This is a genomic window from Nocardiopsis dassonvillei (assembly GCF_964273065.1).
GTDB classification, from domain to species: Bacteria; Actinomycetota; Actinomycetes; order Streptosporangiales; family Streptosporangiaceae; genus Nocardiopsis; species Nocardiopsis dassonvillei_B.
The window spans coordinates 5,927,390-5,985,060 of the sequence record NZ_OZ186815.1 but is presented as its reverse complement, the minus strand read 5'-3'; the positions used below and the strand labels follow the sequence as shown (position 1 = coordinate 5,985,060).

Sequence of the window (57,671 nt, the reverse complement as noted above, 5' to 3'; positions counted from 1 at the left end):
GCGCCGACGGACGGTCCCCCTCCGCCCGGCGCCGAACCACCCGCGACGAAAGCGCTCGATGACCGACGACTCACCTTCCACATCCGTCTCCCACCGGCCTCCGGCCCGCCCTCGTCTGGGTATGGCCCAGGGCTCGGCCCCCTGGCTGGTACCGGCGCTCGGCGCCGCCGGCGTCGCCGCCCTGGCGGCCCGCGGCTCCCGCGCCCGTACGGCCCTGGCCGTGCCGGTGGTGGCCCTGGCCGCCGGGATGGCGTGGTTCTTCCGCGACCCCGAACGGGGTCCGGCGACCGGGCGGGTGCTGTCCGCGGCCGACGGCGTCGTCCAGAGCATCGATGTCCGACCCGATGGACGGACCCGCGTCGCGGTGTTCATGAACCCCCTGAACGTGCACGTCAACCGTGCTCCCCTCGCCGGCGTGGTGACCCGTGTCGAACACCGCCCGGGGGGCTTCCGCCCCGCATTCGACAAGGACAGCGAGCGTAATGAACGCGTCATCTGGACCCTTGAAACCGAGATCGGTGAGATCACGGTCGTTCAAATCGCCGGCGCGATGGTCAGGCGTATCGTCCCGTATCTCGCTGCGGGGCAGAAGGTCGAACAAGGCGAGAGGATCGGCCTCATCCGGTTCGGGTCGCGCGTCGACATCCATCTTCCGGCCGGGATCACCCCGGCGGTGGAGGTCGGCCAGAGGGTCCGCGCCGGGGAAACCCGACTTGATGCCGACTGACGGCCCGCTCGCCGGCCCCCTCGCCTCCCCCGCCACCGACTCCGCGCGCATCCGCCTGGCCCTGGCCGACTACCTGACCCTGGGCAACGCCCTGTGCGGGTTCCTCGCCGTGTGCGCGCTGGTGGCGGCGCTGTCGGCGCACCTGGCCGCCGGGGCCGAGGGGCCGCTGCCGCGCAGCGCCATGGCCACGGTCGTGGGGCTGATGCTGGTGGCGGCCGCGCTGGACCTGCTCGACGGGCGGGTGGCCCGCAAGCTGGGCGGCAGCGGCATGGGCGCCGAGCTGGACAACCTCGCCGACGTCATCAGCTTCGGGTTCACCCCGGGGTTCCTGTTCGTGGTCTGGGGCACCCAGGGCGGCGGCGGAGCGCCGGCGGTGGTGGCGGGCGGCGCGGTGCTGCTGGCGGTGATCGTGCGACTGGCGCGGTTCTCCCTCCAGACGCCGGGCACCGGGTACTTCACCGGCCTGCCCTGCCCGTTCGGGGCGATGGCCGTGGTGACGGTGGTGCTGCTGGACCCGCCGCCGGCCGTCGGCGCGGTCGCGGTGCTGTTCATCTCCTGGCTGATGGTGAGCCGCATCGAGTACCCCAAGCCGCGCGGCCGCAAGGCGTACGCGGTGCTGGGCATGCTCGGCGCGGGTGTGGCCCTGGTGGTGTCCTGGGGCATGGGCCTGCCCGCCGGGCAGTGGCTGGTCTACCTGGTGAGCGTCCTGGTCCTGGTGTTCATCGTGACCGTCCCCTTCCACGTCCTGGCCACCCGGCGCGCACCGGTGGACCCGCTCCCCGCCCCGGCCGAACCGGTCGAGGAGTAGGGCGCGTACGAAGGGCGCCCCGGCGGTTCTCCGCCGGGGCGCCCTTCGTACGCGCGGGTGCGCTCAGGCCAGGGACTCCACCAGTTCGGCGACGCTCTTGCGGCGCCCCGTGTAGAAGGGGATCTCCTCACGGGTGTGCAGGCGGGCCTTGGCGCCGCGCAGGTGGCGCATGAGGTCGACGATGCGGTGCAGCTCGTCGGCCTCGAAGGCCAGCAGCCACTCGTAGTCGCTCAGGCCGAACGAGGACACGGTGTTGGCGCGCACGTCCGGGTAGGGCGCGGCCATCCGGCCGTGCTCGGCCAGCATCGCCCGGCGCTCGTCGTCGGGAAGCAGGTACCACTCGTAGGAGCGGACGAAGGGGTACACGCAGAGGTTGTCGCGGGGCTCCTCGCCCGCCAGGAAGGCGGGGACGTGGCCGCGGTTGAACTCGGCCGGGCGGTGCAGGCCCACCACGGACCACACCGGGGTGGCGGTGCGGCCGACCGCGGTGCGGCGGAACGCGCTGTAGACGTCCTGGAGGCGCTCGTGGGTGTCGGCCACCCACCAGAACATGATGTCGGCGTCGGCGCGGAAGCCCTGCAGGTCGTAGCCGCCGCGGGTGGTGACCCCCTGCTCGGCCGCCTTGTCGAGCAGGACCTGCAGTTCTTCGGCCGCGGCCGCGCGGTCGACGCCGTCCAGGCTCCCGACCTTGAACACCGACCACATGGTGTAGCGGATGAGGGAGTTGAGGTCGGTGCCTTCCTCGGCGCCGACTCCGCTGTGCTGGCCCGTCACGGGTTGACTCCTTGCTGGTTCGTGCCGTCGGCTCCGTCGCCGCGGCTGGTGCGACTGTCGGTCTGGAGGGCGGCCGCCAGGCCACGGGCCTGGCGGTCCGCGTCGGCGATGCACGCCGGGATGCCCACGCCGCCGTAGGCCGCCCCGCACACCGCCAGCCCGCGGTGGCGGGCCAGGGCGTCGCGGACGCGGGAGACGCGGGCGGTGTGCCCGACCGCGTACTGGGGCAGGCCGCCGTCCCAGCGGGTCACCCGGCTCTGGACCGGGCGCCCGGCCAGGCCGGTGACGCGGGACAGGTCGGCCAGGGCGGCCGCGGTGAGCTCCCCGTCGGAGCGGTCCGGCAGCCCGGATTCGCCGAACCGGCCGATGGAGCAGCGCACCACGACCAGGTCCTCGCCCTGCGCGGCGAGCTCGCGGGCGAGCCAGGGCCACTTGTTGGTGGAGAAGGTGGCCGCCTTGATGGTGAGCCCGCCCTCCCCCGCCGGGACGAGGAAGCCGGTGCCGGTGAGCGGGGCGGGGAACGCCGAGGCCGGCAGGGCCAGGGTGACCAGGGCCATGGTCGCGTACTCGATGCCGCGCAGGTCGGCGGCGGCCCCGGGGTCGTGGTCGGCGAGAAGCCGGGCCGCCTCCGGCGCGGGACAGGCGAGCAGGACGCCGGCGGCCTCGATCCGGTCGCCGGTGTCGAGGTGGACGCGCCAGCCCTCGGGGAGGCGCTCCAGGGAGCGGACGCGGGTGCCGGTGCGCAGGTCCTTGCCGTGGCGGTCGGCCAGTTCCTCGGCGAGTCCGGCGATGCCGCCGTGCAGGGAGGCGAACACCGGTCCCGCGGACGGGCCGCGGCCGCCGGTGGCGGCGCGGACGCCGCGGATCAGCGAGCCGCCCCCGCGGGCCATGGGCGCGATCTGCGGCAGCGCCGCCTCCAGCGAGAGCAGGTCGGCGCGGCCCGCGTAGACCCCGCCCAGCAGCGGCTCCACCAGGCGTTCGACGACCTCGCGTCCCAGGCGGACCCCCACGTAGGCGGCGACCGGGAGGTCTCCGCGCACCGGGGTGCGCGGGCGCACCAGGTCCAGGGCGGCGCGCGCGGTCCCCCAGGGGGAGAGCACCCCGCTGCGGGCCAGCGCCCCCAGGTCGCCGGGCACGCCCATGAGCTGCCCCTTGGGCAGCGGGCGGATGCGGCCGCGGCTGTAGACGGCGGCCGCGCCCGGGCCGGGGTGCACGACGCGGTCGCCCAGGCCCAGCTCCTCGATGAGGGCGAGCGCCTCCGGGCGGCGCGCCAGCACGGATTCGGCCCCCGCGTCGACGGGCACCCCCGCCACCGGCGAGGCGCGCAGCTTGCCGCCGGGCGCGTCGGCCGCCTCGACCACGGTGACGGAGGCGCCGAGCCCGGTGAGGCGGTGCGCGGCGGTGAGTCCGGAGATCCCGCCCCCGACCACGACGACGTGCGGTGCTTCAGGCATACTCCCAGCTTCCCAGATGCCGTGGGTCACAGCGTCCCGCCGTCCCCCTGGCGTCCGGCGCACCGTGGCCCTCCCCCTCCAGGATCGTCGACGCGGGACGGGGGCGGTGCCGGGAACGTCCCGTGTCGCCAGGGCCTTTCCGCCCGATTCGGACCGTTGTCCGCTCGTTACCAGCGGTCCGAAACGGCGGTGACGGGCACCACGTCCAAGGTTCATGGCTACTTCGCTTACATCTCCGGTGCCGCGTGCCGCCGGAGTCGTGCTCTCCACGGGCTTCGCCGCCCTCCTGGTGACCTCCTGCGCGTCACCCATGTCCGGTTCCTACGATGCGGGCGGCAGCGCCGCCCACGGTGAGGCCGCCCCGGAGGCCGCGGCCGTGGAGGGGTTCTCCGACGAGGCGGGCCGTGCGGCCGACGGGGCCCTCGCCGCGGAGGAGCAGAGCGCGGACCCGGGCCTGGGCACCGGCGTCGAGGCCTCCGAGCGGAGCCTGATCCACATCGCGGACCTCACCGTGCGGGTGGAGGACGTGCCGGAGGCGACCCGGCAGGCCAAGGAGCTGACCGTGGCCGCGGGCGGCCACGTCGCCTCCGAGTCGCTGTCCACACCCACGGGCGGGATCCCCGAGGCCTACCTGACCCTGCGCGTCCCCAGCGAGGACTACGAGGACGCGCTGGAGGACCTGGCCGAGCTGGGCGACCGCTCCGACCTCGACCGGTCGGTGGAGGACGTCACCGCCGAGGTCGCCGACGTCGAGAGCCGCATCGAGTCCGCCGAGACCGCCCTGGAGACCCTGCGCGGGTACCTGGAGGAGGCCGAGAACGTCGACGACCTGCTGCGGGTGGAGCGGGAGATCCAGGACCGCCAGGCCGAGCTGGAGGCCTTCCAGGCGCGGCTGAAGGCGCTGGAGGACCAGACGACGCTCTCGACGGTGAACCTCACGCTGGTGCCGCCGCAGAGCTACGTCGAGGAGCCCCCGACGGACGGTATCGGCTTCGGCGGAGGCCTTGAGCGCGGCTGGCGGGCGCTGACCACGACGTTCGACTGGGTGGCCGTCGCGGTGGGCTGGGCACTGCCGTTCCTCGCGGTCCTGGCGGTTCCGGCCGGGCTCCTGGTGTGGTGGCTGCGCTCCCGGCGCCGCCGCGCGGGTGCGGCGCGGACGCCGGACGGGACGGGCACCCCGGCCGGGGGCGCCGCGCAGCCCTCCGGCGGAGGGGCCCCGGTCGGTGCTCCCGCCGCGCAGGCCCCGGCGGACGGAGCGGACGACGCCCAGGACGGGGGCGGGTCCGGGAAGGCTCCCGGGGACCGGTAGCCCCGCCGGAGGCGGTCCGCGGCCCCGGGACGGCAGTCCCGGGGCCGCGCGGATCAGGCCGAGGTCTCCTCGTGCACGAACGCCGTCAGGCGCTGGAGCATGTCCGGGTCGGTGTCCGGCAGCACGCCGTGGCCCAGGTTGAAGATGTGGCCGTCGGCGGTCCGGCCGCGGGACAGGATGTCGCGGGTGCGCTCGGCGACGACCTCCCACGGGGCGAACAGGGTCGCCGGGTCCAGGTTGCCCTGCAGGGCCGTGCCCGGCTGGACCCGCTGCACGGCCCTGTCCAGCGGCACCCGCCAGTCGACGCCGACGACGTCGGCACCGGCCTCGCTGAGCAGGCCCAGCAGCTCGCCGGTGCCCACACCGAAGTGGATGCGCGGCACGTCGTACTCGCTGAGCTGGCCGAAGATCCACGAGGTGTAGGGCAGCACGGAGGCGCGGTAGTCCTCGGCGCTCAGCGCGCCCACCCAGGAGTCGAACAGCTGGACCGCGCTGGCGCCCGCGTCGATCTGGGTGCGCAGGAAGCCGAGTGTGATGGCCGACAGGCGGCGCATGAGCTCGTCCCACAGCTCCGGCTCGCCGTACATGAGCGCCTTGGTGTGCTCGTGGTTCTTGGACGGCCCGCCCTCGATGAGGTAGGAGGCCAGCGTGAACGGGGCGCCCGCGAAGCCGATGAGCGGCTTGTCGCCGAGTTCGCCGGTGAGCATGCCCACGGCCTCGGTCACGTACGAAAGGTCGCCGGGCTCGATGTCGCGCAGCCGCTTGACCCCGTCCGCGTCGCGGATCGGGTCGGCCACCACCGGGCCCACCCCGGGCTTGATGTCGAGGTCGATGCCGATCGCCTTGAGCGGGACGACGATGTCGCTGAAGAAGATGGCGGCGTCGACGTCGTACCGGCGCACCGGCTGCATCGTGATCTCGGTGATCATGTCGGGACGGGCGCAGGCCTCCAGCATCGGCACGTCGGCGCGGACCCGTCGGTACTCGGGCAGGGAGCGCCCGGCCTGGCGCATGAACCACACCGGGGTGTGGTCCACGGGCAGGCGCCGGCAGGCGCGAAGGAAAGGAGAATCTTGCAGCGTCACCCCTCGATCGTGCCATGCCCGGACCGGTGCTCTCACGCGGATCGCTCCGAACGGTGACGGTGCGCGGTGTCCCCAGGGCGCCGTCCGGTGGCGGAGCGGTCCCAAGATCATCACAAAACCCCGACACGCCGGGAGATCAACGTCCACCGGGCCGTGACTCGTGCCACGGTCGTGGACGTGCCCACCCTCCTGCGACGGGGGGAGCCGCCCCCTCGGGAGCGACGCCCCGCCAGCACGCGATCACACTCAATGAAGGCTGACGTTTCCACCATGCCCGATGTCGGTAGCGCCGCGGACGCCGGCGAGACGTTCCGGCGAGCGGTCGAGGCCCTCAACGGCCCGCCCCTCAGGTCCGAGATCACCGTCCGGGAGATCCCCGCCCCGGGCCGCCTGGCCCCCCACGCCGCCGCCGTGTCGGCGGAGGTCACCGTGCACGGCGAGGAGATCGCCTGGGGGCGCCTCATCGTCCTGTACGACCCCGAGGGGACCAGGGACTGGCCAGGCCCCTTCCGGGTCGTGTGCCAGGTCAACTCCGAACTGGAGTCGGACATCGCCACCGACCCCCTGCTGGGCCCCGTGGCCTGGAGCTGGCTGACCGACGCGCTGGCCTCGCACGGGGCCTCCCACCACACGCTCAGCGGAACCGTCACCCGGGCCACCACCGAGGGGTTCGGGACCAAGGCGGGCGAGGGCTCCACCACGGAGGTGGAGATGCGCGCCTCCTGGACGCCCGAGGAGGACGGCCTGTCCGCCCACGTCACGGCCTGGCAGGCCCTGCTGGCGTCGGCCGCCGGGCTGCCCCCGGCCGACGTCGCGGACATCGCCCGGCAGCGTTCGCGGCCCTGAGGCCCCCTGCCCTCGGGGGTCGCCGGGTCCCGCGGGGCCCGGTCCGGATCCGCGCGCGGTGTCCGCAGCGCATACCGTAGTGGTGTGGCGAACGCGTTGAACTCGAAGACAGAACCCCGTGAACCAGGTGACGAGGACGCCGAGCAGGCGCCCCTGCTGCGGGAACCACGCGAAGGCCTGCCGGAGGTCACCTCCGACGCCGGCGCCCTGGCCGGGGTGATCGCCGCCGTCGCCGCCGGCAGCGGTCCGGTCGCGGTGGACGCCGAGCGCGCGTCGGGCTACAGGTACGGGCAGCGCGCCTACCTGGTCCAGCTGCGCCGGGAGGGCTCGGGGTCGGCCCTGATCGACCCGATCGCCTGCCCGGACCTGAGCGGACTGGACGAGGTCGTCCGCGACGCCGAGGTGGTGCTGCACGCCGCGCACCAGGACCTGCCGTGCCTGGGCGAGGTGAACCTGCGCCCGCAGCGGCTGTTCGACACCGAACTGGCCGGGCGCCTGCTGGGGTACCAACGGGTGGGGCTGGGCTTCATGGTGGAGCGGATGCTCCACGTGCGCCTGGCCAAGGAGCACTCCGCCGTGGACTGGTCGCAGCGCCCGCTGCCGGAGGACTGGCTGCGGTACGCCGCGCTGGACGTGGAGATCCTCATCGAGCTCCGCGACGCCCTGGAGACGGAGCTGGAGGAGGCCGGGAAGCTGGAGTGGGCCCGGGAGGAGTTCGCGTCCGTGCTGGCCGCTCCGCCCAAGGAGCCGCGCCCCGACCCCTGGCGCCGGACCTCGGGCATCCACCGGGTGCGCAACCAGCGGTCCCTGGCCGCCGTGCGGGAACTCTGGTACGAGCGCGACCGCATCGCCCAGGAGCGCGACATCTCCCCCGGCCGGGTGCTGCCGGACGCCGCGATCGTGGAGGCCGCCACGGCCATGCCCAGGAACACCACGGAGCTGAACCGCATCCGCCAGTTCGGGATCAAGCTGGCGCGCCGGTACCCGGGCACCTGGATGAAGGCGATCGACCGGGCCCGGGAGATGGCCCAGGCGGACCTGCCCCGGCCCAACGCGCCCGGCGACGGGCCGCCGCCGGTCAACCGCTGGTCCGACCGCGCCCCGGAGGCGGCGCGGCGGCTGGAGGCGGCGCGGGCGACGGTGGCGGGCATCGCGGAGGAGGTGGTGATGCCGACCGAGAACCTGCTGCTGCCGGACACCGTGCGGCGGCTGGCGTGGGCTCCGCCGGAGTCGGTGGACCCCGACTCGGTGGGGGTGTTCCTGCGCGAGCGCGGAGCCCGGGAGTGGCAGATCGGACTGACCGCGGAACCCCTGGCGACCGCCCTGAAAACCGCGGCGGAGGGGTAAACCTCTACCCATCTGGAACGTCCCCAACCCGATGTGTCCGAAGTCACTGCACCTCAGGGGCGTGGACCGCCTGTTCCATCACCTCCTGTCCGTTTAAGTTATGGAACTGTGCCTTGGAATTTCGGGGCATCGTGACCTCTTGACGGTTGGGAGGGAACGTTGCGACGGTGTGGGTGCACACCACGCGGAGAGCACCGGCGGTCCGGCCCGGTGTGTGCTTCCAAAGGATGCGATCAGGGAAAAGAGGTGAGTCCGCTGTCGTTCTGGCGTTCGCTGTTCGGGGGTACCGGACGTAAGCGCGCCGACCGGGTGCGCACCGTCGATGAGGGCGTCCCCGTGTCGGACGGACTCCCGCCGGAGGCGGACGTCCGCGCCGTGGAGCCCTCCGACGCCCTTCCCTCGCGGATCACCGCTCCCGCCGGTGTGATCGCCGACCTCGCGCCCGCGGCGGCGGGTCGCTCCGCCGCGGGGATGCCCGCCGAGGCGCCCGCCCCCACCGCCGGGATGCGCGCCGCCTCGCTGGAGCGCACCCTGCGGTCCCTGGTGGAGCGCCTGGGCACCGAGCACCCCGACACCATCACCGCCCGCAACAACCTGGCGACCAAGTACGCGCAGATGGGCCGCCGCCAGGCCGCGGTGCAGCAGTTCGAGCTGGCGCTGGCCGAGGCCGTCGAGGTCTTCGGCACCGAGCACCCGCGCACCGAGATCATCCGGGAGAACCTGGCCTGGGCCTTCGAGGACGCGGGCCGCCCCGCCGACGCCGCCGCCCAGTGGGAGGTGCTGCTGCGGGACCGGGAGAGCGCCTTCGGGCCCAGCGACGAGGACACCGTGGAGGCCCGCACCCGGCTGGCCGTGTGCTACCGGCGCAGCGGGCGCCTGGACGCCGCCATGGCGCACTACGAGCGGGCGCTGGCGGACGTGAAGGACGCCGAGCGCAGCGAGGAGCTGCGGCTGGGGCTGAGCGCCGCGCAGAACATGGCGGGCCGCCACGACGACGCCGTCCGCCAGCTGCGCATGGTCCTGGCCGGCCGGCGCCGCCGGCTCGGCAAGGGCCACCTGGACACCCTGGCCGTGCACCACCGGCTGGGCCGCGCCTACACCCAGGCGGGACGCACCGACGAGGCGGTGGAGACGCTGCGCGACGCCTACCGGGCGGCGCTGAACTCCTCCGGCGACCCGGAGGTGCGCAGGCTGACCCTGCGGCTGCGCCGCGACCTGGCGGGCGCCTACAGCGCGGCGGGCCGCCACCGCGAGGCCGGCGCCCTGTTCTGAGTCCCGACCGCCCCGCCCCCGGGGTCACTCCAGGGGGGCGGGGGCCAGGAGCTGCCCGGCGGCCAGGTCGCGGTAGAGGTCGTCGGCCTCCAGGAGCTCGGCGTGGGTGCCCACCGCCCGGACCCGTCCGGCGTCCATGACGACGATGCGGTCGGCCCCGGTGACCGTGGAGAGCCGGTGGGCGACCACGATGACGTTGGTGGTGCGGGCGGCCTCCGTCATCACCTCCTTGAGGGCGCTCTCGTTGGCGGCGTCCAGCTGCGAGGTGGCCTCGTCCATGAGCAGCAGCCGGGGTCGGCGCAGCAGGGCGCGGGCGATGGCCACCCGCTGGCGCTCGCCGCCGGAGAGGGTCACCCCGCGGTGCCCGACGACGCCGTCCGGTCCGCCGGGCAGCCGGGAGACCAGGTCGGTGAGGCGGGCCAGGGCGATCACCTCGGCCAGTTCGCCGTCGGTGGCGTCCGGGGAGGCCAAGGTCAGGTTCTCCCGCAGGGTGCCCTCCAGTACCGGCGCGTCCTGCTCCACGTATCCGATCCGGGCGCGCAGCTCCCGCAGCGGCCGGTCGCGGACGTCGACGCCGTCCAGCAGGACGCGCCCCGAGGTGGCGTCGTAGAACCGCTCGATGAGGGAGAAGACGGTGGTCTTGCCCGCACCGGAGGGGCCGACCAGGGCGGTGAGCCCGGCGCCGGAGGCGGCGAAGGAGACACCGCGGTGCACCGGGGGGAGTTCGGGCCGGTAACGGAAGGACACGTCCTCGAACACCACCGAGGCGGGGCCCTCCTCCCCGTCCGCCCGCCCGGCGGCACCGGTGTCCTCCCGGTCGAGTTCGGCGACCTCGTCGATGCGCCGGACGGCGGCCAGGCCGGTCTGCAGGCTCGTGAGCGCCGCGACCAGCGTCGAGATCGGCTCCATCAGGTAGAAGAGCAGCAGCAGGAACGCGATGAGGGTGGAGATCTCCATGCTCCCCGCCGCCACCCGGCCGCCGCCCAGCGCCAGCACCACCAGGAAGGCGGTGTTGACGAGCAGCCCGGTGGAGGTGCCCGACAGCGCGCTCCAGCCCGCGACCGCCACGCCCCGGCGCCAGGACTCCACCGCGGCCTCGTCCAGGCGGGCGAGCTCGGTCTCCTCGGCGGAGGAGGCCTTGACCGTGCGGAAGGCCCCGAAGATCCGCTCCAGGAGGCCGCCCATGGTTCCCAGGGCGGCCTGGGCCTCCTGGGTGGCCCGGCCGATGCGGGGCAGGACCAGGGCCATGAGCAGGCCGACCACGAGGATCATGCCCAGGGTGACGAGGAACAGGGCGGGGTCCAGGGCCGCCATGACGACGATTCCGCCGGCCAGCAGCACCGATCCGGTGACCAGGTCGGTGAGGCCGCTGGTGGCGACGGTGCGCAGCAGGGTGGTGTCGGCGGTCAGCCGGGCCACGAGGTCGCCGGGGGTGAGCCGGTCGACCTCGGCCACCCGCAGCCGGACCAGGGAGCCCGCCAGCCCGCGGCGCACGTCCAGCACGATGCCCTGGCCGGTGCGCTCCAGCAGGAAGGAGCCCAGGGCGCCGATCACGGCCCCGCTCACGACCGCGGCGGCCAGCAGCAGCACGGGGCCCAGCAGCGGGTCGCCGGCGCCCAGGGCGTCGATGACGTACTTGGCCACCAGGGGCTGGACCAGTCCGGCCGCCCCGCCCAGCAGGGTCAGGGTGCCGCCCAGCAGCAGGATCCGCAGGTGCGGACGGGTGTAGGAGAACAGCCGTCGCAGGGGTGCGCGCGGTGCGGCGCGCAGCATCTCCTCGTGTTCGCTCTCGTCGGCCAAAGGTCCTCTCCCCGTCCGTGTCGGTTCCCCGTCGCCGCCCCGGATCCGTGCGAAAGTGTGCACGCCGGGGCATCACCGGCCGTTCCAGTCAACCGGTCCGCACGGGGCCCGCGCATCCGACGAAAGTCAGGAGGCGGGGCCGCCGATCGTCGATGTCGGCCGGGGGCGCGCACACGTCGGAATGCGGCACTCGCGCAATTTGTTACCGACGAGTAGCATGGGCTCGAAAGTCCACTCACACCTTGGAGAAGGAGGGGCCATCGTGCCGCGAACCGCCCGCGATGTCGTATTCGTCGACGGGGTCCGCACCCCGTTCGGCAAGTCAGGCAAGGGCCTCTACGCCGAGACGCGCGCCGACGACATGGTCGTCCGTGTCATTCGCGAACTGATGCGCCGCAACCCGGGGCTGCCCCCGGAGCGCATCGACGAGGTGGCCATCGCCGCCACCACCCAGATCGGCGACCAGGGCCTGACCATCGGGCGTACCGCCGCGATCCTGGCCGGGCTGCCGCGCAGCGTCCCCGGCTACGCCATCGACCGCATGTGCGCCGGTGCCCTCACCGCCGTGACCACCTCCGGCGCGGGCATCGCCTTCGGCGCCTACGACGTGGTCATCGCGGGCGGCGTCGAGCACATGGGCCGCCACCCCATGGGCGAGGGCGTCGACCCCAACCCGCGCTTCCTCTCCGAGAAGCTGGTCGACCCGTCCGCGCTGGTCATGGGCAACACCGCCGAGAACCTGCACGACCGGTACCCCTCCATCACCAAGGAGCGTGCCGACGCCTACGCGGTGCGCAGCCAGGAGAAGGTCGCCAAGGCCTACGCCGACGGCAAGATCCAGCCCGACCTGGTCGAGGTCGTCGTCCGCTCCCTGGAGCAGGGCTACGGCCTGGCCACCAAGGACGAGCCGCCGCGGCCGGGCACCACCATGGAGTCGCTGGCCGGCCTCAAGACCCCGTTCCGGGCGCACGGCAACGTGACCCCCGGCAACGCGGCGGGCCTGAACGACGGTGCCACCGGCGCCATCCTGGCCGCCGAGGAGGTCGCCGGGGAGCTGGGCCTGGACGCCAGGATGCGCCTGGTCGACTTCTCCTTCGCCGGCGTCGAGCCCGAGGTCATGGGCGTCGGCCCGGTCCCGGCCACCGAGAAGCTGTTCGCCCGCCAGGGCATCTCGATGGACGACATCGGCCTCATCGAGATCAACGAGGCCTTCGCCGTCCAGGTGCTCGCCTTCCTGGAGCACTTCGGCATCGCCGACGACGACGCCCGCGTCAACCCGTGGGGCGGCGCGATCGCGCTGGGCCACCCGCTGGCCTCCTCCGGCGTGCGACTGATGATGCAGCTCGCCCGCCAGTTCGCCGAGCGTCCCGACGTCCGCTACGGCATCACCACCATGTGCGTCGGTATGGGCATGGGCGGCACCGTGCTCTGGGAGAACACCAACTACGAGGGGGGCAAGTGAGCACCGCACTGGACTCTGCGCGCGAGCTGTTCAAGGACGAGGTCGTCACCAGGGCGATCTCCCGCGACATCGAGCTCCCCTACGGTGCCGGCACCGCCGTCCTGATCACCCTGGACAACGGCCACGACCACACCCGGCCCAACACCTTCGGCCCCGGCGGCCTGCTCAGCCTGGACGCCGCGATCGAGGCGGCCCGCGGCCGCAAGGACATCGTGGCGGTGGCGGTCACCGGCAAGCCGTTCATCTTCGCCGTGGGCGCCGACCTGAGCGGCGTCCCCGCGATCCAGAACCGCGAGCAGGCGCTGGCCATCGGCAAGCTCGGCCACGACGTGTTCCGCAAGCTCGGCGAGCTGGACGTGCCGACCTTCGCGCTCATCAACGGCGCGGCCATGGGCGGCGGCGTCGAGGTGGGCCTGCACTGCACCTACCGCACCATCTCCTCGGGCGTCCCGGCCGTGGCGCTGCCCGAGACCTTCCTGGGCCTGGTGCCCGGCTGGGGCGGCACCTACCTGCTGCCGAACCTGATCGGCGCGGAGAAGGCCCTCAAGGTCATCATCGACAATCCGCTGGCCCAGAACAAGATGCTCAAGGGCACGCAGGCGTTCGAGCTGGGCATCGCCGACGCGATCTTCGAGCCCGCCGACTTCGTCGAGGAGTCCCTGCGCTGGGCCGCCCGGGTCGTCAAGGGCGACGTCGAGGTCGAGCGCCCCGCGGTCGACAAGGGCGAGGCCTGGGACAACGCGGTCAACATGGCCCGGTTCGTGGTCGAGGGCAAGCTGCACGGCGCCGCCCCCGCCCCGGCCCGCGCCGTCGAGCTGGTCGCCGAGGCCAGGAACCGCACCCGGGACGAGGGCTTCGCCGCCGAGGACGAGGCCCTGGCCGACCTGATCATGAGCCCCGAGCTCAAGGCCGGGCTGTACGCCTTCGACCTGGTGCAGAAGCGCGCCAAGCGGCCCGCCGGCGCGCCGGACAAGTCGCTGGCCCGCAAGGTCACCAAGGTCGGCGTCGTGGGCGCCGGGCTGATGGCCGGGCAGCTGGCGCTGCTGTTCGCCCGCCGCCTGGACGTACCGGTCGTCATGACCGACCTGGACCAGGAGCGCCTGGACAAGGGCGTCGCCTACGTCCACGGCGAGGTCGACAAGCTCCTGAAGAAGGGGCGTGTCGACCAGGACAAGGCCAACCACCTCAAGGCCCTGGTCACCGGTTCGCTGACCAAGGACGCCTTCGCGGACGCCGACTTCGTCATCGAGGCCGTGTTCGAGAAGATGGAGGTCAAGCAGAAGGTGTTCGCCGAGGTGGAGGCCGTGGTCTCCCCCGAGGCGATCCTCGCCACCAACACCTCCTCGCTGTCCATCACCGAGATGGCCGCCGGGCTGGAGCACCCCGAGCGGGTCGTCGGCTTCCACTTCTTCAACCCCGTCGCCGTCCTGCCGCTGCTGGAGATCATCCGCGGCGGGAAGACCGACGACGCCTCCCTGGCCACGGCCTTCGCCGTCGCCAAGAAGCTGAAGAAGACCGCCGTCCTGTGCAAGGACGCCCCGGCGTTCGTGGTCAACCGCCTGCTCACCCTGTTCATGGGCGAGGTCCTGGGCGCGGTGTCCGAGGGCACCGAGCCCGAGGTGGCCGACCGCGCGGTGGCCCCGCTGGGCCTGCCGATGTCGCCGCTGATGCTGCTGCAGCTGGTCGGCCCGGCCGTGGCTCTGCACGTGTCGGAGACCCTGCACGAGGCCTTCCCGGACCGCTTCGCGGTCTCCCCGCAGCTGGCCGAGGTCGTCAAGGCGGGCCGGACCGCGATCTACGCGCCCGACTTCAGCATCGACCCCGAGGTGAAGAAGCTGCTCTCGGGCGGCGACGCCCCGTCCACCGAGCCCGAGATCCTGGACCGGGCGCTGCGCGCGCTGGCCCGGGAGATCCGGATCATGTTGGACGAGGGTGTCGTGGCCGAGGCCGCCGACATCGACCTGTGCCTGATCACGGGCGCGGGCTGGCCGTTCCACACCGGCGGTATCACCCCCTACCTGGACAAGGCCGGGGTGTCCGAGGCCGTCAACGGCAGGCGGTTCCACGAGGGCGACCCGAAGGCCGTGTGACCGGCTGAGGCGACCGCCTGACGGCACGGGCCCGGCTCCCCCCAGGGGGAGCCGGGCCCGTCGCTTCCCGCCGGCCGCCGCGGGGCGGGGTCAGCGGGCGGACCCGGCGCGCACCGGGCCGGCGGGCAGCATGCCGTGCTCGCGGTACCAGGCGCCCATGGCCGTGACCGTCTCGGCGATGGGGCGGAACTCCACGCCGAGTTCGCGGCGGGCCAGGTCGGAGCTGATGTTGCGGGAGTCGCCCTCGCGCAGCACCCGGATCCCCTCGCGGGTCGCGGTCGGCTCCCTCCCGGTCAACCGGGCCTGGAACTCCAGGAGGCCCGCGGCCGCCCCGGCCAGGCCGGCGTGGACCGGACGGGGGGCGCGGGCCCCGGTCTCCGCTGCGATGGCCTCGGTCAAGGCGGGCAGTGCGCGCTTCTCCCCGGCCACCACGTAGCGGTCGCCGGTGCCCACCCGGGCCGCGGCGACGCAGGCGTACGCCACGTCGCGGGCGTCCACCATGTAGTTGGACAGGCGGGGCACGGCCCGGACCGCGCCCCTGGCCACGTCGAGGAAGAGGCGGCCTCCGGAGGTCGGCCCGGCGTCGCCGGGGCCCCACATCCACCCGGGCAGGACCGTGGCGACCCGGGTGGAGCCGGTCCTGCCGGAGCCGACCATGGCGGCGACCGCCCGGTCGGCGCGCACCTTGCTCGTGGGGTAGGAGTCCGACACGGTCGGCCGCGCGTACTTCTCCGGGAACGGGGTGGACTCGTCGGCAGGGTCGTCGGGGCCGCGCAGGGCCAGGGTGTTGATGGACCCGGTGTGCAGGAACACCCGGACGCCGGCGTCGGCGGCCGCGCCCAGGACCTGCTCGGTACCTTGTACGTTGATCTTCTCCAGGGGCTCGGTGACCGTGGAGTCCTGGAAGTACTCGCGGAAGTAGGCGGCGGTGTGGAACACCTCGTCCACCCCGGCCAGGTGCGGCCGGTAGGTGTCGGGGGCGGTGACGTCTCCGTGGACCAGGTGCAGCAGCGGGTGCCCGGGCAGCAGCCGGCGGGCCCGGTCGAGGTCCCGGACCAGGGCGACGACCTCCTGGTCGAGGTCGAGCAGGAGTCGGACGATGTTGCCGCCCAGCAGTCCTGTGGCCCCCGTGACCAGGGCCCTCTCCCGCGCCGGGAGACGTGTCGTGTCGGCGTTCGTCATGGTGCTGGATCCCCACTATCGTATATTTTTTATATAATCTTTTTTTATGACTGATTCTCGGGGGCGATCGGGTATGGAGAACGCGTCGGGCTGGGACACCCCTCTCTGGCACACGACCGGTTTCCGGTTGATCAAGCTGGGCGAGCTGGTCCAGGCCGTCACCGCCGAGATCTTCGGGCCGCAGGAGATCTCCGCCCGGCAGTTCCATGTGCTGGCCGCCGCCGAGGCGATGCCCGCCCCCTCCCAGAAGGAGCTGAGCCGCGCCCTGGGGCTGGACCCGAACGTGATGGTCGGGCTGATCGACGATCTGGAGTCCCAGGGGCTGGCCGTGCGCGAACGCAATCCGAAGGACCGGCGGCGCTACATCGTGACGCCCACACCCGAGGCGGCGCGGCTGCTGCGCAAGGCCCGCGAAGCGGTCGCCGACGCCGAGAAGGAGTTCTTCTCCTCCCTCTCCGAGCGGGAGGTCGAGGCCCTGCACGAGTTGTCGGGCCGGCTGCTCGACGCGCACCCCCGGGTCACCAAGCGCGAATGAGCCGCGGGGCACCGCCGGGGGACGGGGAGGGCGGCCCCGGCCGGCGGGGAGCCCCGCCCTACTCCGCAAGGCCCCACCGGGCGTGCAGCCGCCTGAGCGGTGCGGGCGCCCACCAGTTGGCGTCGCCCGCCAGGCGCATGAACACCGGCACCAGCACCCCGCGGATGAGCGTGGCGTCCACGAGGATCACCACGGCCATCCCGATCGCCAGCATCATCAGGTACAGCACTTCGGAGACCGCGTAGGCGGCGAACGAGGCCGCCAGGATGACGGCCGCCGCCGTGACCAGCGGACCGCTGCGCTGCAGCCCGGCCGCGACCGCGCGGGTGTTGTCCCCGGTCCGGTCGTACTCCTCCTTGATCCGGGCCATCAGGAACACCTCGTAGTCCATGGAGAGCCCGAACGCGATGCAGAACATCAGGATCGGGAAGGTCGTCTCCAGGGTCCCGTCGGCGGTGAACCCGAGCAGCCCGGACAGGTTGCCCTCCTGGAAGATCCACACCATCACGCCGAACATCACCGCGAGGCTGAGCACGTTGAGCACGATCGCCTTGGCGGGCAGCAGCAGGCTCCCGGTCATGAGGAACAGCAGGACGAAGGTGATCACCAGGACGAGCCCGAACACCAGGGGCACCTGGCCCAGCAGCGCGGCGCGGAAGTCGGTGAGGTCGGCCGGGTAGCCGCCGATCTCGGCGGCCGCCGGGGCGGGCACCCCCCGGATGCGCTCGATCAGGCCCTCCGCGTCGGCCAGCGCATCGGCCTCGGGCACCGCGGAGAACCACGTGGCCCCTGCCGAGCCGAACCGCTCCCGCGCGCCCGGCTCCGGGCCGGCCACCCGCTCCCCGTCCATGAAGCGCCCGGTGAGCGCGTCCACCTGGTGGACGCCCTCCACCCGGGACAGCTCCGCGGCGTAGGAGGTCACGGCGCCGGCCCCGGCTCCGGTGCCCGGCAGGTCGACGACCACCTGGACGGCGTCCATCTCCTCCTGGGCGAACCCGCTCTCGATCTGGTCCTGCACGTCGCGGCTGGAGGTGCCCTGGGGCAGCACGCGGGCGTCGGGCAGGCCGAAGTTCAGCCCCAGCGCCGGGGCGGCCAGTACCAGGACGACGATCAGTGCGGGCAGCCCCCACAGCACGGGGCGGCGCATCATCCGCAGGGCGGTGTCGTGCCACCAGCCGCGGTCGGGGTCGGGCTCGCGCCGGGGCCGGACCCGGTGCCCCACCCTGGCCAGCGCGGCGGGCAGGATGACCAGGGAGGCGAACACCGAGGTCAGCACCGTTCCCATGCCCGCGTAGGCGAAGGACTGCAGGAACGGGAACGGGAAGAGCATCAGGCACGAGAGCGCGACGGCGACGGTCAGGCCGCTGAACGCGACGGTGCGGCCCGCTCTGGCCACCGCCGTCACGACGGCCTCGGAGACCTCCCGGCCGCGGGCCAGCTCCTCCCGGAACCGGTTGATGACGAACAGGCTGTAGTCGACCCCCAGTCCCACGCCCATGACCAGGGCGAGGTTGGCGGCGAAGGTGGACACGTCGGTGACGTAGGTGACCCCGCGCAGCAGCGCCAGGGTCGTGACCACCGAGAAGAGGCCCATGCCCAGGGTGAGCGCGGCCACCGAGAGCCTGCGGTAGATGACGAGCAGCAGCACGAACACCAGGGGGAAGATGATCGCCTCGGCCAGCAGGAAGTCGGCCTGGGCCTGCTGCGCGGCCTGGCGGAAGACCTCGTCGCCGCCGCCGACCTCCACCCGGATGGTGTCGTCCTCGCGGGTGAAGTCCGGGGAGATGTCGCCCAGGGCGGTGCGCGCCTCGGTGACGGTCCCCTCCATGCGCGCGGTGATGAGCGCCTGGGCGCCGTCCTCGGAGCGCATCGCCGGGGAGCCGCCGCGGCCCCAGTAGGAGGCCGTCTCCGCGACGCCCTCACGGGAGGCCAGCTCGGCCTCCAGGGCGGCGGCGGCCTCGACCACGGCCGGATCGTCCACGTCGCCGTCCCGGGCCGTCACCAGCAGCAGGAAGTGGTGCTTGCCGGTGCCGAAGCCCTCCTCCAGCCGCTGCTCCACCAGCGCCGACTCCGAGCCCGGGCTCTCGAAGCGGCTGAGCAGCAGCCGGTCCATCGTGCCCGCGGCCAGGAACGCGCCGAGCAGGGCCAGGACGACGGCCAGGGCGATGACCCGGCCCGGGCGCCGGGCCAGGGCCTGGCCCAGGCGGACCGGCAGGGGCGGGCGTCCGGGAGGGCCGCCGGGGTTCCGGGCGCCCGGGGGTGGCGCGGTGGTCGATGAGGTCGCCATGGTGCTCTCGCCTTCCGGGTTCAGGGCGCGGGGGCGCGCCGGTCCCACCGGTCGGCCGCCGTGCCGTGCAGGGGTCCCGCGCCGGCGGTGGCCGGGGGGCGTCCGCGGGCGCTGCGCCCTCCGGAGGGGGACGCCGTGCGGGTCGCCGCCGGGAGGGCGGTCGCCCGGACCCGCCGGGGAGCGGGCGCGGTGGGCCGGGTCAGGGCGTCGGGCATCGTGTCACCCCCGTTCGTCGTACGCGGGCGGCACCGCCGGTGGCGGCCGGAGGACTCCGACCGCCACCGCGGATACCGTCGTCGCCACAGTACTGTACAAACCAGCGACGATCACCAATATAGACGATAGGGTTCACATATCATTTACCCGAGGGGCCACTCGGCACGGGGCGGCGGGCTCCCGCTCGGGGAACGCGGCGGCGGCCGGGCCGTGGGCGGGGGGCGTCGCCGCTGTCCGGTCCCGGCGGGCACGCGCCCGCGTAACGCGCCCCTCCCCCGGCGGTCCCGGCCCCCTCCTCAGACCCCGGCGGGCACGCGTCCGCGTTCGGACGGGGCCGGGACCGGAGGTTCCTCGCCGCCGCCCTCGGAGATCCCGATGCGGTCGTGCAGCCACCGCAGCGGGCGGGGCAGCCACCAGTTCACCCCGCCCAGCAGGCGCATCGTGGCCGGGACCATGACCGCGCGGACCAGGGTGGCGTCCACGAACACCGCGATCGCCAGTCCGATGCCGATGATCTTCAGGAACAGCAGGCCCGAGGTGCCCATCGCCAGCAGCACCACCACGAGCAGGACCGCCGCGCTGGTGATGATCCGGCCCGTGTGCTGGAGCCCCGCCGCCACCGAGCGGGTGTTGTCCCCGGTGCGCAGGAACTCCTCGCGGACCCGGCTGAGCAGGAACAGCTCGTAGTCCATCGCCAGGCCGAAGGACACGATGGTGATGAGCACGAGGTACGTGGGGTCGATCGTGCCGACCGCGTCGAAGCCCAGCGGCCCGGCGAAGGCGCCCTCCTGGAAGCCCCAGACGACCACGCCCAGCGAGGCCCCCAGGGACAGCGCGCCCATGAGGACCGCCTTGAGGGGCAGCACCACCGAGCCGAAGGCCAGGAAGAGCAGGAACAGGGTGGCTCCCGCGATGAACCCGACGGTGACCGGGGCCGCGCCCACGATCGCGGCCACGTTGTCCTGCTGCATGGCCGCGACGCCGCCCACCAGCGTCTCGTCCGCCCCCTCCGGGGCGGGCTCGGCGCGCACGTCGGCGACCAGGTCCTTCACCTCGTCGGAGTCGGCCGCGCCCCGGTAGGCGACCAGGACGTGGGCGACGCCCTCACCGGTGCGCTCCACCCGGGCCAGGGCCGCCTCCGGCAGGTCGGCCAGGCGTTCGACGTACTCCTCCAACGCCTCGTCGGAGGGGTCGCCGACCACAGCCACGTGCAGGCGCCCCAGACCGCCCGCCGGGAAGTCCTCGGCGACCGACTCGGTGGCGATCCGGCTGCCCGCGTCCTCGGGCAAGTAGCGCTGGTCGGTGGTGCCCAGGTGGGCCGAGGCCAGGCCGGAGCTGAAGACCAGCAGGACGCTGAGGACCGCGACCAGGGCCACCGCCGGGCCGCGCATCACCGTGCGGGCCAGCCGTGTCCAGCCGCCCTCCCCGACGGCCCCGGTGACCGTGCGGCGGGGCAGCGGCAGCCTCAGCCGGTCGATGCGGCGGCCCACCACCGAGAGCAGCGCCGGGAGGAAGACCAGTGCGGCCAGCAGGTCGAACAGGACCACGGCGATACCGCCGAAGCCGATGGACTTCAGGATCGGCTGCGGGAAGAACAGCAGGCCGCCGAAGGCGATGCCGACGGTGATCCCGGAGAAGGCAACGGTACGGCCGGCCGTGTCGACGGTGCGGCCGACCGCGGCGGCCACCCCCCGGCCCCGGTCCAGCTCCTCGCGGAACCGGCTGACCATGAACAGGCCGTAGTCGATGGCCAGGCCCAGGCCCAGGATGGTGGCGACGTTGACCGCGAACACCGAGACGTCGGTGACGTGGGTGAGGGCTCGCAGCACCGTCAGCGAGCCCAGGATCGCCAGCCCGCCCACGGCCAGGGGGACCGCGCCCGCGATGAGGCCGCCGAAGATCAGCACCAGCAGGAACAGCAGCAGGGGCATGGTGATGAGCTCGGCGCGGACGATGTCGGACTCGGCGGTCTCCGAGAGCTCGTGCTCGACCGCGATGGGGCCGCCCAGGTGGGTCTCCAGGGGGCCCGACTCCAGGTGTTCGGCGACGGCCTCGTACTGGTCCAGGCGGTCGGTGTGGCCCTCCCCGGCCAGGGTGACGGGGATGTAGGTGGCGTGCATGTCCTCGGAGACGAGCATGCCGCGTTCGGTGTCGGAGAGGTCCTCGTCGAGATAGACGTCGAAGTCGGCGACGGCGCCGGGCATGCCGTCGGCGATGCGCTGGACGGCCGCGGCGAAGGTGGGGTTGTCGACCTTCAACTCGTCGCTGCGGTAGACGGCGACGATGTCGATGTCGTCGTGGCCCAGCTCGTCCTCGAGGAGGTCCATGGCCCGGGAGGACTCGGCGCCGGGGTCCTCGAAACCGCTTTCGCTGACATCGGAGAAGACGCCGGAGCCCCACACGGCGGCGAACACGGCGAAGAGGGCGGCGGCGGTCAGCACCGCCCACCGGAAGCGGTGGGCCCCGAGTCCGAGACGACCGAAAAGCCCCGTGTGCGTTGGCATGAGCAGCCCTTTCGGCAAACGGCCTTCGTGTCTGTTAACGGTGTTCACTAAAGCGTGCGGGCATTACTATGTCAATATCACCGACGATCGACCGCGAACCGGGGTGTACCGCAACAGATGACGAAACCGCAGCTGGAACAGGCCGAGCGGGCGCCGAGCCGGCGGGAGCGTGTGCGCGAGGCCACACTCGCCGAGATCAAGGCCATCGCCCGCCGCCACCTCGTCGAGCACGGGGCGGCGGGGGTGTCCCTGCGGGCCATCGCCCGCGAGATGGGGATGACCGCGCCGGGGCTGTACCGCTACGTCTCGGGCATCGACTCCCTGCTGGTGCTCCTCACCGCGGACATGTTCGACGAGCTGGCCGCCGCGGTGGCGGCGGCGGACGCCAGCGTGCCCGCCGAGGACACCGACCGGCGGATCAACACCTCGCTCCGGGCGTTCCGGCGGTGGGCGCTGGGGAACCGGGCCGAGTTCGCCGTCATGTTCGGCCCGCGGACCCGGCTGGACCCGGCGGTGGACCTCACGCCGGCGGTGGAGGCGGGCAGGCGGTTCGGGGCGACCTTCTTCACCCTGTTCGAGCGGTTGGTCCGCGAGCAGAGGTTCGAGCTGCCCGACGGGCGGTCGATCACGCCGGAGCTGGAGCGCGAGCTGCGGTCCTTCGCGGAGCTGTGCGGGTTCGGGGACTCGCGCACGCCGGTGGAGGCGGTGATGGTCCTCAGCTCGTGCTGGGTGCGGCTGTACGGGGTGGTGTGCATGGAGATCTTCCAGCACCTCGATTTCGTGATGCAGGACATGGAACCACTCTTCGAATCCGAGCTTCAGAACGTACTGACAGGCCTGGGCGTACGTTACGAATCACCCCAAAGCGGCGATACGGTTACTATGGGTAAGTCCGATTAGGCACCATACTTAGAGGTCTGTGGCACTTGCCGGATTCGCCCCAGGCGGATGCGGCCCTGGCCGGCGCGCCATGGCATGAGAGCGAGGACCGACCCCGTGGAGAACCGACCCGGCGATGAGCGCTTCCGGCCGCCCTCCGGCACCCCGTGGGTCCCCGGCACCACCGTTCACTCCGCCCCCGGAACCTCCGAGGACACACCGGCCGCAGAAGGCACAGGAGCACCGCAGGGAACCCCGTCCTCCGGTGCACCGGATCGGACACCCGTCGGCACCGCGCCGCGAGCCCCCCGCCCCCCGGAAGCCCCGCACCCCGCCCCCGCCGCACACACCACGGGTGACACACCGGTACCGCAGTCCGCACCCGCCACGGGCGGATTCCGCAGCCCGGCCGCGGACGGCAGCGGAGCACCGCACACCCGCGCACCAGCACCACAGGGCACATATCCCACAGGCAGCGCACACCTCCCGGCGGGCACACCGGGCCCACAGAACACGCCCGCCACAGGCGGGTTCCACAGCCCGGCCGCGGACGGCAGCGGAGCACCGCACACCCGCACACCGGGTGCACACCCCGCAGGCGGCGGTGCGCCACGGCAGCCCGCACCTGCCACGGACGGGTTCCACAGCCCGGCCGTGGACAACAGCGGAGCACCGCACACCGGCACACCGGCGCCACAGGGCACATATCCCACAGGCAGCGCACACCTCCCGGCGGGTACACCGGGCCCGCAGGGCACACCCGCCACGGGCGGGTTCCGCAGCGCGGTACCGCACGCCGGTGTGCCGGCGCCGCAGGGCGGACCGGTACCCCCGTACGCTCCGGCGGTACCGGGCACGCCGTACGCCGGGACTCCCGGGCGGTGGGCGCCCGGAGCCGGCGGAGCGCCGTACGGGGGGACGCCGTACGCGGGCGTGCGGTACGGGGATCCGGTGTGGCAGCAGCCCGGCGGATGGCCTCCCCCGCAGTACTGGGGTCCGCCTCCCCCGCCCAGGCGGCAGGGGCGCGGGGTGCTGGCGGCGTCCGCCGTCGCGGCGACCGTCGCGCTCGCGGCACTGGCGGCGAGCGTGGTGATCGTGGTCGCCACACCGCAGCCCGAGCCGGCCCCCACCGGCGAGAACCTCGCCGCCCACTACGACGACGGGCTGGCCGAACCCCCGGCCCGGGTCCTCGTCGACATCGTCGACCACCCCCTGTACGACACCGCCACCCCCCAGGACATCGCCTGTGAGGTTCCCGAGCTGGAGATGGGCTCCGACGACTCCTGGGAGGCGTTCGCCAACGCCACCGGCCACTGCCTGGACGAGCTGTGGGCCCCCGTCTTCGAGGACCTGGGCCTGAGCGCGAACACCCCCGAGATCACCGTCACCCGCGAATCCCCCGACTCCGGCGATGAGGAGGGGTACACCCTGGCCTACTACGAGAGCGACTACGAGCGCATCACCGTCGTCCTGCCCAACGTGCGAACGCTCGGCGGGCAGGTCCCCGCACAGGCCCGGGAGGACGTGTGGATCGCCCTCATGGGCCACGAGTACGGCCACCACGTGCAGTACGTGACCGGCATCCTCGACATCTCCCACGAGACGCGCCGCAGGTCGGCCTCCGAGGAGGAGGAGCTGGACATGCTGCGCCGCACCGAGCTCCAGGCCGAGTGCATGGCCGGCATCGGGCTGCGCGCCATCACCGGAGCCGACGAGCGCTCCCTGCGGTGGGTCAACGAGAACTTCAACGGCGGCGGCGACCTGCCCACCCACGGGACCGCGGCCAACCGGGCCCACTGGCTGGAGGAGGGCTGGGACGAGGCCACCGTGGGGGGCTGCAACACCTACGGCGCGGCCCCGGACGAGGTCACCTGATGGCGTCGCGGTGGGCCGCCCAGCCGTGGAGCTTCACCCGTTCCCCGCGGTCGAGTTCGGCGGCCCGCCGGGCCTCCGCCGCGTCGATGCGCAGCCAGGCCTCGTAGTCGCCGCCGCCCTGGACCACCTCGGTGAGGTCCACCAGCTCCGGTGAGCCCGCCAGCAGGGCGGGCGCGTCCTCCAGCAGGGAGCGCACCGTCCCCGCCGCGTCGGACTTGTTGGTGCCGATCACGCCGGTGGCGCCGCGCTTGGCCCACCCCGCCACGTAGTCCCCCGGCACCGCGCGCCCCCGGGCGTCGAGCACCCGGCCGTCGCGCTGGGGCACGGTGCGGGCCTCCTCGTCGAAGGGCACCCCCGGCAGCGGCAGGCCCGCGTAGCCGACGGAGCGCAGCACCATGCCCGCGGGCAGGTCGAAGGTCTCCCCCGTGCCGACCGCCCGCCCCTCGTCCAGGCGGGTGCGCTCCACCCGCACGCCGCTCACCCGGTCGCTCCCCAGGACCTCCCGGGGCCGGGACCAGAAGTGCAGGTGGACGGTGCGGGACCGCCCCTCGGGCGGCCGGGCGGCGCGCTCGCGCAGCAGGCGCAGGTTGGTCCGCGCGGCGCGGGCCACGTCACCGCGGATCCCCGTGTGGTCGATGTCCACCTGGGCGGGGTCCACCACGACGTCGACGTCGGGCAGCTCGAGCAGGTCGCGCAGTTCCGGCGCGGTGAACTTGGCCTGCAGCGGTCCGCGCCGGGCCAGCAGGTGCACGGTGCGCACCCTGCTTCCCGCGAGCGCCTCCAGGACGGGCTCGGGGATGTCGGTGCGCCGCAGCTCGTCGGCGGTCTTGACGAGGATGCGGGCCACGTCCAGGGCGACGTTCCCGGCGCCCACCACCACGATCTCCTCGCTGTCCAGGACGAAGCGGCGCATCTCGCTGTCGGGGTGCCCGCAGTACCAGTTGACGAAGTCGGTGGCGGCCACGCTCCCGGGCAGGTCCTCCCCCGGCACCCCCATGCGCCGGTCCGTTGAGGCCCCGGTGGCGTACACGACGGCGTGGTGGGTGCGCGCCAGGTCGTCCCGGGTCACGTCGGCGCCGAACTCCACCCCGCCGACGAACCGCACGTCGGGGTGTTCGAGGATGCGCTGCAGCGAGCGGGCCACGCCCTTGATCTTGGTGTGGTCGGGGGCCACGCCGTAGCGCACCAGCCCGTAGGGGGTGTACAGCCGGTCGATGACGTCGACACGGACCGGCACCCGCTGCTGCCGGGTGAGGGAGTCCGCCGTGTACAGCCCGGCCGGGCCGGATCCGATGACGGCGACCCTGAGCGGTGCGGTTTCCTCGGTGCGGGGATCGTCGGGAGAGGTCATGCCCCCATTCTGGCAGCAGGACCCCTCCCGCCCGGGCAGGTCAGGCCTTCTCGTCGGCCAGGGCCGGGTCGGCGGTGCCCTCGGTGCGGCGCGAGACCGTCTCGGTGAGCTTGCGCGAGAGCTCCTGCGGGGTCAGGCCCTGCGCCCGGAGGATGGTGTCGCGCTTGGCGTGGTCCAGGAACTCCTGGGCGATGCCGAAGGTGCGCACGGGCACGTCGACGTCGTGGTCGCGCAGCAGGCGGGCCACCGCGTCGCCCACGCCGCCGGTGCGGCCGTTGTCCTCCACGACGGCGACGACGCTGTGCCGGGCCGCCTCGGCGACCAGCGCCTCGTCCAGGGGCTTGACCCACAGCGGGTCGACGACGGTGACGCCGATGCCCTGGTCGGCCATCCTGTCGGCCACCTCGCAGGCCACCTGGGCCATGGTGCCCGCGCCCACGATGAGCAGGTCCTCGGAGCGGCCGCCGTCGGCGGCGCGGCGCAGCAGGTCCATGGAGCCGACCTTGCCCAGGGCGGGCAGCTCCTCGGCCACGGCGCCCTTGGGGTAGCGGACGACGGTGGGGGCGTCCTCGACCGCGACGGCCTCGCGCAGCAGGGTGCGCAGGCGCTCGGCGTCGCGGGGGGCCGCCAGGCGGAGTCCGGGGACCACCTGGAGGATGGACATGTCCCACATGCCGTTGTGGCTGGCCCCGTCGTTGCCGGTGACGCCGGCCCGGTCCAGGCAGAAGGTGACGCCCTGGCGGTGCAGGGCGGCGTCCATGAGCACCTGGTCGAAACAGCGGTTGAGGAAGGTCGCGTACACGGCCACGACCGGGTGCAGACCGTTCATGGCCATGCCGGTGGCGGCGGTGGCGGCGTGCTGCTCGGCGATGCCCACGTCGAAGATGCGGTCGGGGTAGGCGTCGGCGAACCTGTTGAGGCCGGTGGGGTGGAGCATGGCGGCGGTGATGGCCACCACGTCCTCGCGCTCGGCGCCGATCTCGACCATGGTGTCGGCGAACACCGACGTCCACTTGAGGACCTTGGCCCCGGGCTTGGCCTCGCCGGTGGCGATGTCGAAGGGGCCGGGTGCGTGGAACTGGTCCTCGTCGTGGTTCTCGGCCGGGGCGTACCCCTTGCCCTTCTGGGTGATGACGTGGACGATCACCGGGCCGCCGAAGTCGCGGGCGCGGCGCAGCGCCTTCTCCAGCGCGGGCTCGTCGTGGCCGTCGATGGGGCCCAGGTACTTCAGGCCCAGGTCCTCGAACATCATCTGCGGCTGGATGGCGTCCTTGATGCCCTTCTTGAGGCCGTGCAGGGCCTCGTAGAGGGGCTGGCCGACCACGGGCGTGCGGTTGAGGGTGTTCTTGGCCAGGTCCAGCGCCTGCTCGTAGCCGGGGGCCATGCGCAGCGAGGCGAGGTGGTCGGCGAGCCCGCCCATGGTCGGCGAGTAGGAGCGCCCGTTGTCGTTGACGACGATGACGAGGCGGCGGTCCTTCTTCTCCGCGATGTTGTTGAGGGCCTCCCAGGCCATGCCCCCGGTGAGGGCCCCGTCGCCGATGACGGCGACGACGGTGCGGTCGCGCACACCGCGGACCTCGTTGGCCTTGGCCATGCCGTCGGCGTAGGACAGCGCGGTGGAGGCGTGGGAGTTCTCGATGAAGTCGTGCTCGGACTCGGCGCGGGAGGGGTAGCCGGACAGGCCGCCCTCGGACTTCAGGTTGCTGAAGTCGTGCCGACCGGTGAGGACCTTGTGCGCGTAGGCCTGGTGGCCCGTGTCGAACAGGATGGGGTCCCGGGGGGACTCGAAGACCCGGTGCAGCGCGATCGTGAGCTCGACGACGCCGAGGCTGGGGCCGAGGTGCCCCCCGGTCTGCGAGCAGGACTCGACCAGGAAGTCCCGGATCTCCTGGGCCAGGACCGGGAGCTGATCGGCCGGAAGCTTCTTGAGCGCTTCCGGATTGTGCATCGACTCGAACAGTGTCACTGTCTCGTCAGTCCCCTCGTCCAGCGTGTCGGTTGAGTTTGCCCACCCGGCCCCTGACGTGGGCCGGGATCGGCTACCGGCAGGTATACATACTCGAGTTTATGGTGCTGCGTCCACGGGTCCCGCCCGGCACCGTTCACGGAGGTGCCCCGTGGGAGCACACGTGTCGCGCGTCCCCCCCGTCGGCCGGGCTCCGAACCCCGGGAGCGCCGCCCCCGGCACGGTTTCCGGGGTACATTACCCGTTTCCCGGAGCGTCTTCGCCGTCCCTGTGCCCGGCCCGAGGTTATCCGAGAGCGGCCTGGACCAGCAGGGCGATCGCGGAAAGCGCCACCACGGCGAGCATGCCCAGGCGCAGGGGTCCGGCCCTGACGCGGTTGCGCAGGGCGACGCCCGCCGCGAAGCCCAGGGCGACCAGGGGCATCCCCGCCGCCCCGACCACCAGGATGCGGGTGTCGAGCTGCCCGCCGACGCCCAGGGCGGTCAGGGACAGGAGGCCCCCGAACAGGAAGAACGCTGCGAGGGTGGCGCGGACCCGGGCGGGTTCCTCGTACTGGTAGAGCAGGGCCATGGGCGGTCCGCCGATGGAGGTGGCGGTGCCCGTGAACCCGGACAGCGCGCCCGCCGTGACCAGGGAGGCCGGGGTGATGCGCACCCGGAAGGAGCGCAGGGACAGGGCGACGGCGATGAGCACCATGACGCCGACCGCGGCGGCCAGCGCCCGGGGCGGCAGGACGGCGACCACCCAGACCGCCAGGGCCGTTCCCGGCAGGCGGGCCGGCAGCCCCCAGGCGATGCCGCGCCAGTCGACGTGGCGGCGCTCCTGGAACAGGGTCAGGACCGGCAGGACGACGACCGTGACCAGGAGGGCGCCCGGCATGAGGGTGGGGTCGAGCAGGGACAGGACGGGGGCTCCGACGAGTCCGAGGCCCAGGCCGACGGTGCTCTGCACCATGGCTCCGACCACGACGGCCAGCGCGGCGACGACGGCGAAGGTCCAGACGTCGCCCGCGGGGAGCACCCCGTGCCCGGTGGGCGAGAAGAATTCCGAGAGCACGGAGTGCGACGCTACATCCTCACCTTCCCGGTCGGGTTCCAGAGGTAGGGCGACCGGATGTGACCGCCCGGACCGGAGCGGGCGGCCGGGCCGGGTCAGCGGGTGGGGCCGCCCGTCTGCGCGGGCCGCAGCACCCCGTCGATGTACTCCAGGGCCCGTTCCGGGTGCAGGAACCACCCGATGAGTCCGGAGGGGTCGGCGAAGGAGTTCGCGAACCGGTCGGCGGTCTCCTGGTGGCGGGCCGCCAGCCGGTACAGCTCCCACACGTGCGGAGGTCCGGAGAGCATCACCCGGCTCCAGGCGGTGACCTGGCGGGCCCGCCGCCAGTACTCGGCGAACGCGGCGCGCATGAAGCGCTCGTCGAAGGGACGCGTCCCGTGGTCGACGATGGCGCGCCGGTAGACCTCGGCGGCCAGGGAGGCCATGTTGGCGCCCTGCGCCGTGACGGGGTCGTTGGCGACCACGGTGTCGGCCATGCCCAGGACCGGGGCTCCCCCGCCGGGCCGGGCCACGGGTTCGCGGACCGCGGGCGCGTACCCGCCGGTGAGCGCGGCCATGGGGTCGGCCGGGCGGGCGGCGGCGAACCGCTCGTACTCCCACGGGGCGTGGAGGCGCACCACCCGCAGCAGGTGCTCCAGGACGTCGCCGGAAGGGGCCGTGGCGGGCAGCGGACGGTCCAGGGGACCACCGGGTACCGCCTCGACCATGAGCGCGTCGCAGGGGCCGTTCAGGGACAGCACGGGCAGGCTGAACACCTCCCCCGCCCCGGGGACGGCGGTGCGGGAGAGCGAGGGGCCGTCGGGGTGCGGTGCGGCCCCCGCCGCGTAGACCAGCGCCAGGGAGCGCTGGGGCGCCTCGTGCGGGGAGCGGGCGGCGTCCCGGGGGAAGACCTCGGCCAGGCCGCCCCGTCCGGTGGCCACCACGACCAGCTCGTACTCGGCGGCGAGTCCGGCCAGCTCCCCCGGGCGCACCCGGTGGCGGACCAGGCGGCCGCCGCCCCGGACGAACAGGTCCAGCCAGGCGGAGAGCTTGAGCCGCTGGTCGACGGAGCGGGCGGGCTCGTCCAGGGCCCCGCGCCAGGCCAGGGCCGGGGCGGCGCCGCCGTCGCGGTGGGCGACGCGCAGGCCGACGCCGCGGATCCGGGGGGCGGCGTCCTCCCACAGGGACAGGCCGTGCCGCCGTTCGCGGCGCAGGGCGGGGCCGAACAGGCACTGGGTGGAGGTGACGCGGCCCGCGCGGACCTCCTCCGGCCCGTCCGGACCGACCAGGGTGACGTCGTAGTCCTCGGCCAGCAGGCCGAGGGCGAGTTGCAGGCCGGACTGCCCGGCTCCGACGACGAGGATTCTGCGCATGCTCTCTCCGGTGGTTCGTGCCCGCGTTCGGTCCCCGGCCCCTGCCCGGGCACGACGAGGAGGGGTCGTACACGTGCCGATCCGTGTTCGACCCCGCGCGGACTGCGGTGTTCGCGGTGAACCTAGCAGCGCCTCCGCAGGCCCTCCGGGCGCCCCCGCCGACCGGGACCTTCGTCCCCGCGGGCCCGGGACCTGCGGCCCACCGGGCCTTCCGGGGGCACGCTCCGCCCCACCGCCGCGGCCGTCCCCGCCGGGGCGGCGCCGCCACGGGGGTGCGGACACGGCGCGGCCCCGGTCCGACTACCGGGGTCGGACCGGGGCGCGGGGGCGGCGGGGAGTGAGCGCCGCCCCCTTTTCCCGGAAGGTACGGGGCACCGCGGGTGTCAGGCGCCTCCCCGGGCGTTGGTCTTGCGACCGTTGCGGGAGACGGCGTCGATGATGACCGCGATGAGCAGGACGGCCGCGGTGATCATGAAGCGCACCGAGGTGTCCATCTGGAGCAGCAGCAGGCCGGAGGTGATGGCGCCCAGGACCAGGCCGCCCAGCAGCGCCGAGTAGGCGTTGCCGCGGCCGCCGAAGAGGCTGGTGCCGCCGATCACCGCGGCGGCGATCGCCATCATCAGCTCGGCGCCGCCGCCGGTGGAGACGCTCGCCGCGAAGTTGCGGGAGACGAGCATGATGCCGCCCAGGGCCGCCAGGGTGGAGGCGATGCCGAACACCGAGATGCGGATGAGGTCGACGTTGATACCGGCGCGGCGGGCCGCCTCGGCGTTGCCGCCGACCGCGTACACCATGCGGCCGTAGCGGGTCTTGCGCAGGACAAGGTCCAGGACCACGACGAAGCCCACGAAGATGAGGAACGCCAGCGGCACGCCCTTGTACTGGTTCAGCACCCACACCCCGCCCAGGATCGGCAGGGCCAGCAGCAGCGCGCGGAACGCGATCTCGCTCACCGGCTTGTAGGGCAGGCGGGCCAGGCGGCGGCGGCGCTCGACCAGCACCACCGACACGACGTACAGGCCCACCGCGAGGGCCGCCAGGATCCAGCCCATGAACGACACGAAGTAGGTCTGGGTGAGCATCGCGATCGCCCCGTTGGGGCTGGTGTTGATGGTGCCGTCGGCGCCCATCAGGTACAGGTGCACACCCTGCCACCCCAGCAGGCCCGCCAGGGTGACCACGAACGCGGGTACCCCGAGCTTGGCGAAGACCGTGCCGTGGAGCAGGCCGATGACCAGGCCGACGCCGATCGCGGCGGCGATGGCGCCCCATTCGGGAACGCCCTGCTTGACCGCCAGGACCGCCAGGACCGCCGCGGACAGACCGGCCACCGAGCCGATGGACAGGTCGATCTCGCCCAGCAGCAGCACCATGATGACGCCGGTGGTCATCAGGCCGATGGCGGCGATCTGCACGGTGAGGTTGGACAGGTTCTGCGGCGACAGGAAGCGATCGTTCATCGACTGGAAGACGACGGCGATCAGCAGCAGTCCCACGATGACGGGGATGGGGCCCAGTTCCCCGCTGCGCAGTCTGCGGCGCAGGGCCTGGATCCAGCCCTTGGGCGAGGCGGCCGTGGTCAGGAGCCGGGGGTCGCGCACGGGTTCGGCCGTTGCGCCCCCGCTCTCTCCGGGCGCCTTGGAAACCGGGGTCTGCTGGGTCATCACTTGTCCTCCGTGGCCAGGGCCGAGGAACCGGTGCGCTGGGAGCGGCGGCTCACCGGGTTGTCGGCGGCACCGGTGATGGCGGCCACGATCTCTTCGTAGCTGGTCTCCGCGATGGGGAAGTCGCCGGCGTTGCGGCCCAGCCGCAGCACCACGGCGCGGTCGGCGACCGCGCGGACGTCGGCCATGTTGTGGCTGATCAGGACGACGCCGTGGCCCTGGTCGCGCAGCCGCTCGATGAGGTCGAGGACCTGGGCGGTCTGGGCGACGCCCAGGGCGGCGGTGGGCTCGTCGAGCATCACCACCCGGGGCTGGCCCAGCAGGGAGCGGGCGATGGCGATGATCTGGCGCTGGCCGCCGGAGAGGGAGGCCACCGGCACGCGCAGGCTGGGAATGCGCACCGACAGGGAGTCGAGGAGCTCCACCGCCCGGCTCTCCATCTCGACCTCGTCGAGGGTGCCGGGGAAGTGCAGCTTCTCGTTGCCCAGGAAGAGGTTGGCGACGATGTCCAGGTTGTCGCACAGGGCGAGGTCCTGGTAGATGGTGGCGATGCCCAGGCGCTGGGCGTCGGAGGGGGCCCCGATGGTGACCGGCTGGCCGGCCCAGCGGATCACGCCGCCGCTGTCGGCGGGGTGGGCTCCGGAGATGACCTTGACCAGCGTGGATTTACCGGCGCCGTTGTCCCCCAGGAGGGCGACGACCTCTCCCTCGGCGACGTGGAAGTCGACCTCGCTGAGCGCGCGGACCGCCCCGAAGGTCTTGGAGATCCCGGACAGTTCCAGGACTGGTGTACTCATGCGTTCGTTATCTCTTCTCTCGTCCCGGGCCGGGGCGGGCGGGCGGCGGGGGCCTGCCCGCCCCGTCGGGGCGTCGCACCGGTGCCTAGAGGGCTTCCTGGCAGAACTCGGTGTCCGCGTAGTCGTCGGTGCAGATCTCCTCGATCGAGTAGATCCCGTCCGAGACGACGGTGTCGCCGACGTTCTCCTCGGTGACCGCGACGGGCTCGAGCAGGACCGAGGGGACCTTCTCGCCGTTGGCGTCCTCGACGTCGGTGAGCGAGTACTCGCCGAGCTCGGGGTCGGTGCCGGTGGCCAGGGCCACGGCCATGGCGGCGGCGATCTGCGCCTCCGGCTTGATGGCCTTGTAGACGGTCATGTACTGCTCACCGGCGATGATGCGCTGGATGCCGGCGAGTTCGGCGTCCTGGCCGGTGACCGGCGGCAGGTCGTCGACGTCGACACCGGCGCTGCGCAGCGCGGAGATGATGCCCGAGGCCATGCCGTCGTTGGCGGAGTAGACGCCGATGATCTCGTCGACGCCCAGGGCGGTGATGGCGCCCTCCATCTGGCTGTTGGCCTGGTCCGGGGACCAGTCCGGGGTGTCGAACTCCTGGCCGATCTCGACCTGGCCGTCGAAGATCTCGTGGGCGCCGGCCTTGAAGTCGGCGGCGTTGGGGTCGGTGGGCGAGCCGTTGATCATGACGATCTGGCCCTCGCCGGCGGTGCCGCGCTCCTCCAGGGCGGCGATGAGGGCCTCGGCCTGGACCTGGCCGACGCGGCGGTTGTCGAAGGAGACGTACATGTCCACGCCGCCCTGGGCGAGGCGGTCGTAGGCGACCACCGGGACGCCCTGGGCCTGGGCCTCGCTGACGGTGCCGGCGGCGGCGGCGGAGTCGACCGCGTCCAGGACGAGGACGTCCACGCCGTCGGTGAGCATGGCCTGGGCCTGGGTCTGCTGCTCGTCGACGTCCTGGTCGGCGTTGGCGTAGGACAGCTCGCAGTTGGGGCAGAGCTCGTTGAGCGCCTCCTCGAAGAAGGGCTTGTCGAACGCCTCGTAGCGGGCGGTCTGGAGCTCGGGCAGGAGGAGGCCCACGTGGAAGCCCTCCTCGACGGTGTGGGTCTCCCTCTCGGCGTCCTCGCCCGAGGTGGTGAGCGAACCACAACCGGAGACGAGAAGGGTGAGGGCGGCGCCGGCGGCGGCGAAGCCCGCGGCGGCCATGCGCTGGTGTGCGGTGCGTGTACTCAACGCTGCACCTTTCTTACGTGCGGGGGACGGATGTGAACTCGCGAGTGATGTTGTGAAGTAGACCCCGGAGCAGCCTTGTCGTCAACTCCTGAACACATAACCGAAACATCACGGATCTTGCGTTCAGACTATAAAATCAAAGAAATCCCAGCTCAGAGCACATCCCCGAAGAGGCGCACTCCCCCAGCATGCACGTAAAGAACACGTGCGAACACAAAGGGGTAGTACAAAGCTTCACCACGGAAGGGTCAAGAAGGGGCCTTCGGTGGCGGTGCGTGTCTCAGTGGGTGCTCTGCGCGGCCAGGCGCAGGGCCCCGTACAGGGAGGCGTCGCGGCCCAGCGCGCTCGGCACCAGCTCCAGCCGGGACAGGGCGCTGCCCAGCGCCCCCAGCTCCATCGCCCGCCGCATCGGGTCGAGCAGCAGCTCACCCGCCTCGGACAGCTCGCCGCCGACGATCACCCGGTCGGGGTTGAACAGGTTGGCCATGATCGCCACGCCCTGGCCCAGCGCCGTGCCCGCCTCCGCGATGATGCGGCGGCACCCCGGGTCGCCCGAACGGGCGGCGCCCACCAGGTCCCCGACACCGGCCGGGCCGGGGCCGTGGGAGACGTAGGAGTTCTGCGGCAGCATGTCCATCAGGTATCCGGCACCCACGAACGTCTCCAGGCAGCCGCGGTTGCCGCAGCGGCACACCTGGCCGCGCGGGTCCAGCGCGATGTGCCCGACCTCGCCCGCGGTGCCGCCCGCCCCGCGGAACAGTCCGCCCGAGACGATGATGCCCGCACCCACCCCGTCGCCGATGACCAGGTGGATGAGGTGCTCGGCGCCCCGGCCCGCCCCCCTGTGGAGTTCGGCCAGGACCGCGAGGTTGGCGTCGTTCTCTGGGACGACCGGGACGCCCAGCCTCTCGCCCAGCACCTCGCCGGGCCGGAACCCCGCCCACCGCGGCAGGCAGGAGATACCGCCGACCTCACCGGTGTGCGGGTCGATCGGACCGGGCACCGACGCCACCACCGAGGCCACCGTGGACAGGTCGATGCGGGCCCGCAGCAGCGTGGTCTCCGCCAGCCAGGAGGCGCGGCGCACCCCGCGGTCGGGGTCGGCGGCCACGTCGTAGTCGATCTCCTCGCGGGCCAGCATGTTGCCCTCGCTGTCCCCGACGGCGACCGTGACCCGTTCGGGGGCGAAGTCGACCGCCACCACCGTGCCGGGCGGGCGCACCAGGGTGACGGCGCGGGCCCGGCGGCCGTTGGAGGAGGTGTCGTGGACCGAGACCGTGCCCGCGGCCCGCAGGCCGCGCACGATGTTGGAGACACTGGCCGCGGACAGGCCCGTGGCCCGGGCCAGCTCGGCCTGGGTGCGGGTGCCGTCGCGGCGCAGGACCTCGACGACCCGGCGCTCGTTGGCCTGCCGCAGAGCGGACTGGGACCCCGGCGTCACTGCGGTGTCGGTCACCGGGTGTCCCCTTCGATCGGTCGCGGCACGGCACGGTCGTGCCTCCCGTGTCGAATGCTACAAGGATTGAACGCAAGCGGAAACCGCTCACCTGAACACGTTAGGGTCCGAACGTGACCGTGCTGCGTTTGGCGACCGACCAGGACGAATGGGACATCCGGCTCGCCGCGGCCGTCCCCGGCGGCCGCGTGCGCGTCGTCGCCGTGGAGGGCCGCTCCGGTTCGGGCAAGAGCACGGTGGCGGAGCGGCTGCGGGCCGCGCTGGCCCGGCGGGGCACGGCCGCGGCGGTACTGCCGATGGAGGACCTGTACCCGGGCTGGCACGGGCTGGCGCGGGCCCCGGAACTGCTCGTGGAGTGGGTGCTGGAGCCGCTGCGCGCCGGGGGTACGGCGCGCTGGCGGCGCTACGACTGGGAGCGCGGGGTGTTCTCCGGGGAGGAGGCCGCGCTGCCCGGGCCGGTGGCGGCGGGCGGGGTCCTGGTGGTGGAGGGGTGCGGGTCCGGCGCGCGGATCGTGCGCCCGCACCTGGACCTGTCGGTGTGGGTGGACGCACCCGACGCGGTGCGCGCCCGCCGCCTGGACTCCCGCGCGGACGCCGGGCTGTACGCCCCCTACCGGCGGGTCTGGGCCGACCAGGAGGCGGAGTTCTACGCGGCCGAGCGCCCCCGGGAGCACGCCGACGTCCTGGTCGACAACGCCCGGGGGCCCGGTCTCACCACACCTCGGCCCTGACCGGGGCGACGAACGCGGTGATCCGCTCCAGGACGTCGGGGTCGGCGAGGATGCGGTTGTGCCCGAGGCCGACCGTGCCGACCATCCGGGCCCCCGCCCCCATCGCGGCGAGGACGCGCACGGATTCGGAGTGGGAGATCATCGGGTCGTCGACGTCGTGGAACAGCAGTACCGGCACCTCCAGGGCGTCGGCGTCGCGGACGGTGGCGTAGCGCTTCCAGACGTCCCGGTCGCCGTCGAAGAGCGCGTCCTCGATGGCGCGGCGCAGGGCCCGGTTCACCCGCGGCCCCCAGCCGTGGGCGGCGACGAAGCCGTCCAGGGTGGCCTCGAAGTCCGCCATCGCCGACAGCAGGACCAGCCGGTCGGTGCGGATCCCCTCGCGCACCAGGTGGGTGGCGAACAGTGCGCCCAGCGAGTGGCCGACCACGGCGGCGAAGTCGCCGTGCCGCTCCTGGAGCAGGCGGGCGACGGCCAGTGCGTCCAGGACGGTCCCGGCGGGGCCGCCGGTGGCCCCGTGGCCGGGAGCGTCCCAGGAGACGACGGTGTGCCCGGCGGCGGTGAGGGCGCGCACCAGCGGGGCCAGCCGGGAGGCGCGCGAGCCCCAGCCGTGGACCAGGAGCACGGGGCGGGATCCGGTGCCCCAGGTGTAGGCGGCGACCCGCCAGGACCGGTGGCCGAGGTACTCGACGCGGGCCCGCTCGTGCACGTCGCGGTCGCGGCCGACCTCGGAGGTGTCGCCCGGGTCGGTCCACAGGCGCAGGGCCCGCTCGCCGGCCACGCGCGGGGCGGTGACGGCCAGGACTTCCAGTTCGATCGGGTGGGGGCCGGTGGTGGTCATGGTGTTCCTTCTTTCTCGGATCTGCGGTTCGGGCCGGGCGGAGCGGGGCGGTGCCGTCATCTCCCGGGGACGGGGACGGGGGCGGGCCGGTCGGTGCCCTGGACGAAGGAGGTGATGGCGTCCAGGTGCTCCCGTTCGAACAGGGCTCCGCTGTGGCCCAGTCCGGTGGTGGCGATCATCCGCCCCCTCCCCGCGAGGTGTTCCAGGGTGCGCAGGGAGTGCGCGAAGGGCACGACCGGGTCGGTGTCGTCGTGCAGCAGGAGGAAGGGCTGCTCCAGGGTGTCGATCCGGTGGGTGGTGGAGAAGCGCTCCCACACCGTCGGATCGGCGTCGAAGTAGCGGCGCTCCACGGCCGAGCGCAGTGCCTCCAGGGCGCGGGGCCCCAGGCGCAGGGCGTCGGAGAACGCGGTGAGGAGGTAGTCGAAGTCCGAGACCCCGGCGAGGAGGACCACCCGGTCGGCCTCGACGCCCTCGCGCAGGGCGTGGACCGCGAAGGGCGCGCCCATCGAGTGGGCGACGACGGCGTGGAAGCGGCCGTGGCGGTCCTGGAGGAGGCGCTGGATCCGGAGCGCGTCGAGGATGGTTCCCAGCGGCCCGCCCGTCGCCCCGTGGCCGGGGGCGTCCCAGGACACCGGGCCGTAGCCGAGGTCGACCAGGCGCCGGATGAGCGGTGCGAAGCGCAGGGCGCGCGAGCGCCAGCCGTGGGTGAGCAGGACGGGGCGGGCGGTGTCGCCCCAGGCGTAGGTGGCCACGTCCCAGCGGCCGACGCGGACCGTCGCGGTGTCGGCGGTGTCGTGCAGTTCCCGGTCCTCGTCGGGGATCGCCCGGGGCGGGCCGGGGGCCGCCCACATCCTGCGGGCCAGGGACCCGGCCAGGCGCGGGGCGGGGAGTGCCAGCGCGTTGACGGCGGCACCGACGAGGGGAAGGGGTTCGACCGCGCCCATGAGGGCTCCTCTGCTTCACAAACTATGCGAACGATCGTATTATTTGTTTGAAAGACCACTGCCGTCAAGTAGCGGCTATTCTGACCTGGTAACCGACCAGTCGTTCTAACAAGGGCCGCCCGGCAGAGGGCGGTGCGGGAGGTGCGCGTGACGACTCGGACCGACGGCCGCGTACAGCGGGGCGACCAGACGCGGCGTGCCGTGCTGCGCCGCGCGGTGGAGATCGCCTCGGTGGAGGGGCTGGAGGGACTCTCCCTGGGCCGCCTGGCCAAGGAGCTCGAGGTGAGCAAGAGCGGGGTGTTCGCCCACTTCGGCTCCAAGGAGGAGCTGCAGCTGGCCGCGATCCGCGCCGGGCGCCGCATCTTCGCCGACCACGTGGTGAGCGGGGCCATGGGGGCCCGGCCCGGCCTCACCCGGCTGTGGCGGCTGTTCGAGGACTGGTCCGCCTACTCACAGGGACGGGTGTTCCCGGGCGGCTGCTTCTTCTACACCGTCAACGCCGAGTTCGAGTCCCGCCCCGGCCGGGTGCGCGACACCCTGGTCGCGATCCGCCGCGAGTGGCGCGACCTGCTCACCCGCAGCGCCACCGACGCCGTGCAGCTGGGCGAGCTGGCCGCCGACACCGACGTGGAGCTGCTGGTGTTCGAGCTGGCCTCGTTCCTGGAGACCGCCAACTCCGACTCCCTGCTGGAGGACGACCTGGAGCGGCCCTACAGGCTGGCCCGCGCCGCCGTCGCCGCCCGCCTGTCGGCCCTGGCCACCGCGGACGCGCCCCGTCCCTGGGAGGAGGACGCCGCCGGAGCCTGACCGGCCCCGCCGCCGGGGGCGGCCCGGGTCCCGTCCTCGGCCTCACCGGGGAACACCCCGCCGGAACCACCGCGGCCGGGCGAGCGCACCGGGCGGTGACCGCCCACCGTGCGCGGAGCGGGGCCGTCCGTCTCCGCGGTCCCGTGCACGAAGGACCTTCCTGTTCCGATGTCGGGGGATTCGGGGGCGGGGGTGCCGGTCAGCCGCCGGTGATGCGGCGGGCATGGACCAGGTCGGCGCGGATGCGCTCCACTCCCGAGGTCAGCTCGGGCAGCTGGGCGGCGGTGTTGTTGAGCTCCATCACCCGCTGCCCGCGGCGCACCGGGTCGCCGTAGCCGATCCGCAGCACCACCGAGAGCACGACCGATGCCGTCAGCGCCAGGACCGACAGCGTCACCAGCAGGTCGCCGAACCACTCGGCCTGGCCGGACATGCCGATGACGAGCCCGAGCGGGAAGCCGAAGAGGGCGTAGTTGCAGTACCGGCGGATCCGGAAGAAGCGCTGCTGCTGCACGACCTTGGCGTGCAGCGCCTCGTGCTCGGTGGCGACCCTGGTGTAGCGGTCCTCCCAGTACCGGCGCTGGCGGGAGAGCGCCTGGAGGGTGGGGACGGCGCCGTAGATCGCGGCGGCGTGGCCCACGCCCGCCGGTCCGGGGGACGCCTCCACCCGGCGCCACAGGATGTCGATCCACTCCCCCACGCCGGTGTCGCCGCCGTCCTGGGGCGGGACCATCCGCTCGGGGTGCAGCAGGAAGGCGAGGATCAGCGCCGGGTTCACGTTGGGGCTCGCCGACCGCCATCCGGTGAGGCTGCCGGTCAGCTCCCGGTGGAAGGTGTTCCCGGCGTGCTCGGCGACGTCGAGGGCGTCGGCCAGGCGCTGGTGGGCCGCGGGGTCCGGGCCGTGGTGCATGCCCATGGTGCGCAGGACCTCGGGGCGGGCCAGCAGCGCCATCTCGTTGGCCAGCGGAGCACCGGTGATGACGGGGCGCGGGTCGGAGAAGAGGCCGCCCAGTTCGGCCAGGGTGGCGCCGCGGCCGCGGAAGGCCGGCGGCAGGTCGGGGCGGGTCTGGGCGATGAAGGAGGCCACGGCCAGGTTGGCGTCGTCGGCGTGGCGGCGGAACAGGGAGCGGTCGACGACGGTGTCGCCCAGGTCGTCCATGAGCCAGGCGCCCAGGGCGGCGCGCTCGGTGGGGTCCCCGAAGACCCGGACCGCCGCCGCCCAGTTGCCCTGCATGGCCTCGGCCAGGGCGCCGGGGTCGGTGAAGCGGACGCCTGCGAAGTGGTACGGGGGCACCCCGCCGAGGCCGGTGTGGTACCCGGACGCGCCGGTGCTCCCGGGGCCCGGCTGCGGGGCGGGCGGCATCTGCGGCGGGGCGGAGGCCCCGGCCACCGCGGGCGCTGCGGGCTCGGCCGCGACCGACCGCGTGTAGGCGCGGGTGGGGTCGACGCCCTGCGGCGGGGCGATCCGGGTGGGATCGACCCCGGAGGCGGGGGCCACCCGCGTGGGCTCCACGGCAGGCGCCGGCGCCACCCGCGTGGGGTCCACGCCGGAGACCGGAGCCACCACCGTCGGGTTCACGGCGCCCCCCGGGGCCGGGACCCCGTTCCCGGGGCCGGCGATGAGCAGGTTGAGCAGGGAGGAGGCGTCCGGGCGCCGGTCCGGGTCCTTGTCCAGGCAGAGCTCGATGACACCCCGCAGGGGTTCGTCGAGGCCGTCCAGGTCGGGGCCGCCGCTGAGGATGCGGGCGATGCGCGAGGCCTGGGTGGGCGCCTGGAAGGCCTCCCGCCCGGTGGCGGCGTAGACCATGACCGCGCCCCAGGCGAAGACGTCGACGGCCGAGGTGAGGCGTGCGCCCTCGAGCTGCTCGGGCGCCATGTACCCGATGGTGCCCACGACCCCGCTGGCGGTCACCGAGGTGGCCTCCACCGCGCGGGCGATACCGAAGTCGATCACCCGCGGTCCGTCCGCCGCCAGCATGATGTTGTCCGGCTTCAGGTCCCGGTGCACCACCCCCGCGGCATGGATCGCCGCCAGCGCGGTCGCGGTGTTCACCGCCAGCCGCTGCAGCTCCACCCCGCGCCGCGGCCCCTGCTCGGCGACCGCGCGCTGGAGGGTGGGCCCGTCGATGTACTCGGTGGCGATCCACGGCTGCTCCGCCTCCGGATCGGCGTCCAGGATCGCCGCGATGCAGAACCCGCTCACCCGCCGGGCCTGCTCCACCTCCGCCGCGAACCGGCGGCGCATGTCCGCGTCACCCGCCCACGAGGCGTGCAGCACCTTGACAGCGGCCCGGGTCCCGTCCTCGGCCTCACCGAGGAACACCTCGCCGAAACCACCGCGGCCGAGCGAGCGCACCAGGCGGTAACCGCCCACGGTGCGCGGAGCGGAGTCCTCTGCGGGGTCGTCCAACATCATGCCTTTCACGGATCTCACGGGTCGGCGGCGGTACGCCGGGGCGGCGGCCGGGATGCGCGGGGCAGGGGCTTCGGCGCTCGTGGACGCGGGCCGCCGCGGTGCGGCGGCCGTCCGGGGCCGGCGGAGCCGACGGGGACGGGGACGCGCCCTGCCCGCATCGGCCGCTTTTCCGGGACCACCTTACGCCGGATCACCGCCCCGGCCGCAACGGCGGCCGCGTGGTCCCGCCCCCGCCGCGGTCAGCGGGCGGCCCGGTGGCCGCCGCGCAGGATCCGCTCGACCAGGTCGTCGCCGAGCGTCCCGTAACCGGTGGCCGCCCAGACGCTGTACTCGGCGGGCACCTCGTAGTAGGGGACCGAGCGGCCCTCGTGCTCGGCGGGCAGCACCGTGGGCCGGAGCCGGTCGCGCACGGCGCGGGCGCACTCCGCGCACAGCGGAACGCGGATGGTGCGCAGCCCGCCGAACTCGCGCCACTGGGTCTGCCGGGTGTCGTTGCCGTGCAGCGGGTTGGCGTAGCAGGGCCGGCGCGGGGTGCGCAGCCCGGCCAGGGCGTCCTCGGCCAGGTCCAGCAGGACGAGCACGCCGACCGCGTCGGGCAGGGTCGGGCCCTCCTGGGCCATGCGGTCGTGGACGCGGGCGGCGGCGTCCCGGGCGTCCAGGGCGCGGGAGAGGTTCTGCGGAGCGGCACCGTTGGCCTCGCTGAGCCGCTCCCCCAGTTCGATGAGGTCGCGCGCACCGCGCTCGACCAGCGAGTCCAGCTGGGCTCGGTCGGCGTTGTCGAACGCCGCGTGCTGGGCGATCGGCACGGCGGCGCGCCGGCCGAACAGCCCGGGGCGGGACCGGGCGGCGAGCCGGTACAGCGGGAAGGCCACGGCGAGCAGGAGTGCGAGCGCCACCGCTCCCACGATCCACGGGTTCCACCACCGGGCGGGCATGAGGTTGCCGCTCGGCGGTTCTCCCGCCCTGTCGTAGTAGGCCTGCTGCGCCGCCTCGTAGGCGGCTTCGGGGTCGTCGGAGAGGGCTGCCTCGACGGCCGCCTCCACCAGGGCCGGCAGGGTCTTCTGCCCGCCCATGGTCTTGTAGCTCGCGGCCAGGGACCCGTAGAAGGCGGGCTTGGACCAGTCGTCCGGGGCCGTGCCCAGGTCGTGGCCCTCCAGGTCGCCGCGGCGGTCGTAGATCAGGAAGTGCCGCTCGCCGCCGCCCATGCGGTCGTGCACGGCCGAGGCCAGCGCTTCGCCCTCCCCGTCCCATTCGTCACCCTCCGCCAGGGGGACGACGATGACGTACAGGTCCAGGTCGTGCCGGTCGATCATCGACACGACGCGCTCGCGGGCCTCCGCCGCGTAGGCGCTCTCGTAGGCGGGGTCGACGTGGACGGGCGAGTCGGCCAGGGCGTCGGCGATCACCTGCGCCGGGCTCGCGGCCTCCTCCGCGGCGGTCGCCTCCGCCGGGGCCGGGGACGCGGTGTCGGCCAGGGCCGGGGCTCCGGCCAGGGACGCGGCCAGGGCCAGGGCCGCGACCGGGATCGCGGCCCGTCGGCGCGGGGGCGTGCGGGGGTCAGTGGACACGGTTCTCCTCGAGCAGCAGGTCGACCAGGTGTCGGGGCCGGTCCGCCCCGAAGGAATGACGGATCCACGGGTCATCCGGTTTCGCCCGGTAGGAGTGGGATGTACCGCGGCCGCGCAGCCGCAGGATCCGCTTCACCCGTTCGTCGTCGGGAAGGCGGGCGCAGTCCGCGCACAGGGGGACCCGGCCTCCGATCCGGGACCTGGCCCGCTCGGTGGCGAACGGGTGGAGCGGGTCCACGGCGCAGGGCACGGTGTCGGCCCCGGGGTCCTGCGCCGCGGCCAGCACCCGGCGGCACAGCACCGCGGCACCGAGCAGGTCCAGCCCCCGGGGCGAGCGGTCCATGAGGATGAGGGCCGCCTCGGCCTGGGGCATGAACCCGGCGGGGATCCGGTCGGGCCCGTGCGCCACCAGCGCGCGCACCCGCCCGGCCTCCCGGCCCGCGATGCGCCGCAGCCTGCGCTCGCCCACGACGGCGGTCGGGGCACCGCTCCGAACGAGCCGGGGCAGGTGGACACCCGTGTAGACGAGGGCGATCAGGACGGCGGCCACGACCGGACCGACCAGCAGGAGCCCTCCGAAGAAGCCGCCCTCCCAGTAGCGCTCCGCACGGGGGCCGGGCAGGTGCACCTCGTCGTCGGCGAACAGGGGCCGGTACCCGTCCCCGGGCGTGAACTCCATCTCCGCCAGGTCGGCCGCCGCGCTCTCCAGCGCGGCGGCCGGGGTCGGCTCCTCGCTGTAGGCCATGGGGTACCACAGCTCGTAGGGGTCGACCTCCAGCCCGCGGGCGGCCGCGCCGATGTCGGGGGCGTCGATCCCGGGTCCGACGACCAGGTAGACGCCGTCCTCCTCGGCGACCGCGGCCAGCGCCGCGGCCAGGACCTCCGGGTCGCCGCCGGCCTCGTCCTCGTGCGACAGCGGCACGACCGCCGCGTACACCGGGACCGGCGCCCGCTCCAGCAGGGCGGGGACCCCCTCCAGCCCCTCGCGGGTCAGGGGCATGATCGGGTCGACGTAGAGAGGGCCCTCCGCGAGGGCGGCGGCGATGTGCTCGACCCGGCCGGTCGAGACGACGTACGGCGGCTCCTGGCGGACCAGGTCCTCGGGGTCGGCGACCTCGTGTCCGCCGACGGGCGCGTCCATCGTGTAGTTGTAGGTGGCGGTGACGAGTGCGCCGCCCGCCGAGAGGGCCGCCAGGACCGCGATGGTGGGGACCACGATCCGGCCGCGCCGCAGCCCCCGCCAGGCGGTCCAGCCCGCACCCACCAGGAGGGCGCCGGCCACCGAGCCCACGAGGAAGCCGAGGTTCTCGGGGCCGTTGTAGCGGGTGGGGTCGATGTCGGCGCGGAACTCGGCCCAGAACCCCTCTCCCTCGCCCCGCTCGGCGAACTCCTCGGGGGGTCCGCCTCCGGTCAGTCCGGCGACCAGGACCCGGGCCACCTCGTGGGCGGGGACGCCGTACAGGTCCGCCTCGTACACGGCGTCCCGGGCGCCGTCCACCGACAGGTCGGTCCCGTAGACGCGCAGTTCGGTGAACCCGCCCGAGGCCGGCAGGACGGCGTAGACGCCGTCGGCGCCGAGCCGGTCGTGCACGGCGGGCAGGATCTGGCCCGTCCCGGCGCCGCTGCCCGCGCCGAGGTAGGGGGTGACCACCACGTGGTAGGGCACCCCCAGGGGCTCGAAGGCCTCGTGGATCCCGCGTTCGATCTCCTCCGGCGGGACGGGGCCGCCCGTGGCGCCGTCCACCACGACCGCGGCGCCCGCGGGCTGTTCGGCGAGCAGCCCGGCGAAGTGCTCGGCGTAGGTCGCCTGCGGGGCGACCCCGGGGGCGGTTCCGCCGCCGGTGGTGTCGGCCGCGGCGGGGGCGGACAAAAGGAGCAGGACCGGCACCACCGTGAGGAGCAGGGCGCGGAGCGGGCCGCGGGCACGGTGAGGGATGGGCATGGGCAGAGCATAGCCCCCTGTTGCGGACAGCCCTTACCCGGTGCCACCTGCGTCCCGAAGGTCCGCGAGGGAAGGGAAAGGGGCCGCCACCGTCGGTCGGACGGTGGCGGCCCCGTGAACCGCGCGCCGCGCCGGTCGGGCACGGCAGCGGAGTCGCGGTGACTACTCGGCGATCAGCTGGCGCAGCACGTACTGCAGGATGCCGCCGTTGCGGTAGTAGTCGGCCTCACCGGGGGTGTCGATGCGCACCACGGCGTCGAACTCGACGCCGGTGTCGGTGCTCACCTTCACCGTGGCGGGGATGCGGCCCTCGTTCAGCTCGGTCACACCGGTGATGGAGAAGGTCTCCTCGCCGGTCAGGCCGAGGGAGTCCGCGCTCTGCCCCTCGGGGAACTGCAGGGGCAGGACGCCCATGCCGATGAGGTTGGAGCGGTGGATGCGCTCGTAGGACTCGGTGATGACCGCGCGCACGCCCAGCAGGCTGGTGCCCTTGGCCGCCCAGTCACGGGACGAGCCCGAGCCGTACTCCTTGCCGCCCAGGACGACCAGCGGGGTGCCCTGCGCGGCGTAGTTCTGCGCGGCGTCGTAGATGAACGACACCGGGGCGTCGGGCAGGGTGAAGTCGCGGGTGTAGCCGCCCTCGGTGCCCGGCGCGATCTGGTTGCGCAGGCGGATGTTGGCGAAGGTACCGCGGATCATCACCTCGTGGTTGCCGCGACGGGAACCGTAGGAGTTGAAGTCGCGGCGCTCCACGCCGTGGGCCTTGAGGTACTCGGCCGCCGGGGTGCCCGGCTTGATCGCACCGGCCGGGGAGATGTGGTCGGTGGTGACCGAGTCTCCCAGCTTGGCCAGGACGCGGGCGCCGGTGATGTCGGTGACCGGGGCCGGGGTCGGCGCCATGCCCTCGAAGTACGGGGGCTTGCGGACGTAGGTCGACTCGCCGTCCCACTCGAAGGTGTTGCCGGTCGGGGTCGGCAGCGAGCGCCAGCGCTCGTCGCCGGCGAAGACGTCCGCGTAGGCCGACTCGTACATGTCGGCGGCGATCGCGGAGTCCATGACCTCCTGGATCTCCTCGGCGGTCGGCCAGATGTCGGCCAGGTAGACGGGCTGACCGTCCTTGCCGGTGCCCAGGGACTCGGTGGTGATGTCGATGTCGAGGGACCCGGCCAGGGCGTAGGCGACCACCAGCGGCGGCGAGGCCAGGTAGTTCATCTTGACGTCCGGGTTGATCCGGCCCTCGAAGTTGCGGTTGCCGGACAGCACGGCGGTGACGGCCAGGTCGTTGTCCTGGACGGCCTTGGAGATCTCCTCCGGCAGCGGGCCGGAGTTGCCGATGCAGGTGGTGCAGCCGTAGCCGACCAGGTTGAAGCCCAGCTTGTCCAGGTACGGGGTCAGGCCGGAGCGCTCGTAGTAGTCGGTGACGACCTTGGAGCCCGGGGCCATGGAGGTCTTGACCCACGGCTTGCGGGACAGGCCCTTCTCCACCGCCTTCTTGGCCAGCAGGGCGGCGCCCAGCATGACCGAGGGGTTGGAGGTGTTGGTGCAGGAGGTGATCGCGGCGATCACGACGGCGCCGTGGTCGATCTCGGTCTCGGTGCCGTCGGCCATGGTGACCTTGACGGGCTTGTGCGGGCGCGCGCCGTTGGCGCCCTGCGCCGGGGCGTCGGAGGCCGGGAAGGACTCCTCGCCCGCCTCGTCGACCTCGTCCTCGACGTAGTTGCGGACGTCGTGGCGCCAGGTCTGCTTGGCCTCGGCCAGGACGATGCGGTCCTGCGGGCGCTTGGGGCCGGCGATCGACGGGACGACGTCGCCGAGGTCGAGCTCCAGGTACTCGGAGAACTCGGGCTCGTTGGCCGGGTCGTGCCAGAAGCCGTTGGCCTTGGCGTAGGCCTCGGTCAGGGCGACCTGCTGCTCGGAGCGGCCGGTCAGGCGCATGTAGCGGATGGTCTCGTCGTCGATCGGGAAGATCGCGGCGGTGGAGCCGAACTCGGGGCTCATGTTGCCGATGGTGGCGCGGTTGGCCAGCGGCACGGAGGTGACGCCCTCGCCGTAGAACTCGACGAACTTGCCGACCACGCCGTGCTTGCGCAGCAGCTCGGTGATGGTGAGCACCAGGTCGGTGGCGGTGGTGCCGGGCTTGAGCTGGCCGGTGAGCTTGAAGCCGACCACGCGCGGGATGAGCATGGAGATCGGCTGGCCGAGCATGGCGGCCTCCGCCTCGATGCCGCCGACGCCCCAGCCCAGGATGCCCAGGCCGTTCTGCATGGTGGTGTGGGAGTCGGTGCCGACGCAGGTGTCGGGGTAGGCCTGGCCGTTGCGGCTCATGGTGACGCGCGCGAGGTGCTCGATGTTGGCCTGGTGGACGATGCCGGTGCCGGGCGGGACGACCTTGAACTCGTCGAACGCGGTCTGGCCCCAGCGCAGGAACTTGTAGCGCTCCTGGTTGCGCTCGTACTCGATCTCGACGTTGCGCTCGAAGGCGTCGGGGGTGCCGAAGAGGTCGACGATGACGGAGTGGTCGATCACCAGCTCGGCGGGGGCGAGCGGGTTGATCTTGTCCGGGTCGCCGCCCATGTCGCGGACGGCCTCGCGCATGGTGGCGAGGTCGACGACGCAGGGGACGCCGGTGAAGTCCTGCATGATCACCCGGGCCGGGGTGAACTGGATCTCCTGGCTGGGCTGGGCCTTGGAGTCCCAGCCGGCCAGGGCGCGGATGTGGTCGGCGGTGACGTTCGCGCCGTCCTCGGTGCGCAGAAGGTTCTCCAGGAGGACCTTCAGGCTGTAGGGAAGCCGGTTGGAGCCCTCCACGGAGTCCAACCGGAAGATCTCGTACGACTCGTCGCCAACGCGCAACGTGTCACGGGCGCCGAAGCTGTTCGCGGACACGGTGTCTGCCTCCTGATCTCGCCACTTTGTCCCTGGCATCCTGCCCCATCGGGCGGGTGCGGGACCCACTGAGGCCGCCCTAACCGGTCGCCGGGTGGACGGAGGGCCGCGGGGGTGTCCTCCGACCGTATCCGACCTCTCGGAAGCGGCCATGACCTGCAACGACACCATTCGCCGCAGGCCAGGCGGTCCGCTGCGCGCGGACGCCCGTGATGCTCGGGTCCGGGAGACGCCGAGAGGTCGACGTCACACACCCGGGTCCGGCCCGGGTCGGGGGGAACCCTCTTTTTATCTTGATATCAAGTTATCCCACTTGTATCTCGATATCAAGTTATCGTGGCGCCGCCCGGCACCCGTCGGCGCCCCGCCGTGTTCTCCCCGGAAACCGCTCCTCCGGAGCCCGCCCGCCCCCTCGCACGCGACGTCCGCGGTCAGTCCAGCTGCGGAGCGACCGCGGAGGCCACCAGCTCCAGGTGCTCCAGGTCCGCCATGTCCAGCAGCTGGAGGTACATGCGCTCGGCGCCCAGCTCGGCGAACCGGCCGATCTTGTCCACCACCTCGTCGGGCGTGCCGGCCAGGCCGTTCGCCCGCAGCTCGTCCACCCGCCTGCCGATGCGCCCGGCCCGCCGGGCCACCTCGGCCTCGTCGCGCCCCACGCAGAGCACCTGCGCCGCGGAGTAGATGATCGGGTCGGTGCGCCCCACCGCCGCCGCGGCCGCCCGCGTCCGGTCGAAGGCGGCTCCGGTGTCGGCCACCGAGGCGAACGGCACGTTGTACTCGTCGGCGAACGCCGCCGCCAGCCGCGGGGTGCGGCGCGGACCGGTCCCGCCGATGAGCACCGGCGGCCGCGGGCTCTGCTCCGGCTTGGGCAGCGCGGGCCCCTCCGCCAGCCGGTAGTACTTGCCCTCGTACCGGAACGCGCCCCCGGCCGGCGTGGACCACAGGCCGGTGATGATGTCGAGCTGCTCCTCGTAGCGGTCGAACCGCTCCCGGGCCGTCGTCGGGAAGGGGATGCCGTAGGCGGCGTGCTCCTCCTCGAACCAGCCCGCGCCGAAGCCGAACTCCACCCGGCCGCCGCTCATCCGGTCCACCTGCGCGACCGCGATCGCCAGCGGCCCCGGGTAGCGGAACGTCGCCGCCGTCATCAGCGTCCCCAGGCGGATCCGGGAGGTCTCCCGGGCCAGCCCGGCCAGCGTGATCCAGGCGTCCGTGGGCCCGGGCAGGCCGTCACCGCCTCCCATGTGCAGATAGTGGTCCGAGCGGAAGAGGGCGTCGAACCCGAGTTCCTCGGTGGCCTCGGCCACGGCGAGCTGGTCCTCGTAAGTGGCCCCCTGCTGGGGCTCAAGGAAGATCCTCAGGCGCATAAACCCCATTTTCTCCCACCCGCGGGGACGATCTCCCCCCGGCGCGCGGGTAGCGTCGAAAAGCCCGCCCCCCGTGAACCGTCCTGCGAGATCCGAGCGATAACCCGACCGTGAAGCTGTTCCGACGCGCGCACCGCCGCGCACCCTCCTACGGCCCCGACAGCGGCGATCCCCTGCTGCTGACCGCCATCGCGGCGGGCGAGGCCGAGGCGTTGGAGATCCTCCACCGCAGGCACGCGCCCTGGCTGCGGGCGCGCCTGAACTACCGCTGCTCCGACCCCGACCAGGTCGACGCCGCCCTCCAGGAGACCTTCCTGGCCGTGTGGAAGAACGCCGGCTCCTTCACCCCCAGGCCCGGCGACACCGATGCCGGGGCCTGGCTGTGGACCATCGCCATCCGCCAGCTGATATCCCAGCTGCGCAGGCGGGCCAACCGGTGGATCTCCGATATCGAGGCCGAGCCCTACGAGACCATCGGGGACGCCTCCGCCGAGGACACCGTGCTGCTCAACATCGAGCACGGCCCCCTGGGCGCGGCCCTGCACACCCTGTCCCCGGAGCTGCGGGCCGCCATACAGGCGACCGTGCTGGACGGGCTCACCGTGCGGGAGGCCGCACAGATTCTCCAGATCCCCGAAGGCACCGTGAAGACACGGGTGATGCGCGCCAAGGCGCGCCTGCGGGAGGCATTGACGTCATGAGCGGTTGGCACCTGACCCCGGCCCAGGCCCACGACTACGCGGCCCGGAGAAGCGACGAGATCACCGCGATGTCGGTGGAGGCCCACCTGATGCACTGCGCGCCCTGCCGGTCCCTGCTGCCGGCCGACGAGCCGTGGCTGGCCGACAGCTGGTCCTCGCTGCGCGACGTCGTCGACCGGCCCCGGCGCGGCCCGGTCGAGACCCTGCTGGCCTCCGTCGGCCTGCGCGCGGAGACCGCCAAGCTCCTCGCCGCCACCCCGCGGCTCTACCAGGCCTGGCTCGGCTCCACGGTGGTGGTCCTGGCCGCCGCCCTGATCGCCGCGCACGTCATGCCGCGCGGCTCCCTGATGTTCGTCTTCCTCGCACCGGTGGTTCCGCTGGTCGGCGTGGCCCTGGCCTACGGGCGCGGGGTCGACCCGGCGCACGCCCTGGCCTCGGTGACGCCCATGGCCGGGCAGCGGCTGCTGTTCCTCCGCACCTGCTCGGTCCTGGTCCCGGCGCTGCTGCTGTGCACCGGGGCCGCGCTGATGCTGCCCTACACCGCCACCGCCTGGGACGCCGTCTTCTGGCTGCTGCCCTCCCTGACCCTGGTCGCGGGCTCGCTCCTGCTCGGCCGCTGGATCCACCTGAGTGCGGCCTCCGGGATCGTGGGAGTGCTGTGGCTGGCGATCCTGGCACTGGTGTCCCTGTCCGGGCAGACGGTCCCCGTCGGGGTGTTCGCCCCCCAGGCCCAGCTGTGGTGGGGCGTGGCCCTGACCGCGATGGTCGGCCTGCTGCTGCTCCGGGTGAGGGTGGCATGACCACCACCCTCACCGGCCGAGTGCAGCTGCGCGGGGTCACCCGCAGCTACGGCACCCGGACCGCCCTGGACGGGGTGGACCTGGAGCTGGGCCCCGGGGTGACCGGCCTGCTGGGCCGCAACGGCGCCGGGAAGACCACCCTGATGCGCTGCCTGGCCACCGACCTGGACGCCACCTCCGGGCAGGTGCGCCTGCTCGGCCTGGACCCGGCCCGGGCCGCCGAGCGCACCGACATCCGCAGGCGGCTGGGCTACCTGCCGCAGAACCCCGACTTCTACCCGCACTTCACCGCGTTCGCCCTGCTCGACTACATGGCCGTGCTCAAGGAGCTGGGCGGGCGCCGGGCCCGGCACGACGAGGTGCGCCGGGTGCTGCGCCAGGTCGGGCTGTACGACCGGCGGCACAGCCGGGTGCGCCGCCTGTCGGGCGGCATGCGCCAGCGCCTGGCGCTGGCCTCGTCCCTGATGGGCGACCCCGAGCTGCTGCTGCTCGACGAACCGACGGTGGGGCTGGACCCCGAGCAGCGCATCCGGTTCCGCAACCTGGTCTCCCGGCTGGCCGTGGACAGCACCGTGGTGCTGTCCACCCACCAGATCGAGGACGTGGCCGCGCTGTGCGGGCACATCGTGTGCCTGGACGGGGGCCGGGTCGTGTTCGACGGCGCGCCCGGAGACCTGGTGGCGCGCGCCCGCGGGTACGTGTGGGAGGGCGTGGGCGACCCTGGGTCCGGCCTGACCTCCTGGCGGCTGCCCGACGGACGCCACCGGGTCCTGACGCCGGGCTCGGCGCGGCCGCCCGGGACGGCCTTCACTCCGGTGGAGCCCACCCTGGAGGACGCCTACCTGCTGCTGGTCGGCCTGACCGGGGAGCCGCCCGCGGAGGTGCGGCGGTGAGGCGCACCGTCACCTTCGCCCGGCTGACCCTGTTCAACATGCTCCGGCTGCTGCGCGGGCCGTTCCTGCTGCCCGGCACGGCGCTGTACCTCGCCTACTTCGGATGGACGGGCTCCTACCCCGGCCAGTCGGTGGACACCTGGTACTCCGACGTGTCCGTGTCGGGCCTGTTCGTCGCCGCGCTCGGGTTCGCCGCCGTGACCCCCTCCGCCGTGCGCGAGGCCCGCCACCCCGTGGTCTCCACGACCCCGCTGGGCCGCACCGGCAGGGTCCTGTCCCTGGCACTGGCCGCGGTGCCCCTGCTGTGGGCGGCCCTGGGCGGGCTGGCGGTGTGGCTGTGGGTGGCGGCCGAGCCCCTGCCCCCCGCCGGGATCCTCAGCCCGTTCGCGCTGCCGGTGCCCTTCCTGGTGGCGGCGGCCGGGCCGCTCGGGTCGCTGCTCCTGGTCCTGTGGACCAGGTCGTACCTGCCGCTGATCATCCTCGCGCTCAGCCTGCCGCTGTACCTGGTCTACAACGGCATCATGCTGTCGGAGCGGCTCAACAACGCCGTGTCGCGCGCGTCGATGGCCCTGCAGCGGGTCGCCGGCCCCTTCCCCGACTTCTCGGTGTCCCTGACCCAGGTGACGCTGTACTCGCTGGCCTACACGTGCCTGGCGCTGGCGACGCTGGTGGTGCTGGTGGTGGGCGCCCGGCACCGGGTCCGGCGGGTCCTGGTCTCCTCCTCGGTCGCCGCCGTCCTGCTGGGGGCCATGGCCGCGGGGGTCGCCGTGCACGGCAACAGGGCGATGTGGGGCGACGGGGAGCTCCCCCGGGCGTACGGTGACGACGAGGTCCACGGGACGTCGGGCCCCTGGCCCTGCCGGGAGGTCGAGGGCGTGACCTACTGCCCGCTCCCCGGCTACGACTCCTGGGTCACCTCCTGGCACGAGACCCTGGACCCGATCCTGGACGAGCTGCCCGAGGCGGCACGGGCCGACGCACCGGTGGTGTGGCAGGACGGGCACTGGTACACCCGCGACTTCGAGGTCTCAGGGCCCGCCATCGTCGTCCACGAGTACATGGACCCGGAGCTTCGGCCCTGGCAGTCCTACTTCTACTCGGCGTTCGCCCGCAGGACGCTGGGGATGTCCACCGGTGAGCCCGACCCCTACGGGACGGACGACTGCCGGGGCACCGGCCAGGCCCGCAGCTCCGTGGTCGTGTGGGCCGTGGAACGCATCGTGGCCTCCCACATCCCCGAGGACCCCTTCATGCGGACCGACGCGGTGGCGACCGCCATGTCGGACATGGCCCCCTCCCCCGCCGACCTGGTGCTGGGCCGGGAGATCGTCTCGGCACCCCCGGAACGGGTGGGCGCGGTGCTGGAGGAGCACTGGGACCGGATCTCGTCCGGCGCGATGGACACCGCGGAACTGGCCGCGCTGCTGGACATCCGGGTCCCCGGCGAGCAGACGCGGATCGCCGACGCCGCCGAATGGGACGCGGCGTTCTCCGACATGCCCCCGGACATGTACGAGACCTGGAACCCGGGCCTGCCGCTGTGCCCGGTCGGCCCCTGACCCCGCACCGGCCCGGGAACACCGTTACCCGGGCCGGTGCGCGCTTTCCCGTCGCTTTGCCGGCCGGTACCTAGACTCGCGATCATCCATGCTTTCCCGGCCGCGCGCCGGGTCTCCCGCGAGGTGGGCATCCGTTGAGTCTTCGCCGTACCGCCGCCTGCGCGGCCGTCCTGGGACTGGCCGCCGCGCCCGCAACGATCGCACCCGCCCTCGCCGCGCCGGCGTTCCCGGCGACCGCGAGCGCAACCCTGGTGGGCCTGGCCGCGGCCCCCGGCGCGGGCGGCGGCACCGAGGGGCTGTGGGGCACCGTCTACGTCAGCTCCGAGGTCGGCGAGGAGCGGCTCCAGGCCGACACCTCCGGCGATCCGGGCGGGCTGCTCGAACCGGTGTCGGCGGTGGGGCCCACGCAGGCGACGGTCAACACCACCGCCCGGGAAGGCGGGCGGGCCGAGGCCGTCGCCGAACTGGGCGGGCTCACCCTGTCCCTGCCCGGCATCGCCCTGCCGGCCGTCGAGGTCGGGCCGCTGCGCAACATGCTCACCTGCGACTTCTCCGGGAACCTGGAATGGGAGCGCGGCCCGGACTCCGAGCGGGTCGTCACCGTGTTCGGAACGCCGCTCACCCCCTCCGACGGCGAGGCAGCCGAGGACGTCGAACTGCCCGACGGGCGCACCGCCGAGGTCACGGTGGTCGACCACGCCCCGGACCGGGACGACTCCGGGCGGGGGCGGATGTACACCGGTGTCACCGCGACCGTCGACGGCGACGAGCTGTTCGACCTGACGATGGCGGCCGTGTCGGTGGAGTGCCCCACCGACGGCGGCGGCACCGCGGACGCCCCGACCGCCGGGGAGTCCGGGGAACCGTCGGCCCCGGCGGACGCCCCGACCGGGCGGGAGGACGCGCCCCCGGCCCCGGCGACGCCCGCGCCGGGAGGGAACGACCCCGACGAGGGGACCGATCCGCCCGCGCGGACGCCGGAGCCCACTCCGACCCCCGCCCCGGCCGCCGACGACGGGGACTCCGGGCGGGGAGGCCTGCCCATCACCGGCGCCGCGCTCGCCGGCCTGGTCACCGCCGGGGTGCTGGCGGTCGGCGGCGGCGCGACCGCCCTGTACCTGGCCCGCCGTCGCTCCCGCGGCCCCCACGACACCCCGGGCCCCCAGGACCCGGCCTGACCCCGTCCCCCCCGGGGGCGGTCAGGGGGCGAAGTCCGCGACGAAGCGCTCCTGACGGCGGGTCTCGACGGCGTGCGGGGAGTAGTACTCGCGCACGTAGGCCACGGCCTCCCCCGGGGGCACGCCGTCGAGGACGGCCAGGCAGGACAGGGCGGTCCCGGTGCGGCCGCGGCCGCCCAGGCAGGCGAACTCCACCCGCTCGTCGGCCGCGCGCTCCAGGGCCCCGGCCAGTTCACCGGCCAGGGCCGCGGGATCGGCGGGCAGCCGGAAGTCCGGCCAGCGCACCCACCGGGACTCCCAGGGGACCGGTGCGGGGGCCCTGCCCAGCAGGTAGACCCCCAGGTCGGGCATCGGGCCCTCCGGCAGGGGCAGCGCGAGCGGGCGCCCCCGGACCAGGCGGCCCGAGGGCAGGCGCAGGACTCCCGCGGCGTCGGGGTGCCAGGTGGTGGTCATCCGGTGAGGCTAGCCGCCCCTCCCCCTCCGTGCCCAGGGGCGGACTCAGTCCTCGACGGTGACGTCGACCTTGTCGGGATAGAAGGCGGCGTGTCCGGCGATCCCGGCGACCGCCGGATGGGGGTCCTCGTAGACCCACAGGGCGTCGACGAGCTCGACCCCGTCGACGGCGATCGTCCGGTAGGTGGCGGTGCCCTTGTAGGGGCAGTAGGTGGTGGTCGGGGCCGGGCGCAGCACCGCCGGGTCCACGTCGGCGAGCGGGATGTAGTGCACCGGCGGGTAGGAGGCCTCCCGCAGCGTCAGCGCGGCCGTCGTGTCGGCGACGACGCGGCCGCCGACCCGCGCGACCACGCGCGCGCCGGTGGGCTCGATGGTGATGGGGTGGTCGGGTCCGGGGACCCTGCCCTGTCCTGTCATGTGGTCCTCCCTCTCGCCGCAGAGACTACCCCGCGGACCGCTCGCGCACCGGTCGGCGGGAGAGCGACCTCCGGCGGGTCGCCGGTGCGGTGTCGCCCGTTCCGGGAGGCGCCGACCTAGGCTGGGGGCATGAGCGATCTGCCCGCGAGCTGTGACGTCGTGATCATCGGAGCCGGGGTGGCCGGACTGGTCGCCGCGGCCGACCTGGTGGAGCGGGGCCTCGATGTCACCGTGGTCGAAGCGGAGGCGGGCGTCGGGGGGCGCGTCCGCAGCACGGTCCGGGACGGCTACGTCCTGGACCGCGGCTTCCAGGTGCTCAACACCGCTTATCCGGCGGTCCGCCGCCGCCTGGACCTGGACGCCCTCGCCCTGCGCGCGTTCCCCAAAGGTATGGCGGTGCGCACCGACCGCGGCCTCCTGCGGCTGGAGGCGTCGCCCCCGGGTGCGCTGTCGGCCCTGTCCCTGCTGTCCGGGGCGGAGGTGCGCCCCTCCGACCTCCTGCGCCTGCTGCGCCTGGTCGGGTCGGACGCGCTGGAGCCGGCCGACCGGATCAAGCGGCGCCCGGAGACCGACACCCTCACGGCCCTGCGCCGGAGCGGCCTGGGGGCGCGGGCCGTGAACACCCTGGTGCGCCCCTTCCTGAGCGGCGTCTTCCTCGACCCGTCCCTGGGAACGTCCAGCCGGGTCAACGACCTGGTCTGGCGCAGCTTCGCCCGCGGACGGCTGACCGTGCCGGAGGCGGGTGTCCAGGCCGTGGCCGACCAGCTCGCGGCGCGGGCCCGGGACGCGCGCATCCTTCTGGGGGAGAAGGCGCGCGAGGTCTCCGCCGGGACGGTGCGGACGGACGGCGGCACCGTGCGGGCCAGGGCCGTCATGGTCGCCGTCGGACCGGGTGCCGTACCGCGCCTCCTGCCCCGGCTGCCCGCACCGGTCCTGCGGCCCGCCACCACCTACTTCCACTCCCGGCCCGCGCTGGAGCGGGAGGACCCGCTGCTGCACGTGGACGGACGTTCCGGACAGCACGGGACCCGGCTCAGCAGCGTCATGGTGATGACGGCGACCGCCCCGTCCTACGCGCCGCCCGGACGGGCCCTGATCGCCTCCTCGACGGTGGGCCCCGACCGGCCCGGCGAGGACGCGGTCCGCGCCGAGGCGGCCCGGATCCTGGGGACGGACGCCGAAGGGTGGGAGCACGTGGAGACCGTGCACATACCGGACGCGCTGCCCGCGGCCCCGCCGCCGATGGGCGACCTGCGCCGCCCCGTCCGCCTGGAGAAAGGCCTCTACGTGGCAGGGGACCACCGCGACACGCCCTCCCTCCAGGGGGCGATGGTGAGCGGGGAGCGGGCGGCCGCCGCGGTCCTGGCCGACCTCGGCGCGCGCTGACGCCGGCGGGGCCGGCCACCGGGGGTGCGCCGGACCTGGGGGTACGGCGGCCTGGTTCCGACGGAGGAACGCGCCCAAGCTGATGGTGCGGCAGCCGCCCGGCGCCCTCCGGCGCCCGACCGGCCCGTGGTCGCGCGCTTCGCGCACGGCCCACCGACCCACCACTCCTCCGGAGAACCGACAATGAGCAACACCGACACGGGCATCGCGGGCTGGAACTCCAGGGCCCTCGACGAGATCCTCTCGAACGAGGCGGGACGCCCCGTCCTGTTCACCAACGCCCGCATCCTGACGATGGACCCGCTGATCGGGACCATGACCGGTGCCGACATCCTGTTCGTCGGCCCCCTGATCGTGGCGGTCGGCCCGTCCCTGTTCACCGCGGCCGAGGACGACAACGCCATCGTGGTCGACTCCACTGGTATGACCATCGTCCCCGCCGTCATGGACGCCGTCGCGCTGGCCGGCGGCCGCGGCGAGCGCTCGGAGCACGTCGCGACCCTGGCCCCGGGCAACGCCAGCGACCTGCTGGTGGTGCCCGACGAACTCGCCGCCGACGTGCCGAGCGCCCTGGCCGCGCTCGTATCCCGGCCGGAGCAGGTCCGCGCCCTGATCGCTGCCGGACGTCCCGTGCTGTGGGGCGGCGGCGACGCACCGGGCCGGGCCACCGCGCCCGTCCTGGGCATCCCGGCCTCCCCGGACCTGACGGGCAGCCCGCGGGTCGGCGTCTGGATCGACCAGGACGACTTCCTGCACCAGGAGCTCACCGCAGACGGCCGCTACGACGAGACCCGGGGCGGTCGGCCACACGCCTATCAGGGCCGGTACTGGATCGACGGCGACCGGATCGACTACCTCGACGACCTCGGCTTCTGGGCCGTGGGGTACTTCCGCGGCGACGAACTGCACCACGTCGGCTACATCATGCAGCTGGGCTGATCCCCGGAACGTGTCCCGGCCCCCTGCCGGGACACGGCCGTTCCCCGCCCCGGCGGCACCCGCACGGCAAGGGGGGTACCGCGCGCTCCCGCGCGCGGTACCCCCGGAGGTGTCGGTCCGGTTCAGACGAGCCGGGCCGAGAGCGTGACCTTCGTGCCGGTCAGGGCCTTGCTGACCGGGCAGTTCTCCTTGGCGTCCTCCGCGGCGAGGACGAACGCACCGTCGTCGATGCCGGCGACGGTGCCCTCGACGGTGAGATGGATGCCGGTGATGCCCTCGCCGGGCTGGAACATCACCTCGGCGGAGGTCACGAGCCTGGTCGGCGGGGTGCCCGCCTCCCCGAGGCCGTGCGACAGCGCCATGGAGAAGCAGCTGGAGTGGGCCGCGGCGATCAGCTCTTCCGGGCTGGTCCTTCCGTTCGCCGACTCGGCGCGCGAGGGCCACGTCACCGGCTGGTCACCGATGGCGGAGGAGTCGAAGGCGACGGTGCCGCTGCCGCTGCCGTTGAGCAGGCCGCCTTCCCACAC

Annotated in this window: 45 protein-coding genes (1 of these 45 cut by a window edge); 20 read left to right on the top strand and 25 right to left on the bottom strand. The window is 73.7% G+C overall.

The window, feature by feature from the left end:
- Nucleotides 1-58 precede the first annotated feature (58 nt).
- Both ACSUPR_RS26615 and ACSUPR_RS26610 read left to right on the top strand, forming a co-directional pair.
- Nucleotides 59-727: a phosphatidylserine decarboxylase gene (locus tag ACSUPR_RS26615; RefSeq protein ID WP_436887458.1), complete on the top strand. Its 669-nt coding sequence runs from the start codon at nucleotides 59-61 to the stop codon at nucleotides 725-727.
- A complete protein-coding gene (locus ACSUPR_RS26610; protein ID WP_436887457.1) occupies nucleotides 717-1,535 on the top strand; it encodes a CDP-alcohol phosphatidyltransferase family protein in 819 nt (272 codons plus the stop codon). The genes ACSUPR_RS26615 and ACSUPR_RS26610 overlap by 11 nt, the downstream gene beginning before the upstream one ends.
- A 63-nt stretch (nucleotides 1,536-1,598) precedes the next feature.
- Here the strand turns inward: ACSUPR_RS26610 and hemQ are convergent, their stop codons facing one another.
- Both hemQ and hemG read right to left on the bottom strand, forming a co-directional pair.
- Nucleotides 1,599-2,309, bottom strand: coding sequence for a hydrogen peroxide-dependent heme synthase (gene hemQ, locus ACSUPR_RS26605; protein WP_436887456.1), 711 nt, complete (start codon nucleotides 2,307-2,309; stop codon nucleotides 1,599-1,601).
- Nucleotides 2,306-3,763: a protoporphyrinogen oxidase gene (hemG, locus tag ACSUPR_RS26600; RefSeq protein ID WP_436887455.1), complete on the bottom strand. Its 1,458-nt coding sequence runs from the start codon at nucleotides 3,761-3,763 to the stop codon at nucleotides 2,306-2,308. The genes hemQ and hemG overlap by 4 nt, the downstream gene beginning before the upstream one ends.
- A 259-nt stretch (nucleotides 3,764-4,022) precedes the next feature.
- Between hemG and ACSUPR_RS26595 the strand changes: the two genes are divergently transcribed.
- Nucleotides 4,023-5,072: a DUF4349 domain-containing protein gene (locus ACSUPR_RS26595; protein ID WP_436887454.1), complete on the top strand. Its 1,050-nt coding sequence runs from the start codon at nucleotides 4,023-4,025 to the stop codon at nucleotides 5,070-5,072.
- Between the two features lie 53 nt (nucleotides 5,073-5,125).
- Here the strand turns inward: ACSUPR_RS26595 and hemE are convergent, their stop codons facing one another.
- Nucleotides 5,126-6,094, bottom strand: coding sequence for a uroporphyrinogen decarboxylase (gene hemE / locus ACSUPR_RS26590; protein WP_436892161.1), 969 nt, complete (start codon nucleotides 6,092-6,094; stop codon nucleotides 5,126-5,128).
- Between the two features lie 333 nt (nucleotides 6,095-6,427).
- On the opposite strand from hemE, the gene ACSUPR_RS26585 reads away from it, so the two are divergent.
- From ACSUPR_RS26585 to ACSUPR_RS26575, 3 genes are all read left to right on the top strand, one after another.
- Nucleotides 6,428-7,003, top strand: coding sequence for a DUF3000 domain-containing protein (locus tag ACSUPR_RS26585; protein ID WP_436887453.1), 576 nt, complete (start codon nucleotides 6,428-6,430; stop codon nucleotides 7,001-7,003).
- 84 nt (nucleotides 7,004-7,087) lie between these two features.
- Nucleotides 7,088-8,350 (top strand): HRDC domain-containing protein, encoded by a 1,263-nt coding sequence (locus ACSUPR_RS26580; protein WP_436887452.1) that lies wholly within the window; start codon nucleotides 7,088-7,090, stop codon nucleotides 8,348-8,350.
- A gap of 246 nt (nucleotides 8,351-8,596) precedes the next feature.
- Nucleotides 8,597-9,622 carry a tetratricopeptide repeat protein gene (locus ACSUPR_RS26575; RefSeq protein WP_436887451.1) on the top strand — a complete coding sequence of 342 codons (1,026 nt, stop codon included), beginning with the start codon at nucleotides 8,597-8,599 and terminating at the stop codon, nucleotides 9,620-9,622.
- A gap of 24 nt (nucleotides 9,623-9,646) precedes the next feature.
- Here the strand turns inward: ACSUPR_RS26575 and ACSUPR_RS26570 are convergent, their stop codons facing one another.
- On the bottom strand, nucleotides 9,647-11,395 hold the full coding sequence (locus ACSUPR_RS26570; protein ID WP_436892160.1) for an ABC transporter ATP-binding protein: 1,749 nt from the start codon (nucleotides 11,393-11,395) through the stop codon (nucleotides 9,647-9,649).
- Between the two features lie 289 nt (nucleotides 11,396-11,684).
- Here ACSUPR_RS26570 and ACSUPR_RS26565 point away from each other — a divergent pair, with 289 nt between their 5' ends.
- Both ACSUPR_RS26565 and ACSUPR_RS26560 read left to right on the top strand, forming a co-directional pair.
- Nucleotides 11,685-12,884, top strand: a complete 1,200-nt coding sequence (locus tag ACSUPR_RS26565) for a thiolase family protein (protein WP_436887450.1) — start codon at nucleotides 11,685-11,687, stop codon at nucleotides 12,882-12,884.
- Nucleotides 12,881-14,974, top strand: a complete 2,094-nt coding sequence (locus ACSUPR_RS26560) for a 3-hydroxyacyl-CoA dehydrogenase NAD-binding domain-containing protein (RefSeq protein WP_436887449.1) — start codon at nucleotides 12,881-12,883, stop codon at nucleotides 14,972-14,974. Before ACSUPR_RS26565 ends, ACSUPR_RS26560 begins: the two co-directional genes overlap by 4 nt.
- Before the next feature lie 90 nt (nucleotides 14,975-15,064).
- On the opposite strand, the gene ACSUPR_RS26555 is transcribed toward ACSUPR_RS26560, so the two are convergent.
- Nucleotides 15,065-16,156: an NAD-dependent epimerase/dehydratase family protein gene (locus tag ACSUPR_RS26555; protein WP_436887448.1), complete on the bottom strand. Its 1,092-nt coding sequence runs from the start codon at nucleotides 16,154-16,156 to the stop codon at nucleotides 15,065-15,067.
- Nucleotides 16,157-16,229: 73 nt separating this feature from the next.
- On the opposite strand from ACSUPR_RS26555, the gene ACSUPR_RS26550 reads away from it, so the two are divergent.
- Complete coding sequence (locus tag ACSUPR_RS26550) at nucleotides 16,230-16,691, top strand: MarR family winged helix-turn-helix transcriptional regulator (protein ID WP_436892159.1); 462 nt, start codon at nucleotides 16,230-16,232, stop codon at nucleotides 16,689-16,691.
- Nucleotides 16,692-16,749: 58 nt separating this feature from the next.
- On the opposite strand, the gene ACSUPR_RS26545 is transcribed toward ACSUPR_RS26550, so the two are convergent.
- Both ACSUPR_RS26545 and ACSUPR_RS26540 read right to left on the bottom strand, forming a co-directional pair.
- Entirely contained in the window at nucleotides 16,750-18,978 is a 2,229-nt protein-coding gene (locus ACSUPR_RS26545) for an MMPL family transporter (protein WP_436887447.1), read from the bottom strand.
- Between the two features lie 512 nt (nucleotides 18,979-19,490).
- Nucleotides 19,491-21,698 (bottom strand): MMPL family transporter, encoded by a 2,208-nt coding sequence (locus ACSUPR_RS26540; RefSeq protein ID WP_436887446.1) that lies wholly within the window; start codon nucleotides 21,696-21,698, stop codon nucleotides 19,491-19,493.
- A gap of 117 nt (nucleotides 21,699-21,815) precedes the next feature.
- Between ACSUPR_RS26540 and ACSUPR_RS26535 the strand changes: the two genes are divergently transcribed.
- Nucleotides 21,816-22,598 carry a TetR/AcrR family transcriptional regulator gene (locus tag ACSUPR_RS26535; RefSeq protein WP_436887445.1) on the top strand — a complete coding sequence of 261 codons (783 nt, stop codon included), beginning with the start codon at nucleotides 21,816-21,818 and terminating at the stop codon, nucleotides 22,596-22,598.
- 930 nt (nucleotides 22,599-23,528) lie between these two features.
- Nucleotides 23,529-24,452, top strand: coding sequence for a neutral zinc metallopeptidase (locus ACSUPR_RS26530; RefSeq protein WP_436887444.1), 924 nt, complete (start codon nucleotides 23,529-23,531; stop codon nucleotides 24,450-24,452).
- Here ACSUPR_RS26530 and ACSUPR_RS26525 read toward each other — a convergent pair.
- The 8 genes from ACSUPR_RS26525 to ACSUPR_RS26490 form a co-directional block, all read right to left on the bottom strand.
- Nucleotides 24,445-25,803 carry an FAD-dependent oxidoreductase gene (locus ACSUPR_RS26525; RefSeq protein ID WP_436887443.1) on the bottom strand — a complete coding sequence of 453 codons (1,359 nt, stop codon included), beginning with the start codon at nucleotides 25,801-25,803 and terminating at the stop codon, nucleotides 24,445-24,447. The genes ACSUPR_RS26530 and ACSUPR_RS26525 overlap by 8 nt on opposite strands.
- A gap of 40 nt (nucleotides 25,804-25,843) precedes the next feature.
- The gene (gene dxs, locus ACSUPR_RS26520) at nucleotides 25,844-27,769 is read right to left on the bottom strand and encodes a 1-deoxy-D-xylulose-5-phosphate synthase (RefSeq protein WP_436887442.1); all 1,926 of its coding nucleotides are present in this window, start codon (nucleotides 27,767-27,769) and stop codon (nucleotides 25,844-25,846) included.
- 285 nt (nucleotides 27,770-28,054) lie between these two features.
- Nucleotides 28,055-28,825, bottom strand: coding sequence for a TSUP family transporter (locus ACSUPR_RS26515; protein ID WP_436887441.1), 771 nt, complete (start codon nucleotides 28,823-28,825; stop codon nucleotides 28,055-28,057).
- A 95-nt stretch (nucleotides 28,826-28,920) separates the two neighbouring features.
- Nucleotides 28,921-30,177 carry a styrene monooxygenase/indole monooxygenase family protein gene (locus ACSUPR_RS26510; RefSeq protein ID WP_436887440.1) on the bottom strand — a complete coding sequence of 419 codons (1,257 nt, stop codon included), beginning with the start codon at nucleotides 30,175-30,177 and terminating at the stop codon, nucleotides 28,921-28,923.
- Between the two features lie 383 nt (nucleotides 30,178-30,560).
- On the bottom strand, nucleotides 30,561-31,841 hold the full coding sequence (locus ACSUPR_RS26505) for a sugar ABC transporter permease (protein ID WP_436887439.1): 1,281 nt from the start codon (nucleotides 31,839-31,841) through the stop codon (nucleotides 30,561-30,563).
- Entirely contained in the window at nucleotides 31,841-32,638 is a 798-nt protein-coding gene (locus ACSUPR_RS26500; protein WP_436887438.1) for an ATP-binding cassette domain-containing protein, read from the bottom strand. Before ACSUPR_RS26500 ends, ACSUPR_RS26505 begins: the two co-directional genes overlap by 1 nt.
- Before the next feature lie 85 nt (nucleotides 32,639-32,723).
- Nucleotides 32,724-33,839, bottom strand: coding sequence for an ABC transporter substrate-binding protein (locus tag ACSUPR_RS26495; RefSeq protein WP_436892158.1), 1,116 nt, complete (start codon nucleotides 33,837-33,839; stop codon nucleotides 32,724-32,726).
- Nucleotides 33,840-34,146: 307 nt separating this feature from the next.
- Nucleotides 34,147-35,322 carry an ROK family transcriptional regulator gene (locus ACSUPR_RS26490; protein ID WP_436887437.1) on the bottom strand — a complete coding sequence of 392 codons (1,176 nt, stop codon included), beginning with the start codon at nucleotides 35,320-35,322 and terminating at the stop codon, nucleotides 34,147-34,149.
- Nucleotides 35,323-35,444: 122 nt separating this feature from the next.
- Here ACSUPR_RS26490 and ACSUPR_RS26485 point away from each other — a divergent pair, with 122 nt between their 5' ends.
- Nucleotides 35,445-36,053, top strand: coding sequence for a uridine kinase family protein (locus ACSUPR_RS26485; RefSeq protein WP_436892157.1), 609 nt, complete (start codon nucleotides 35,445-35,447; stop codon nucleotides 36,051-36,053).
- Here the strand turns inward: ACSUPR_RS26485 and ACSUPR_RS26480 are convergent.
- A complete protein-coding gene (locus ACSUPR_RS26480; RefSeq protein WP_436887436.1) occupies nucleotides 36,034-36,891 on the bottom strand; it encodes an alpha/beta hydrolase in 858 nt (285 codons plus the stop codon). The genes ACSUPR_RS26485 and ACSUPR_RS26480 overlap by 20 nt on opposite strands.
- Nucleotides 36,892-36,947: 56 nt before the next feature.
- On the bottom strand, nucleotides 36,948-37,835 hold the full coding sequence (locus tag ACSUPR_RS26475; protein ID WP_436887435.1) for an alpha/beta hydrolase: 888 nt from the start codon (nucleotides 37,833-37,835) through the stop codon (nucleotides 36,948-36,950).
- Between the two features lie 147 nt (nucleotides 37,836-37,982).
- On the opposite strand from ACSUPR_RS26475, the gene ACSUPR_RS26470 reads away from it, so the two are divergent.
- A complete protein-coding gene (locus tag ACSUPR_RS26470) occupies nucleotides 37,983-38,642 on the top strand; it encodes a TetR/AcrR family transcriptional regulator (protein ID WP_436887434.1) in 660 nt (219 codons plus the stop codon).
- A 199-nt stretch (nucleotides 38,643-38,841) separates the two neighbouring features.
- Here ACSUPR_RS26470 and ACSUPR_RS26465 read toward each other — a convergent pair whose 3' ends face one another.
- The 5 genes from ACSUPR_RS26465 to ACSUPR_RS26445 all read right to left on the bottom strand — a co-directional run bounded on the left by ACSUPR_RS26465 (nucleotide 38,842) and on the right by ACSUPR_RS26445 (nucleotide 48,818).
- Nucleotides 38,842-41,058 (bottom strand): protein kinase domain-containing protein, encoded by a 2,217-nt coding sequence (locus ACSUPR_RS26465; RefSeq protein WP_436887433.1) that lies wholly within the window; start codon nucleotides 41,056-41,058, stop codon nucleotides 38,842-38,844.
- A 239-nt stretch (nucleotides 41,059-41,297) separates the two neighbouring features.
- A complete protein-coding gene (locus ACSUPR_RS26460; protein WP_436887432.1) occupies nucleotides 41,298-42,626 on the bottom strand; it encodes a hypothetical protein in 1,329 nt (442 codons plus the stop codon).
- Nucleotides 42,616-44,568, bottom strand: coding sequence for a hypothetical protein (locus ACSUPR_RS26455; protein WP_436887431.1), 1,953 nt, complete (start codon nucleotides 44,566-44,568; stop codon nucleotides 42,616-42,618). The genes ACSUPR_RS26460 and ACSUPR_RS26455 overlap by 11 nt, the downstream gene beginning before the upstream one ends.
- Nucleotides 44,569-44,730: 162 nt before the next feature.
- A complete protein-coding gene (gene acnA / locus ACSUPR_RS26450) occupies nucleotides 44,731-47,454 on the bottom strand; it encodes an aconitate hydratase AcnA (protein WP_436887430.1) in 2,724 nt (907 codons plus the stop codon).
- Nucleotides 47,455-47,885: 431 nt separating this feature from the next.
- The gene (locus tag ACSUPR_RS26445) at nucleotides 47,886-48,818 is read right to left on the bottom strand and encodes an LLM class F420-dependent oxidoreductase (protein ID WP_436887429.1); all 933 of its coding nucleotides are present in this window, start codon (nucleotides 48,816-48,818) and stop codon (nucleotides 47,886-47,888) included.
- A 110-nt stretch (nucleotides 48,819-48,928) separates the two neighbouring features.
- On the opposite strand from ACSUPR_RS26445, the gene ACSUPR_RS26440 reads away from it, so the two are divergent.
- The 5 genes from ACSUPR_RS26440 to ACSUPR_RS26420 all read left to right on the top strand — a co-directional run bounded on the left by ACSUPR_RS26440 (nucleotide 48,929) and on the right by ACSUPR_RS26420 (nucleotide 53,949).
- On the top strand, nucleotides 48,929-49,519 hold the full coding sequence (locus ACSUPR_RS26440) for an RNA polymerase sigma factor (RefSeq protein ID WP_436887427.1): 591 nt from the start codon (nucleotides 48,929-48,931) through the stop codon (nucleotides 49,517-49,519).
- Nucleotides 49,516-50,319, top strand: coding sequence for a zf-HC2 domain-containing protein (locus tag ACSUPR_RS26435; protein ID WP_436887426.1), 804 nt, complete (start codon nucleotides 49,516-49,518; stop codon nucleotides 50,317-50,319). Before ACSUPR_RS26440 ends, ACSUPR_RS26435 begins: the two co-directional genes overlap by 4 nt.
- Nucleotides 50,316-51,212 carry an ATP-binding cassette domain-containing protein gene (locus ACSUPR_RS26430; RefSeq protein WP_436887425.1) on the top strand — a complete coding sequence of 299 codons (897 nt, stop codon included), beginning with the start codon at nucleotides 50,316-50,318 and terminating at the stop codon, nucleotides 51,210-51,212. Before ACSUPR_RS26435 ends, ACSUPR_RS26430 begins: the two co-directional genes overlap by 4 nt.
- Entirely contained in the window at nucleotides 51,209-52,771 is a 1,563-nt protein-coding gene (locus tag ACSUPR_RS26425) for a hypothetical protein (RefSeq protein WP_436887424.1), read from the top strand. The genes ACSUPR_RS26430 and ACSUPR_RS26425 overlap by 4 nt, the downstream gene beginning before the upstream one ends.
- Before the next feature lie 134 nt (nucleotides 52,772-52,905).
- The gene (locus tag ACSUPR_RS26420) at nucleotides 52,906-53,949 is read left to right on the top strand and encodes a hypothetical protein (protein WP_436887422.1); all 1,044 of its coding nucleotides are present in this window, start codon (nucleotides 52,906-52,908) and stop codon (nucleotides 53,947-53,949) included.
- Nucleotides 53,950-53,970: 21 nt separating this feature from the next.
- Here ACSUPR_RS26420 and ACSUPR_RS26415 read toward each other — a convergent pair whose 3' ends face one another.
- Nucleotides 53,971-54,402 (bottom strand): protein-tyrosine phosphatase family protein, encoded by a 432-nt coding sequence (locus ACSUPR_RS26415; protein WP_436887420.1) that lies wholly within the window; start codon nucleotides 54,400-54,402, stop codon nucleotides 53,971-53,973.
- Nucleotides 54,403-54,447: 45 nt separating this feature from the next.
- On the bottom strand, nucleotides 54,448-54,819 hold the full coding sequence (locus tag ACSUPR_RS26410; protein ID WP_436887419.1) for a DUF427 domain-containing protein: 372 nt from the start codon (nucleotides 54,817-54,819) through the stop codon (nucleotides 54,448-54,450).
- A 129-nt stretch (nucleotides 54,820-54,948) separates the two neighbouring features.
- Here ACSUPR_RS26410 and ACSUPR_RS26405 point away from each other — a divergent pair, with 129 nt between their 5' ends.
- The gene (locus tag ACSUPR_RS26405) at nucleotides 54,949-56,205 is read left to right on the top strand and encodes an NAD(P)/FAD-dependent oxidoreductase (RefSeq protein WP_436887418.1); all 1,257 of its coding nucleotides are present in this window, start codon (nucleotides 54,949-54,951) and stop codon (nucleotides 56,203-56,205) included.
- Between the two features lie 183 nt (nucleotides 56,206-56,388).
- Nucleotides 56,389-57,144, top strand: coding sequence for an Atu4866 domain-containing protein (locus ACSUPR_RS26400; protein ID WP_436887417.1), 756 nt, complete (start codon nucleotides 56,389-56,391; stop codon nucleotides 57,142-57,144).
- A 122-nt stretch (nucleotides 57,145-57,266) separates the two neighbouring features.
- On the opposite strand, the gene ACSUPR_RS26395 is transcribed toward ACSUPR_RS26400, so the two are convergent.
- On the bottom strand, nucleotides 57,267-57,671 hold the 3' portion of the coding sequence (locus tag ACSUPR_RS26395; protein ID WP_436887416.1) for an OsmC family peroxiredoxin. Its footprint extends 27 nt past the window's final position; only the last 405 of its 432 coding nucleotides appear in the window; its start codon lies beyond the right edge, outside the window — the gene reads right to left on this strand; the stop codon is at nucleotides 57,267-57,269.

Coding starts and splice junctions, on each gene's coding strand:
- ACSUPR_RS26545 (WP_436887447.1), bottom strand. CDS start 18,978: ATGGCGACCTCATCGACCACCGCGCCACCCCCGGGCGCCCGGAACCCC.
- ACSUPR_RS26505 (WP_436887439.1), bottom strand. CDS start 31,841: ATGACCCAGCAGACCCCGGTTTCCAAGGCGCCCGGAGAGAGCGGGGGC.
- ACSUPR_RS26455 (WP_436887431.1), bottom strand. CDS start 44,568: ATGCCCATCCCTCACCGTGCCCGCGGCCCGCTCCGCGCCCTGCTCCTC.
- ACSUPR_RS26525 (WP_436887443.1), bottom strand. CDS start 25,803: ATGACCTCTCCCGACGATCCCCGCACCGAGGAAACCGCACCGCTCAGG.
- ACSUPR_RS26495 (WP_436892158.1), bottom strand. CDS start 33,839: ATGGCCGCCGCGGGCTTCGCCGCCGCCGGCGCCGCCCTCACCCTTCTC.
- ACSUPR_RS26610 (WP_436887457.1), top strand. CDS start 717: ATGCCGACTGACGGCCCGCTCGCCGGCCCCCTCGCCTCCCCCGCCACC.
- ACSUPR_RS26570 (WP_436892160.1), bottom strand. CDS start 11,395: ATGCTGCGCGCCGCACCGCGCGCACCCCTGCGACGGCTGTTCTCCTAC.
- ACSUPR_RS26465 (WP_436887433.1), bottom strand. CDS start 41,058: ATGATGTTGGACGACCCCGCAGAGGACTCCGCTCCGCGCACCGTGGGC.
- ACSUPR_RS26415 (WP_436887420.1), bottom strand. CDS start 54,402: ATGACCACCACCTGGCACCCCGACGCCGCGGGAGTCCTGCGCCTGCCC.
- ACSUPR_RS26405 (WP_436887418.1), top strand. CDS start 54,949: ATGAGCGATCTGCCCGCGAGCTGTGACGTCGTGATCATCGGAGCCGGG.
- ACSUPR_RS26555 (WP_436887448.1), bottom strand. CDS start 16,156: ATGACGAACGCCGACACGACACGTCTCCCGGCGCGGGAGAGGGCCCTG.
- ACSUPR_RS26550 (WP_436892159.1), top strand. CDS start 16,230: ATGGAGAACGCGTCGGGCTGGGACACCCCTCTCTGGCACACGACCGGT.
- ACSUPR_RS26535 (WP_436887445.1), top strand. CDS start 21,816: ATGACGAAACCGCAGCTGGAACAGGCCGAGCGGGCGCCGAGCCGGCGG.
- ACSUPR_RS26475 (WP_436887435.1), bottom strand. CDS start 37,835: ATGGGCGCGGTCGAACCCCTTCCCCTCGTCGGTGCCGCCGTCAACGCG.
- ACSUPR_RS26410 (WP_436887419.1), bottom strand. CDS start 54,819: ATGACAGGACAGGGCAGGGTCCCCGGACCCGACCACCCCATCACCATC.
- hemG (WP_436887455.1), bottom strand. CDS start 3,763: ATGCCTGAAGCACCGCACGTCGTCGTGGTCGGGGGCGGGATCTCCGGA.
- ACSUPR_RS26510 (WP_436887440.1), bottom strand. CDS start 30,177: ATGCGCAGAATCCTCGTCGTCGGAGCCGGGCAGTCCGGCCTGCAACTC.
- ACSUPR_RS26615 (WP_436887458.1), top strand. CDS start 59: ATGACCGACGACTCACCTTCCACATCCGTCTCCCACCGGCCTCCGGCC.
- ACSUPR_RS26540 (WP_436887446.1), bottom strand. CDS start 21,698: ATGCCAACGCACACGGGGCTTTTCGGTCGTCTCGGACTCGGGGCCCAC.
- ACSUPR_RS26585 (WP_436887453.1), top strand. CDS start 6,428: ATGCCCGATGTCGGTAGCGCCGCGGACGCCGGCGAGACGTTCCGGCGA.
- ACSUPR_RS26445 (WP_436887429.1), bottom strand. CDS start 48,818: ATGCGCCTGAGGATCTTCCTTGAGCCCCAGCAGGGGGCCACTTACGAG.
- ACSUPR_RS26430 (WP_436887425.1), top strand. CDS start 50,316: ATGACCACCACCCTCACCGGCCGAGTGCAGCTGCGCGGGGTCACCCGC.
- ACSUPR_RS26435 (WP_436887426.1), top strand. CDS start 49,516: ATGAGCGGTTGGCACCTGACCCCGGCCCAGGCCCACGACTACGCGGCC.
- ACSUPR_RS26480 (WP_436887436.1), bottom strand. CDS start 36,891: ATGACCACCACCGGCCCCCACCCGATCGAACTGGAAGTCCTGGCCGTC.
- ACSUPR_RS26500 (WP_436887438.1), bottom strand. CDS start 32,638: ATGAGTACACCAGTCCTGGAACTGTCCGGGATCTCCAAGACCTTCGGG.
- ACSUPR_RS26400 (WP_436887417.1), top strand. CDS start 56,389: ATGAGCAACACCGACACGGGCATCGCGGGCTGGAACTCCAGGGCCCTC.